The organism is Streptomyces canus (assembly GCF_001514145.1).
In the GTDB taxonomy this organism is placed as follows: domain Bacteria; phylum Actinomycetota; class Actinomycetes; order Streptomycetales; family Streptomycetaceae; genus Streptomyces; species Streptomyces canus.
Genome location: NZ_KQ948658.1, coordinates 237370 through 295040, shown reverse-complemented (window position 1 = coordinate 295040; position 57671 = coordinate 237370). Strand labels below are relative to the sequence as shown.

47 protein-coding genes, 2 tRNA genes and 1 pseudogene (2 of these 50 only partly in view) are annotated in these 57671 nt (G+C 70.3%); 18 read left to right on the top strand and 32 right to left on the bottom strand.

The window, feature by feature from the left end; translation table 11 throughout:
* The 4 genes from AQJ46_RS10800 to AQJ46_RS10785 all read right to left on the bottom strand — a co-directional run.
* Positions 1-3014: the 5' portion of an Rne/Rng family ribonuclease gene (locus AQJ46_RS10800; RefSeq protein ID WP_059205356.1), read on the bottom strand. 1048 nt of this gene lie to the left of the window's left edge; only the first 3014 of its 4062 coding nucleotides appear in the window; the start codon lies at positions 3012-3014; its stop codon lies beyond the left edge, outside the window.
* A 261-nt stretch (positions 3015-3275) separates the two neighbouring features.
* Positions 3276-4040, bottom strand: a complete 765-nt coding sequence (locus tag AQJ46_RS10795) for a TIGR03936 family radical SAM-associated protein (RefSeq protein WP_059205355.1) — start codon at positions 4038-4040, stop codon at positions 3276-3278.
* A gap of 48 nt (positions 4041-4088) precedes the next feature.
* Positions 4089-5270: a phage tail tape measure protein gene (locus tag AQJ46_RS10790; RefSeq protein ID WP_059205354.1), complete on the bottom strand. Its 1182-nt coding sequence runs from the start codon at positions 5268-5270 to the stop codon at positions 4089-4091.
* A gap of 15 nt (positions 5271-5285) precedes the next feature.
* Positions 5286-5813 (bottom strand): GNAT family N-acetyltransferase, encoded by a 528-nt coding sequence (locus AQJ46_RS10785; RefSeq protein WP_059205353.1) that lies wholly within the window; start codon positions 5811-5813, stop codon positions 5286-5288.
* A 91-nt stretch (positions 5814-5904) separates the two neighbouring features.
* On the opposite strand from AQJ46_RS10785, the gene AQJ46_RS10780 reads away from it, so the two are divergent.
* Together AQJ46_RS10780 and AQJ46_RS10775 are read left to right on the top strand one after the other, a co-directional pair.
* Entirely contained in the window at positions 5905-6489 is a 585-nt protein-coding gene (locus tag AQJ46_RS10780; RefSeq protein ID WP_057615949.1) for a TerD family protein, read from the top strand.
* A gap of 76 nt (positions 6490-6565) precedes the next feature.
* Positions 6566-6802, top strand: coding sequence for a hypothetical protein (locus AQJ46_RS10775; RefSeq protein ID WP_159064012.1), 237 nt, complete (start codon positions 6566-6568; stop codon positions 6800-6802).
* Positions 6803-6939: 137 nt separating this feature from the next.
* Here AQJ46_RS10775 and AQJ46_RS10770 read toward each other — a convergent pair whose 3' ends face one another.
* From AQJ46_RS10770 to AQJ46_RS10720, 11 genes are all read right to left on the bottom strand, one after another.
* Positions 6940-8919, bottom strand: a complete 1980-nt coding sequence (locus tag AQJ46_RS10770; RefSeq protein ID WP_059205351.1) for a TIGR03960 family B12-binding radical SAM protein — start codon at positions 8917-8919, stop codon at positions 6940-6942.
* 89 nt (positions 8920-9008) lie between these two features.
* Positions 9009-10508: a CYTH and CHAD domain-containing protein gene (locus tag AQJ46_RS10765; RefSeq protein WP_059205350.1), complete on the bottom strand. Its 1500-nt coding sequence runs from the start codon at positions 10506-10508 to the stop codon at positions 9009-9011.
* Between the two features lie 64 nt (positions 10509-10572).
* Positions 10573-11772 (bottom strand): rod shape-determining protein RodA, encoded by a 1200-nt coding sequence (rodA, locus tag AQJ46_RS10760; protein WP_059205349.1) that lies wholly within the window; start codon positions 11770-11772, stop codon positions 10573-10575.
* Entirely contained in the window at positions 11769-14018 is a 2250-nt protein-coding gene (gene mrdA, locus AQJ46_RS10755; RefSeq protein WP_059205348.1) for a penicillin-binding protein 2, read from the bottom strand. Before mrdA ends, rodA begins: the two co-directional genes overlap by 4 nt.
* A 131-nt stretch (positions 14019-14149) precedes the next feature.
* Positions 14150-14827 (bottom strand): rod shape-determining protein MreD, encoded by a 678-nt coding sequence (gene mreD / locus AQJ46_RS10750; protein WP_057615961.1) that lies wholly within the window; start codon positions 14825-14827, stop codon positions 14150-14152.
* An 11-nt stretch (positions 14828-14838) separates the two neighbouring features.
* A complete protein-coding gene (gene mreC / locus AQJ46_RS10745) occupies positions 14839-15786 on the bottom strand; it encodes a rod shape-determining protein MreC (RefSeq protein ID WP_057615963.1) in 948 nt (315 codons plus the stop codon).
* 115 nt (positions 15787-15901) lie between these two features.
* Positions 15902-16921 (bottom strand): rod shape-determining protein, encoded by a 1020-nt coding sequence (locus AQJ46_RS10740; RefSeq protein WP_004931372.1) that lies wholly within the window; start codon positions 16919-16921, stop codon positions 15902-15904.
* Between the two features lie 309 nt (positions 16922-17230).
* Positions 17231-17644 carry a nucleoside-diphosphate kinase gene (gene ndk, locus AQJ46_RS10735; protein ID WP_059205347.1) on the bottom strand — a complete coding sequence of 138 codons (414 nt, stop codon included), beginning with the start codon at positions 17642-17644 and terminating at the stop codon, positions 17231-17233.
* Between the two features lie 64 nt (positions 17645-17708).
* Positions 17709-18065, bottom strand: a complete 357-nt coding sequence (locus tag AQJ46_RS10730; RefSeq protein ID WP_059205346.1) for a DUF4233 domain-containing protein — start codon at positions 18063-18065, stop codon at positions 17709-17711.
* Positions 18066-18074: 9 nt separating this feature from the next.
* Positions 18075-19559 carry a bifunctional tetrahydrofolate synthase/dihydrofolate synthase gene (gene folC, locus AQJ46_RS10725; RefSeq protein ID WP_059205345.1) on the bottom strand — a complete coding sequence of 495 codons (1485 nt, stop codon included), beginning with the start codon at positions 19557-19559 and terminating at the stop codon, positions 18075-18077.
* Between the two features lie 105 nt (positions 19560-19664).
* On the bottom strand, positions 19665-22289 hold the full coding sequence (locus AQJ46_RS10720; RefSeq protein WP_059205344.1) for a valine--tRNA ligase: 2625 nt from the start codon (positions 22287-22289) through the stop codon (positions 19665-19667).
* Positions 22290-22425: 136 nt separating this feature from the next.
* Between AQJ46_RS10720 and AQJ46_RS10715 the strand changes: the two genes are divergently transcribed.
* Entirely contained in the window at positions 22426-23424 is a 999-nt protein-coding gene (locus tag AQJ46_RS10715) for a hypothetical protein (RefSeq protein WP_059205343.1), read from the top strand.
* 73 nt (positions 23425-23497) lie between these two features.
* Here AQJ46_RS10715 and clpX read toward each other — a convergent pair whose 3' ends face one another.
* The 5 genes from clpX to AQJ46_RS10690 all read right to left on the bottom strand — a co-directional run bounded on the left by clpX (position 23498) and on the right by AQJ46_RS10690 (position 28234).
* Positions 23498-24784: an ATP-dependent Clp protease ATP-binding subunit ClpX gene (gene clpX, locus AQJ46_RS10710; RefSeq protein ID WP_007382022.1), complete on the bottom strand. Its 1287-nt coding sequence runs from the start codon at positions 24782-24784 to the stop codon at positions 23498-23500.
* Positions 24785-24944: 160 nt separating this feature from the next.
* Entirely contained in the window at positions 24945-25625 is a 681-nt protein-coding gene (locus tag AQJ46_RS10705; RefSeq protein WP_020136160.1) for an ATP-dependent Clp protease proteolytic subunit, read from the bottom strand.
* 49 nt (positions 25626-25674) lie between these two features.
* Positions 25675-26283, bottom strand: coding sequence for an ATP-dependent Clp protease proteolytic subunit (locus tag AQJ46_RS10700; RefSeq protein WP_059205342.1), 609 nt, complete (start codon positions 26281-26283; stop codon positions 25675-25677).
* 278 nt (positions 26284-26561) lie between these two features.
* Entirely contained in the window at positions 26562-27962 is a 1401-nt protein-coding gene (tig, locus tag AQJ46_RS10695) for a trigger factor (protein ID WP_059205341.1), read from the bottom strand.
* 195 nt (positions 27963-28157) lie between these two features.
* Positions 28158-28234: transfer RNA gene (locus AQJ46_RS10690), tRNA-Pro, on the bottom strand.
* 968 nt (positions 28235-29202) lie between these two features.
* On the opposite strand from AQJ46_RS10690, the gene AQJ46_RS10685 reads away from it, so the two are divergent.
* Positions 29203-29276: transfer RNA gene (locus AQJ46_RS10685), tRNA-Gly, on the top strand.
* Positions 29277-29335: 59 nt separating this feature from the next.
* On the opposite strand, the gene AQJ46_RS10680 is transcribed toward AQJ46_RS10685, so the two are convergent.
* Positions 29336-29788, bottom strand: coding sequence for a DUF7144 family membrane protein (locus AQJ46_RS10680; RefSeq protein WP_225887294.1), 453 nt, complete (start codon positions 29786-29788; stop codon positions 29336-29338).
* Positions 29789-29979: 191 nt separating this feature from the next.
* Complete coding sequence (locus AQJ46_RS10675) at positions 29980-30174, bottom strand: hypothetical protein (protein ID WP_020136157.1); 195 nt, start codon at positions 30172-30174, stop codon at positions 29980-29982.
* 375 nt (positions 30175-30549) lie between these two features.
* Between AQJ46_RS10675 and AQJ46_RS10670 the strand changes: the two genes are divergently transcribed.
* Positions 30550-31668, top strand: a complete 1119-nt coding sequence (locus tag AQJ46_RS10670; protein WP_059205340.1) for an acyltransferase family protein — start codon at positions 30550-30552, stop codon at positions 31666-31668.
* Here AQJ46_RS10670 and AQJ46_RS10665 read toward each other — a convergent pair.
* Complete coding sequence (locus AQJ46_RS10665; protein WP_059205339.1) at positions 31665-32123, bottom strand: HD domain-containing protein; 459 nt, start codon at positions 32121-32123, stop codon at positions 31665-31667. The two genes, AQJ46_RS10670 and AQJ46_RS10665, sit on opposite strands and share 4 nt — an antisense overlap.
* A 51-nt stretch (positions 32124-32174) precedes the next feature.
* The gene (locus tag AQJ46_RS10660) at positions 32175-33356 is read right to left on the bottom strand and encodes a PP2C family protein-serine/threonine phosphatase (protein ID WP_057615980.1); all 1182 of its coding nucleotides are present in this window, start codon (positions 33354-33356) and stop codon (positions 32175-32177) included.
* Positions 33357-33525: 169 nt separating this feature from the next.
* Between AQJ46_RS10660 and AQJ46_RS10655 the strand changes: the two genes are divergently transcribed.
* Positions 33526-34755 carry a GNAT family N-acetyltransferase gene (locus AQJ46_RS10655; protein ID WP_107117242.1) on the top strand — a complete coding sequence of 410 codons (1230 nt, stop codon included), beginning with the start codon at positions 33526-33528 and terminating at the stop codon, positions 34753-34755.
* Between the two features lie 10 nt (positions 34756-34765).
* Here the strand turns inward: AQJ46_RS10655 and AQJ46_RS10650 are convergent, their stop codons facing one another.
* Both AQJ46_RS10650 and AQJ46_RS10645 read right to left on the bottom strand, forming a co-directional pair.
* Positions 34766-35575 (bottom strand): Fpg/Nei family DNA glycosylase, encoded by an 810-nt coding sequence (locus AQJ46_RS10650; protein ID WP_059205337.1) that lies wholly within the window; start codon positions 35573-35575, stop codon positions 34766-34768.
* A 163-nt stretch (positions 35576-35738) separates the two neighbouring features.
* On the bottom strand, positions 35739-36224 hold the full coding sequence (locus AQJ46_RS10645; protein WP_059205336.1) for a ribose-5-phosphate isomerase: 486 nt from the start codon (positions 36222-36224) through the stop codon (positions 35739-35741).
* Between the two features lie 204 nt (positions 36225-36428).
* Here AQJ46_RS10645 and AQJ46_RS10640 point away from each other — a divergent pair, with 204 nt between their 5' ends.
* Positions 36429-37841: an amino acid permease gene (locus AQJ46_RS10640; protein ID WP_059205335.1), complete on the top strand. Its 1413-nt coding sequence runs from the start codon at positions 36429-36431 to the stop codon at positions 37839-37841.
* Between the two features lie 2012 nt (positions 37842-39853).
* Here AQJ46_RS10640 and AQJ46_RS59020 read toward each other — a convergent pair.
* Positions 39854-40616 (bottom strand): annotated as a pseudogene (locus AQJ46_RS59020) (serine/threonine-protein kinase); the annotation flags it as partial.
* Positions 40617-40855: 239 nt separating this feature from the next.
* On the opposite strand from AQJ46_RS59020, the gene AQJ46_RS10630 reads away from it, so the two are divergent.
* Entirely contained in the window at positions 40856-41575 is a 720-nt protein-coding gene (locus tag AQJ46_RS10630) for an LPXTG cell wall anchor domain-containing protein (RefSeq protein WP_059205334.1), read from the top strand.
* 107 nt (positions 41576-41682) lie between these two features.
* On the opposite strand, the gene AQJ46_RS10625 is transcribed toward AQJ46_RS10630, so the two are convergent.
* Positions 41683-42258, bottom strand: a complete 576-nt coding sequence (locus AQJ46_RS10625; RefSeq protein ID WP_059205333.1) for a biotin transporter BioY — start codon at positions 42256-42258, stop codon at positions 41683-41685.
* Between the two features lie 422 nt (positions 42259-42680).
* On the opposite strand from AQJ46_RS10625, the gene AQJ46_RS10620 reads away from it, so the two are divergent.
* The 7 genes from AQJ46_RS10620 to AQJ46_RS10590 all read left to right on the top strand — a co-directional run bounded on the left by AQJ46_RS10620 (position 42681) and on the right by AQJ46_RS10590 (position 50415).
* Positions 42681-43904, top strand: a complete 1224-nt coding sequence (locus tag AQJ46_RS10620) for an ROK family transcriptional regulator (RefSeq protein ID WP_059205332.1) — start codon at positions 42681-42683, stop codon at positions 43902-43904.
* Positions 43905-44058: 154 nt separating this feature from the next.
* Positions 44059-45126 (top strand): ABC transporter substrate-binding protein, encoded by a 1068-nt coding sequence (locus AQJ46_RS10615; protein ID WP_059205331.1) that lies wholly within the window; start codon positions 44059-44061, stop codon positions 45124-45126.
* Positions 45123-45971 (top strand): ABC transporter permease, encoded by an 849-nt coding sequence (locus tag AQJ46_RS10610; protein ID WP_059205330.1) that lies wholly within the window; start codon positions 45123-45125, stop codon positions 45969-45971. The genes AQJ46_RS10615 and AQJ46_RS10610 overlap by 4 nt, the downstream gene beginning before the upstream one ends.
* Entirely contained in the window at positions 45947-46672 is a 726-nt protein-coding gene (locus AQJ46_RS10605) for an ABC transporter ATP-binding protein (protein ID WP_059205329.1), read from the top strand. The genes AQJ46_RS10610 and AQJ46_RS10605 overlap by 25 nt, the downstream gene beginning before the upstream one ends.
* Positions 46669-48006, top strand: a complete 1338-nt coding sequence (locus AQJ46_RS10600) for an LLM class flavin-dependent oxidoreductase (RefSeq protein WP_059205328.1) — start codon at positions 46669-46671, stop codon at positions 48004-48006. Before AQJ46_RS10605 ends, AQJ46_RS10600 begins: the two co-directional genes overlap by 4 nt.
* A gap of 14 nt (positions 48007-48020) precedes the next feature.
* Complete coding sequence (locus AQJ46_RS10595; RefSeq protein ID WP_059205327.1) at positions 48021-48917, top strand: TauD/TfdA dioxygenase family protein; 897 nt, start codon at positions 48021-48023, stop codon at positions 48915-48917.
* A gap of 112 nt (positions 48918-49029) precedes the next feature.
* Positions 49030-50415, top strand: a complete 1386-nt coding sequence (locus AQJ46_RS10590; RefSeq protein ID WP_059205326.1) for an amino acid permease — start codon at positions 49030-49032, stop codon at positions 50413-50415.
* A gap of 49 nt (positions 50416-50464) precedes the next feature.
* Here AQJ46_RS10590 and AQJ46_RS10585 read toward each other — a convergent pair whose 3' ends face one another.
* From AQJ46_RS10585 to AQJ46_RS10575, 3 genes are read right to left on the bottom strand one after another with little or no spacing between them, the layout of a single operon-like run.
* Positions 50465-51241, bottom strand: coding sequence for an SAM-dependent methyltransferase (locus AQJ46_RS10585; protein ID WP_059205325.1), 777 nt, complete (start codon positions 51239-51241; stop codon positions 50465-50467).
* 12 nt (positions 51242-51253) lie between these two features.
* Entirely contained in the window at positions 51254-51877 is a 624-nt protein-coding gene (locus tag AQJ46_RS10580) for a histidine phosphatase family protein (protein ID WP_059205324.1), read from the bottom strand.
* Positions 51878-51925: 48 nt separating this feature from the next.
* Entirely contained in the window at positions 51926-53356 is a 1431-nt protein-coding gene (locus AQJ46_RS10575; RefSeq protein WP_059205823.1) for an FGGY-family carbohydrate kinase, read from the bottom strand.
* A 97-nt stretch (positions 53357-53453) separates the two neighbouring features.
* On the opposite strand from AQJ46_RS10575, the gene AQJ46_RS10570 reads away from it, so the two are divergent.
* Entirely contained in the window at positions 53454-54497 is a 1044-nt protein-coding gene (locus AQJ46_RS10570; protein ID WP_059205323.1) for a 2-hydroxyacid dehydrogenase, read from the top strand.
* 13 nt (positions 54498-54510) lie between these two features.
* Positions 54511-55962 (top strand): FGGY-family carbohydrate kinase, encoded by a 1452-nt coding sequence (locus AQJ46_RS10565; protein ID WP_059205322.1) that lies wholly within the window; start codon positions 54511-54513, stop codon positions 55960-55962.
* Between the two features lie 194 nt (positions 55963-56156).
* Here AQJ46_RS10565 and AQJ46_RS10555 read toward each other — a convergent pair whose 3' ends face one another.
* On the bottom strand, positions 56157-56819 hold the full coding sequence (locus AQJ46_RS10555) for a mycothiol-dependent nitroreductase Rv2466c family protein (protein ID WP_059205320.1): 663 nt from the start codon (positions 56817-56819) through the stop codon (positions 56157-56159).
* Positions 56820-56955: 136 nt separating this feature from the next.
* On the opposite strand from AQJ46_RS10555, the gene pepN reads away from it, so the two are divergent.
* Positions 56956-57671: the 5' end (the start) of an aminopeptidase N gene (pepN, locus tag AQJ46_RS10550; RefSeq protein ID WP_059205822.1), read on the top strand. 1882 nt of this gene lie beyond the right edge of the window; only the first 716 of its 2598 coding nucleotides appear in the window; it begins with the start codon at positions 56956-56958; its stop codon lies beyond the right edge, outside the window.

The window sequence follows — 57671 nt, the reverse complement described above, 5'->3', positions numbered from 1 at the left end:
CGGCCGTTGCAGTGGACACAGGTCTCGGAGAAGGACTCCAGCAGGCCCTGGCCGACCCGCTTGCGGGTCATCTGGACCAGGCCCAGCGAGGTGACCTCGGCGACCTGGTGCTTGGTCCGGTCCCGGCCCAGGCACTCGAGCAGGCGCCGCAGCACCAGGTCCCGGTTGGACTCCAGGACCATGTCGATGAAGTCGATGACGATGATGCCGCCGAGGTCGCGCAGCCTGAGCTGACGCACGATCTCCTCGGCCGCCTCCAGGTTGTTCCTGGTGACCGTCTCCTCGAGGTTGCCGCCCTGCCCGGTGAACTTGCCGGTGTTGACGTCGACCACGACCATCGCCTCGGTCCGGTCGATCACCAGCGAACCGCCGCTGGGCAGCCAGACCTTGCGGTCCAGCGCCTTGGCGAGCTGCTCGTCGATCCGGTACGTGGCGAAGACGTCGACCTCGGAGGTCCACTTCGACAGCCGGTCGGTCAGGTCGGGTGCGACGTGCGAGACGTATCCGTGGATGGTCTCCCATCCCTCGTCACCGCTGACGACGACCTTGGAGAAGTCCTCGTTGAAGATGTCGCGGACGACCCGGACGGTCATGTCCGGCTCGCCGTAGAGCAGCGTCGGGGCGTTGCCGCCCTTCGCCTTCTTCTGGATGTCCTCCCACTGCGCCTGCAGCCGCTCGACATCGCGGCGCAGCTCGTCCTCGCTCGCACCCTCGGCGGCGGTGCGCACGATGACGCCCGCGTCGTCGGGGACGATCTTCTTGAGGATGGTCTTCAGACGCGCGCGCTCGGTGTCGGGCAGCTTGCGGCTGATGCCGGTCATGGAGCCCTCGGGGACGTACACGAGGTAGCGCCCGGGCAGGGAGACCTGGCTGGTGAGCCGCGCGCCCTTGTGACCGATCGGGTCCTTGGTCACCTGGACCAGCACCGACTGACCGGACTTCAGCGCGCTCTCGATGCGCCGCGGCCCGTTGGCCATGCCGAGCGCCTCGAAGTTGACCTCACCGGCGTAGAGCACCGCGTTGCGGCCCTTGCCGATGTCGATGAAGGCGGCCTCCATCGACGGCAGCACGTTCTGGACCTTGCCCAGGTAGACGTTGCCGACGTACGAGGTGGCCTGCTCCTTGTTGACGTAGTGCTCGACGAGCACACCGTCCTCGAGCACGCCGATCTGCGTGCGCTCACCGCTCTGCCGGACGACCATCACCCGCTCGACGGCCTCGCGGCGGGCGAGGAACTCGGCCTCGGTGATGATCGGGACCCTACGGCGACCCTGCTCACGACCCTCGCGGCGGCGCTGCTTCTTGGCCTCCAGACGGGTCGAGCCCTTGATGGACTGCACCTCGTCGGACGGCTCCGACACCCTTTCCCGCAGGGGGCGGGGCTCGCGCACCTTGACGACGGTCCGCTCGGGGTCGCCGTCATCGGGCTCGGTGTCCGCGGAGGAGTCCCCGGCCCGACGCCGACGGCGACGGCGGCGACGGCTGGAGCTGGAGCCGCCGGACTCGTCGGAACGGGCGTCCTCGTCGTCCTCGTCGTCCTGCTCGGCACCCTCGTCGTCCTGCGCGGACTGCCCGGCGGCGGACTCGTCGGAGTCCTCCGAGTCCTCGTCACCGGACGCCTCGGCGGACTCGCCCCGGCGCCTGCGACGGCCACCGCGACGACGGCGACGCCGCGACCCGGTCTCCTCGGCGTCATCCGCGTCCGCGGAGTCCTCGTCGGCGGCCTCGTCCGTCTCTTCTTCCTCGACGACGGTCTCGGCGGCGGTCTCCTGCACCTCGGGCTCGTCACCGGCACCCCGACGACGGCGGCGGCGCCGCGGCGCGCTCTGCTCCTCGGCGATCTCCTCGACCGGCTCGGCCGACTCGACCGGCTCTTCGCTCTGCCCGGTCTCCGCCTCCGCGGCGGCCTCGGCCGCGGCCCGCTGCGGGGTCTGGAACTGCGGCTCGGTGAAGACGGGCGCCTGGAACACGGCGACCGCGGGGCGCGCCGGCCGACGCACCGACTCGTCCTCGTCCTCGGCCTCGGCAACGCGAGCGCGTCGCGCGGGCTCGGAGAACCCGGTGGCGGCCTGGCGGACGGACCGACGACGGGCACGGCGCGGGGCGGCGTCCTCGGCGGGGGTCTCGGCGACGGGAGCCGGGGCTTCGGTGGCGGGTTCCTGCACGGCGGGGGCCTCGGCAACCGGCTCGGACGGCGTGGCCTCGGCGGCCTCGCCCTCGGGGGCACCGGCAGGCGCGGAAACGCGGCGCGTGGCACGGCGGCGGGAACGACGCGGGGTGGTGTCCTCGGCATCGGCGGTCTCGGCGGGCGCTTCCGCGGCCACCGGCTCAACGGTCTCGGCGACCTCGGTGACCTCCGCGGCGGCAGGCGACTCGACCGTCTCCGCGGCCTCCGGAGCACCGGCGGGCGCGGCGGCACGCCGGGAGGCCCGGCGACGCGTACGCCCGGCGGGCGCGGTGGTCTCGGCAGCGGGCGCCTCATCGGCGGTCCCGTCCTCGGCAGGCGGCTCGGCGGTCACCGGAGCCTCGGCCTCGGCGGCCAGGGGCGCATCAGCGGGGGTGGACACCCGACGCGTCGCGCGCCGACGTGTACGCCCGGCTGGCGGAGCCGCGTCCTCGGCATCGACGGCAGGCGCGCTCTCCGCGGCCGCGGTCTCGGCGGGAGCCTCGGCGACCACCGGCACCACGGTCTCGGCAGCCTCGGCCGCCGCGGGCGCACCGGCAGGCGCGGACGCCCGGCGTGTCGCACGCCGACGCGGACGCGCGGCGGGCGCAGCCGCCTCGGCGCTCTCGGTGGTCTCGACGTTCTCGTCGAGCTTCTCCTCCTCGTCCGTGACGAGGTCCTCCGCTTCCGCGGCCGGTATGGCCGGAGCGACGACCTCCTCGCCGCCCGGGGCGGCGGCGACCGGCGGTCCCGCCGGCCTGGACGCGGCACGGCGCCGACGACGCGGCGGCAGGGTGTCGCTGGGAGTGTTCTGTTCGGAACCCTCGGTGGGTTCGGTCGGTTCGAGCATGCGGGCATTTCTCCCGTCAGGCTCCCGGGCGCCGCACCTGGTCCGGCAGATGCCGGTGACGTCCGCGGCTCGCGCGATGCGCGGTGCCGCCGTCCGGGGCGCGGGCGCCGCACGGGAGCTCTCTGTGTCCTGTCTCGCCGGTTCCGTACGCCCTTGTTGGGTACGGCCTGGCGAAAGTCTTGTGGTCAGTGCACTGCCCGACCCAGGTGGCTCCCGAGTACGAGGGCTGCGCTACGACGCCCGTCCTTCGCGGGACCTTCCTTACGCCGGCGCCTTCGCGGCGGCAGTCGGTTCGGCCGTTGAGTGGGCCTCGACTGCCTCGCGGTCGGGCGCGAGCGGGTCGGTCACCGTGCCGGTCTCTTCATCGAGCAGCCCCTGCGCCAGCCTGGTCACCGCTGCGGGGACCGGCGGCGCCAGGTCGGCCACGGCGCGGAGACCGGACAGGACGTCGTCGGGTCGAACGGCAGGCGTCACGTGCCGAACAACCAGCCGCAGTATCGCACAGGGCTGGTCGGTCGGCCTATCAGCAGATTCACTGTGCGTTTCAAGCTGTACGACCGCGGGGCGGGCGTCAAAGGTCCGAAGACCGTTCTTGGTGGTGCGCTGGACCTCGACCGCCGCGGCGGCGTTGAACGCGGCGACCGCGCGCCCGGCCTCTGCCGGGTCCACGCCGTCCAGCCTGAGCTCCCACACGGAAGCGGTGAGCCGGTCGGCGAGTCCCGAGGTCCGGGCCTCGACCGCGTCCACGACATCGAGCCCGGCGGGCAGCGACTCGTCGAGGAGGAGCCGGAGCTTCTCCGGGTCGCGCGCCTGCGTGAGCGCGATCTCCAGGTACTCCGCCTCACTGCCCGTGCCGGTGGGTGCGGCATTGGCGTACGACACCTTCGGATGCGGCGTGAACCCCGCCGAGTACGCCATGGGCACCTCGGCGCGGCGCAGCGCACGCTCGAAGGCGCGCTGGAAGTCACGGTGGCTGGTGAACCGGAGGCGGCCGCGCTTGGTGTAGCGCAGTCGGATGCGCTGCACCGCCGGTGCGGGCGGCGGGCCTTCGGGCTGTCGCTTGCCCAGTGTCGCTCAGTCCTTCGTGAGTGCGGTCGTACTGCTACCAAGAGTACGTGTGTCGGCGCCCGTCGGTTCCCGCAGGGCCACCGCCTCACGCTCACGGGTCTCGCCGACGGCGCCGACATCGCGCACAGCGCCCGCATCGCCGAAGAGCATCCGCCGGACGTCGGCCCGGGCCTGCCGTACGGACTCACGGGCCGAGGCCAGGGCGGCCCGGGTGATCCGTCCCACACTGCGCGCGGCCTCCGCGACCGGGCGCAGCACCACGTCCCGGACCACGTGCCCGACCGGCGTCAGCACCGAGCGGTACACCCAGCGCACCGGCTCGACGAAGATCCACCGGAAGAGGGTCCCGAGGAACCGGCCGACGGCGAGGGAGATGTGCCCGGCGATCCGCCAGGCGTGCCCGAGCGCGTCCCACACTTCCCGGCCGATGACGGCCAGGACCCTCCCTATGGGCGCGAGGACCCAGCGCCACAGGGCGACCACGGGCAGGACGAGCAGGACGCGGGCGATCCAGTACAGGGCGACGCCGATGCCGGTGACGACGGCGCCCGCCAGCCATGCGATCCCCCTGGCGCACCAGACGATCGCGCGCCCGATCGGCGTGAAGATCCAGGCGAGCACGGCACCGACGCCCTTGAGGAGCCACACGATCCCGTGCCCGACCGGAGTGAACAGGCGCGCGTACACCCACACCAGCCCGGCCACGATCCCCCGCGCGACCCACGCGATGCCGCGCCCGATCAGTGCGAGTACCGCGCCGACGCCCTTGAGGAGCCACACGATCCCGTGCCCGACCGGAGTGAGCACGCGCGCGTACACCCACACCAGCCCGGCCACGATCCCCCGCGCCAGCCACGCGATCCCGTGCCCGACCGGCGTCAGCACAGACCGGTACAGCCACACCAGGGGAATGACGACAAACACCTTGGCGAGCCATCCGACCGCCTTGGCGAGGGGTACGACCACGTAGCGCCACAGCGCCACGCACGGCCAGACGACCAGCGCCCGCCACAGCGGCCTCAGCACGCTGTCCCGCAGGAACCGCCCCACGACGACCAACGCGTCCCACACGATCCGCACGGGCACGACCAGCACGAGCACGACGATGCGTACGGGGATGCGAATCGCGACAGTCAGGCATCCCTCCGGCGGGGTCGCCTGCGGCGCGGGCTGCTTCTCCAGGTCCATAACGACGTAGACGCCTCAGTTCCCCGTACGGATCCAGTACCGCAGCTTTACGCCGCGCCGATCCTCGAATTCTCCGCCATTGGCCTCGATCACCTTACGAGACGCGGTGTTGCCGGCGTCACAGGTGACCAGGGCCCGCTCGATGCCCAGTTGACGGCAGACGGGCAGCGCGGCCGCGAGCATGGCGGTGGCGTGTCCCCGCCGCCGCGCGCCGGGACGGACCACGTATCCGATGTGGCCGCCGAGCTCCAGCAGATACGGGGTGAGGCGGTGCCGTATCGAGATCCTGCCGAGGAAGGTGTCGTCCTCCACGTACCAGAGGTTCGTCATCGGCACCCAGTCCGGCCTGCGCGGCCGTTCCGTCTCCGCACGCAGCATCTCCACGAAGGCCGCGAACCCCGCAGGCTCCCGCCACGTCCTCCGGTACGGTCCGATCTCCCCGCTCTCCAGCACGGCCGGATCGAGAGCCGCCTCGGTGAACTCGCGTACCGCGTCGAGGTAGGAGGCGTGGAACCGGACGTCGGGCAGGGTCAGCTGCGGCATCGCCCCATGATGGCGAGACCACGGGCCGCCAAGCCACCGGGTTTCACGGGGCTCTTCCCTGACCCGGCGGGCGCCCGTGCACTATGTCCCCATGATTACGCTTACGAAGGAAGACGGCCCCGCCGACCTGGACGGCGTGACCCATCTGTCCATAGGGGTCTCCTGGGACCCCACCGCGGGCGCCAGCGGCGGGGTGATCGGCAAGCTCCGCCGCAAGTCCGGCACGGATCTCGACCTGATCGCCATCGCCATGCACGACGGCGACCCGGTGCGCCTGGCCGGCCTCGACTCGCTCGACCCCATCGGCAACGGCTCCCTGCTGCACAGCGGCGACAACCAGACCGGCCACGGAGACGGCGACGACGAGACGGTCACCGTCGAGTTCGCGAAGATCCCGCCGCACATCACGTCGATCGTCTTCGTCGCCGCCGCCTACAAGAAGGGCAGTGCCTTCCAGAAGGCCCGCAACATCAGCTTCAAGGTCTACGACGCCAGCGGCGGCAGCTCCCAGCAGGTCGCCGACATCTGGCCGAGCATGCTCACCACGGACAACGGCTGCGCGGTCGCCAAGGCGGTCCGGGTCGGCACCACATGGAAGCTCGAAGTCATCAACACCACCGGCAAGATCAAGCAGGGCGACGAACTGGCCCTCATGCGCTTCGCCGCGAGCAAGTAGCGGGCTCCGGGGGGAGGCTCACCCACTCAGATGCGCTCGGCGAGCAACTGATCGCGAGGGTGTGCATGGTGAGTTCATGAACACAACACCTCTCTCCAAGAAGGCCGTTTCCCGCATTCCGCGAGTATTCGCGGTGACCGTCGCCGTGGGCATCGCTTGTGCGGCGGGGGTGGCGACTGCCACGTCCGCCGTGGCCGCGACGCCCGCCACACACGCCGTCACCAAGGCCGCCCCGGCCGGCGGCTACGGTGGCGACGGCGACGAGCTCCAGTGCGGCAACGGCCTCCTGCCCATCCTCAACTTCTGCAACTGACGGACAGACGACGGCACTTACTGGCCGTCAACCGCACCACCACACAACCGCACAGGTGAAGCCCGTCCAACGCAGGGCGGTCGGGAACAGGGACAGAAACCCTGTTCCCGACCGCCCTGCCGACCGGCTCGCTCACATCAGTGCACGTGACCACTCGCGGCGGGCGCCGGCCCGCCGTTCTTGACCGTCAGAGGCAGCAACTTCTTGCCGGTCGGGCCGATTTGAATGTGCGTGTCCATCTGCGGGCACACCCCGCAGTCGAAGCAAGGCGTCCACCGGCAGTCCTCGACCTCCGTCTCGTCGAGGGCGTCCTGCCAGTCCTCCCAGAGCCAGTCCTTGTCGAGGCCGGAGTCGAGGTGGTCCCAGGGGAGGACTTCCTCGTACGTCTTCTCGCGGGTCGTGTACCAGTCGACGTCCACGCCGAAGGCGGGCAGCGTCTTGTCGGCGCAGGCCATCCAGCGGTCGTAGGAGAAGTGCTCGCGCCAGCCGTCGAAGCGGCCGCCGTCCTCGTAGACGGCGCGGATCACGGCGCCGATCCGCCTGTCACCCCTCGACAGCAGGCCTTCCACGATGCCGGGCTTGCCGTCGTGGTAGCGGAAGCCGATCGAGCGGCCGTACTTCTTGTCGCCGCGGATCTTGTCGCGGAGCTTCGCCAGGCGGGCGTCCGTCTCCTCCGCCGAGAGCTGCGGGGCCCACTGGAAGGGCGTGTGGGGCTTGGGGACGAAGCCGCCGATCGAGACCGTGCAGCGGATGTCGTTCTGGCCGGAGACCTTGCGGCCCTCGGCGATCACCTTCGTCGCCATGTCCGCGATCTGGAGGACGTCCTCGTCGGTCTCCGTCGGCAGGCCGCACATGAAGTACAGCTTCACCTGGCGCCAGCCGTTGCCGTACGCCGTGGACACCGTCCTGATCAGGTCCTCTTCGGAGACCATCTTGTTGATGACCTTGCGCATGCGCTCGGAGCCGCCCTCGGGGGCGAAGGTCAGGCCCGAACGGCGGCCGTTGCGCGTCAGTTCGTTCGCCAGGTCCACGTTGAAGGCGTCGACGCGGGTGGAGGGGAGGGACAGGCCGATCTTGTCCTCCTCGTACCGGTCCGCCAGGCCCTTCGCGATGTCGCCGATCTCCGAGTGGTCCGCCGACGAGAGCGAGAGAAGACCCACCTCCTCGAAGCCCGTCGCCTTCAGGCCCTTCTCCACCATGTCGCCGATGCCCGTGATCGAGCGCTCGCGGACCGGGCGGGTGATCATGCCCGCCTGGCAGAAGCGACAGCCGCGGGTGCAGCCGCGGAAGATCTCGACCGACATGCGTTCGTGGACCGTCTCCGCGAGGGGGACGAGGGGCTGCTTGGGGTACGGCCACTCGTCGAGGTCCATGACGGTGTGCTTCGACACACGCCACGGGACGCCCGACTTGTTGGGGACCACGCGCGCGATGCGGCCGTCGGGAAGGTACTCGACGTCGTAGAACGCGGGGATGTACACCGAGCCCGTCTTCGCGAGGCGGAAGAGGACCTCCTCGCGGCCGCCCGGCCGGCCCTCCACCTTCCACTCACGGATGATCTTCGTCATGTCGAGCACGGCCTGCTCGCCGTCGCCGATGATCGCCGCGTCGATGAAGTCCGCGATCGGCTCGGGGTTGAAGGCGGCGTGGCCGCCGGCCAGCACGATCGGGTCGTCGAGCGTACGGTCCTTGGACTCCAGCGGGATGCCCGCCAGGTCCAGCGCCGTCAGCATGTTGGTGTAGCCCAGCTCCGTGGAGAAGGACAGGCCGAACACGTCGAAGGCGCCCACCGGCCGGTGGCTGTCCACCGTGAACTGCGGGACGTGGTGCTCCCGCATCAGCGCCTCGAGGTCCGGCCACACGCTGTAGGTGCGCTCGGCGAGGACGCCCTCCTGTTCGTTCAGGACCTCGTAGAGGATCATGACGCCCTGGTTGGGCAGACCGACCTCGTACGCGTCCGGGTACATCAGTGCCCAGCGGACGTCACAGGACTCCCACGGCTTGACGGTGGAGTTGAGCTCTCCGCCGACGTACTGGATCGGCTTCTGCACATGCGGGAGCAGAGCTTCGAGCTGCGGAAACACAGACTCTGCGGCCGCAGCGACTTCGGCAGGCATCTCGCGAACCTTCGGTGGGCTGGACTGAACTGACAGGGGTGACCATCTAGCGTAACGCGGCCGCGACCACCCCCCGTACGCCCGGAAGGTCAGAGGGCGTCCTCCTCGCCCCTGATGCCGTCCCAGAAGCCGGGCAGTTCGGCCTCCACGGCCGCCGCCCGCTGCTCCTCACGCCCGTGGAGCAGCCCGTAGGTGAAGGCGCTCTCCCCCGACGCGTGGGCGACCGCGGACAGCTCCCGCAGGGTCTGCCGGGCCATCACGCTGTCCTGGTGCTCCCCCAGCAGGTTCTGGAGCGACTTCATGGAGTTGACCATGGTCCTGGCCGGCTTGCCGAGGACCGGGCGGGCCGCTTCGGCCGCATACCGGGTGCGCTTGGTCTTCTTGCGGGCCTCGTGGATCGCAGCGTCCCGGTCGGTTCCGGGCTCCAGTTCCAGCGCCTGCCCGACGAGCCCGGCGACCTTCCGGAAATCCTTCCGCACGGCCTTGGCGATGACCTTGTGGGGCTTCTTCCCGGCCGCCTTCAGCAGCGGCGGGTCGGCGATCAGCGCGTCCAGGGTGTCGAGCAGGGCGAGGTAGCGCCGGGAGTCCAGGACGCCGATCAGCCGGGCGCTCGCCCCGCCGGGGTGGTCGCCGGCCCAGGTGCTCAGTCGCGTGGCGATGGGCCCGTAGAGCAGCGTCCGCGGCACCTCGTCGAGAGCCGCGGTCAGGCGCTCGTACAGCACCTCGCGGTCCCGGTCCACGCCCAGTTCGGCGGCCAGCCACTTCAGCTCGTCGCTGATCGGGTCGGTGACGTCCCGGTCGAGGACTGTGCCGTACGACTTGAAGGTGCTGCGCATCCGGCGGGTGGCGACGCGCATGCTGTGCACGGAGTCCTCGGCGTCCTGGCGGACGGCCGGGTCGAGTTCGAGGATCGCGTCCCGCTGGGCGCGGACGTACGCGAGGACGTGGTCGCCGGCGGTCACCGGATCCGCTGTGACGGGGCTCTTCTTCTTGGGGGCCGTCTCCGCGAGGGCCCGGGCCAGCTTCGAGGGCGAAGCGGACGGCCGTACGTCCGCCTTGCGCAGCCGCTTGTCGACCTTGTCGAGGAAGGCCGGGTCTCCGCCGTCGGCGAGTTCCACCTCGATCTCGGTCCACTGGGCGTCGCCGACGCCGCCGCTGAGCCGCTCGGCGTGCACGGCGTCCACGCTGACCTCGGCGAGCAAGTGCCCCTGGGCGTCGAGGAGGTGGCGCACATCACGGTCCGAGCGCAGCCGGACCACGGGCAGCAGCTCGACGCCCCTGACCCGGGAGCGGACCAGGGCGGCGAGTTCGTCGGGGACGGTCTCGGAGAGCGGGGCCCGGATCTCGTCGCGCACGCCCTCGGACACGGGCAACTTAAGGTGCCAGCCCGCGTCCGATCCGCCCGTGCGGCGGCGCAGGGTGATCGAGGACGTCACGAGGCGTTCGTCGGCCGTGTCGTAGTAGGTGGCGTCCAGATGCGCGACGCCCTTGTCGACGACGGCCTCGACCCCGGCGACTCCGGTCAGATCGGGCAGGCCGCTGTCGTCGGACTCGTACTTCCGCTCGATCTCCCGCTTTGTGTCCGCCATGACTCGAATCTAGTGGTCAGCGGGCGGTTACGGCAGAGGGCCGCCGCCACCCGGCCGACCCGGCCTACGCCGACATCGGCCGCTGCACTCTGATCGACTGCAGCAGCCCCACCGCGACCCACGTAGCGAACATCGACGATCCTCCGTACGACACGAACGGCAGGGGCAGACCGGTGACCGGCATGATCCCGAGGGTCATGCCGACGTTCTCGAAGGACTGGAAGGCGAACCACGCCACGATTCCGGCGGCCACGATCGTGCCGTACAGCTCGGTGGTCTCGCGGGCGATCCGGCAGGCCCGCCACAGGATGACCCCGAGCAGGACGATGATCAGGCCCCCGCCGACGAAGCCCAGTTCCTCGCCGGCGACGGTGAAGACGAAGTCGGTCTGCTGCTCCGGCACGAACTGGCCGGTGGTCTGCGACCCGTGGAACAGGCCCGCGCCCGTCAGACCGCCCGAACCGATGGCGATCCGCGCCTGGTTGGTGTTGTAGCCGACGCCCGCCGGGTCGAGGCTCGGGTTGGCGAAGGCGGCGAAGCGGGCGATCTGGTACTCGTCCAGGATGTGCAGCTGCCAGACCGCGATCGCGCCGGCCGCGCCCGCACCGAGCAGCCCGAAGACCCATCGGTTGGAGGCGCCGGAGGCGAGCAGCAGCCCGAGCACGATGATGACCATGACCATGACCGACCCGAGGTCGGGCATGAGCATCACGATGAGCATCGGTACGGCGGCGAGGCCCAGGGCCTGGAGCACGGTGCGGTGGTCGGGGTAGGGCTTGTCGCCCGCGTCGACCCGGGCCGCGAGCAGCATCGCCATGCCCAGGATGATCGTGATCTTCACGAACTCCGAGGGCTGGAGCGAGAAGCCGCCGCCGATCACGATCCAGGAGTGGGCGCCGTTGACCGTGGAGCCCAGCGGGGTGAGGACCAGCAGGATCAGAAAGAGCGAGGCGCCGTACAGCAGGGGCACGGCGGTGCGCAGGGTGCGGTGGCCGACCCACACCGTGCCGATCATCAGGGCGAACCCTATGCCGGTGTTCATGAGGTGGCGGATCAGGAAGTAGTACGGGTCACCCTGGTTGATCTCGGTGCGGTTGCGGGTCGCCGAGAAGACCAGGATCGAGCCGATCATGGACAGGGCGAGGGCCGAGAACAGTATCGGCCAGTCCAGTCGGCGGGCGAGCGAGTCGCGGGCCAGCAGCCGGGTCCAGCCCGCGCGCGCGGGGCCGTACCCGGAGACCTGGAAGCTGTTCGCCCCGGTCATGTGAGCATCCTCCGGCTCCCCCTCTTGCGGCGCCGCCTCCGGGTGTCACGGTTCCCGGTGGTCGGCGTGTTCACGGTCGCCGCCTGCTGTGTCTCGTCCGGCTCGGGCGCGCCCTCCTGGCTCACCCGCTGGTCCTTGGCCGGGTCCTTGGCGACCTTCGGGGACTTGATGGTCCCGTCGGTCTGGATCTTCGGCAGGCTCGTCTGCGGGGTCGGCAGGAGCGCGTTCTTCTTGTTGACCTTGCCGTCGGCCGAGACGCCGTACATGGCGTTGTAGATGTGGCGCACGGCCTCACCCGAGGCGCCGGAGCCGGTTCCGGCCTGGGCGATCGTCATGACGACCGTGTAGTCCTTGGAGTACGTGGCCAGCCAGGACGTCGTCTGCTTGCCGTAGACCTCGGCGGTGCCGGTCTTGGCGTGCAGCGGGATCTTGTCCTGCGGCCAGCCGCCGAACTTCCAGGCGGCCGTACCGCGGGTGACGACGCCTTCCAGGGCGGTGTCCATGCCCTTGAGGGTGGCCTGGCTGACCGGAAGCTTCCCGGTCGCCTTGGGCTTGATCTCCTGGACGGTCTTGCCGTCGGCGCTGATGATCGCCTTGCCGATGCTCGGCTGGTATATGGTCCCGCCGTTGGCGAGCGCCCCGTAGATCCTGGCCTCCTGGATCGGGGTGACGAGGGTGTCGCCCTGACCGATGGAGTAGTTGATGGAGTCACCCTCGCGCATCTTGTTGCCCTCGAGGCAGTTCTCGTACGCGATCTTCTCGACGTAGGTGCCGTCCTTCTTGCCGGTCTTGCACCAGGAGTCCTTGTTGGCCTTCCAGTACGACTCCTTCCACTGGCGGTCGGGGACGCGGCCGGTGACCTCGTTGGGGAGGTCGATGCCGGTCTCCTTGCCGAGGCCGAACTGGTGGGCGGCCTTGTAGAAGTAGTCCTTCGGCTCGCCCTTCTTGGGGTTGATGCCGCCGTCCTTCTTCCACTCCCGGTCGGCGAGGCCGTAGAAGACGGTGTCGCAGGAGACCTCCAGGGCGCGGCCGAGCGAGATCGGGCCGAAGCTCTCCCCCTCGAAGTTCTTGAAGACCTGGCCGCCCACCGAGTACGAGCTGGTGCACGGGTAGCCGCCGTCCCACTCGTAGCCGGCTTCGACCGCGGCGGCCGTGGAGACGACCTTGAACGTCGAACCGGGTGCGGACTGACCCTGTATGGCCCTGTTGAGCAGCGGGTAGTCGGAGCCCTTGCCGGTGAGCGTCTTGTAGTCCTTGGCGGAGATTCCGCCGACCCAGACGTTCGGGTCGTAGGTCGGGGCGGACGCCATCGCCACGATCCGGCCGGTCTTGGCCTCCATCACCACGACAGCGCCCGAGTCGGCCTTGTAGTTCTCGCCGGTGATCTTGTCGAACTGCTTGCGGGCGGTCTTCATCGCCTCGTGCAGTTCGTACTCGGCGACTCGCTGGACGCGGGCGTCGATGCTGGTGACGAGGTTGGCGCCGGGCTGGGCCGCGTCGGCCTCGGCCTCGCCGATGACGCGGCCGAGGTTGTCGACCTCGTAGCGGGTGACGCCGGCCTTGCCGCGCAGTGCCTTGTCGTACTGGCGCTCCAGGCCCGAGCGGCCGACCTGGTCGGAGCGCAGGTAGGGCGAGTCGGTGTCCTGGGCCTTGGTGATCTCCTCGTCGGTGACCGGCGAGAGGTATCCGAGGACCTGGGCGGCGTTGGACTTGCCGGGGGCGGCATAGCGGCGCACGGCCTCGGGTTCGGCGGTGATGCCGGGGAAGTCCTCGGCGCGCTCGCGGATCTGCAGGGCCTGCTTGGGAGTGGCCTCGTCGGTGATGGGGATCGGCTGGTACGGCGAGCCGTTCCAACAGGGCTGGGGCGTCTTCGCGTCGCACAGCCGGACCTTCTGCATGACGTCCTTGGCGGACATGCCGAGGACCTTGCCCAGCTTGGCGAGGACGGCCTTGCCGTCGTCCTTCATCTTCAGCAGGTCGGTACGGGAGGCGGAGACCACCAGCCGGGTCTCGTTGTCCGCGAGGGGCACTCCGCGGGCGTCCAGGATCGAGCCGCGCACCGCGGGGTCGACGACCTGCTGGACGTGGTTTCCGGAGGCTTCCTTGGCGTACGCGTCGCCTTCGCGGATCTGGAGGTACCAGAGGCGGCCGCCGAGGGTGCCGAGGAGGGAGAGGACGAGGATCTGGATCACGACGAGCCGGATCTGGACCCGTGGGGTCCGCCCGGTCTCGGGGATGTTGGTCACTGCGGTGTCCGCCCCCTCTCAGTGCGCCGACGTGTGTGCGCGTACGAATGATGAACGGCGGACCTGTGAACCCGCGTTCCGCCCCGGCGCACCCGTTCGAGTGAAGTTGCCTGTGCTGAACCCGCCTGCTCTCACAGCCGCTTGACCCCCTTGATGCGGCCCACCCGCGCGGTCCGGGTCCGTGCCTTCGACTTCAGGCTCCCGAGGCCGCCCCGCTGTCCGCCGATCTTCAGACCGGTGCCCGAGGACAGCCACCCGGAGGAGATGTTCGCCGAGTTGGCCGCGGAGCCGGTCTCGGCGAGCGGGTCGTTCTCGGCGCGCCGGGCGAGCGCCATGATGCCGGGGACGACGAAGGGGGCGAGCAGCAGGTCGTAGAGGGCGGCCGTGAACAGCAGGCTGCCGAGGCCGACATGGCGGGCGGCGGTGTCGCCGACGAGGGCGCCGACACCGGCGTAGAGCAGGGTGGTGCCGATGGCGGCGGCCACCACGACGACCATGGGGCCGGTGGCCGACTTGAGTCTGCCGTTCTCCGGTTTGGCGAGGCCGGCGAGGTAGCCGATGACGCACAGCACCAGGGCGTAGCGGCCGGCCGCGTGGTCGGCGGGCGGCGCGAGGTCGGCGAGGAGACCGGCGCCGAAGCCGACGAGGGCGCCGCCGACATGGCCGTAGACGAGGGCCAGGCCGAGGACGGTGAGGAGCAGCAGGTCGGGGACGGCGCCCGGGAGGTGGAGGCGGGCGAGGACGCTCACCTGGATGACCAGGGCGACCACGACCAGGGCGGAGGACAGCAGGATCCGGTTGACGCGCATGACTACAGCTCCTACTGCTCTTGCTGGATCTCGCCGTCGACCGGCGCATTGGCGGACGGGGTGACGGTGACCGTCACGGTCGGCGTGGGCGTCGGTTTCGGTTTGGCGGGGAGCACCGTGTCGCGCGGGTCCTTCTTCGGGGCCTGGACGACGACGCCGACGATGTCGAGCTTGGTGAAGCTGACGTACGGCGTGACGTAGAGGGTGCGGGTGAGGTCGCCGCCGGAGGGGTCGACGCGGGAGACCACGCCGACCGGGACGCCGGGGACGAAGGGCTTGTCGGCCTGCGAGCCGAAGGTGACCAGACGGTCGCCCTTCTTCACGTCGGCCTTGCCGTTGAGGAGTTCGACGCGCAGCGGACGGTCGCCCTGGCCGGAGGCGAAGCCGAGTTCGTCGGTGGCCTCCATGCGGGTACCGACGGTGAAGTCGGGGTCGTTGGCGAGGAGCACGGTGGCGGTGTTCGGGCCGACCGTGGTGACGCGGCCGACCAGGCCGTCGCCGTTGAGGACCGTCATGTCGCGCTGGATGCCGTCGTTGGCGCCGACGTCGACGGTGATCGTCCAGGAGAAGCCCTGGGCCGCTCCTATGGCGATGACCTCGGCGCCCTTGATGCCGTACTGACCCTCGCCGGCGGTCTTCAGCATCTTGTCGAGCTGCTTGAGACGGCTGGAGTTGCGGTCGTCGCTGCCGAGTCTCGCCTTGAGGGCCGTGTTCTCCTTCTCCAGCACGGCGAGCCGGTCGTGCCGCTCGCCGGAGTCGCGGACGGCCGACACGGCGTTGCCGACCGGATTGACCGCGGTCGACACGCTGTCCTCGATCGGGCCGAACACGGCGGCCGCGCCCTGGCGGGCGCCGTCGACCGGTGAGTCCTCCCCGCCGCGGATGTCGACCGTGATCAGCGCGAACGCGACGGCGATCAGCAGCACCAGGAGCAGCCGGCTCTCTCGTGTGTCCCTCACGTGCGGCGGCCGTGCCCTTCTTATTGGAGTTGCGTTTGTGGGAGCTTATGCCTCGATATCAACGATCCGCCGCACGAGAGGAGATCATCTCGTACGGCGGAATCGAAGAGTTACGTCATCTGCGCGGCTGGGCGTCCAGCACCTGCTGAAGCGCCTCGAACTCCTCGACGCACTTCCCGGAGCCGAGCGCCACGCTGTCGAGCGGGTCCTCGGCGATGTGGATCGGCATGCCGGTCTCCCGGCGCAGCCGCTCGTCGAGCCCGCGCAGCAGGGCGCCGCCGCCGGTGAGGACGATGCCGCGGTCCATGATGTCGCCGGAGAGCTCCGGCGGGCACTTGTCCAGGGTCGTCTTGACGGCGTCGACGATCGCGTTGACGGGCTCCTCGATCGCCTTGCGGACCTCGGCGGCCGAGATGACGACGGTCTTGGGCAGCCCGGAGACGAGGTCCCGGCCGCGGATTTCGGTGTGCTCGTCAGCGTCGAGGTCGTACGCCGAACCGATCGTGATCTTGATCTGCTCGGCCGTCCGCTCACCCAGAAGGAGGGAGTACTCCTTCTTGATGTGCTGGATGATCGCGTTGTCCAGCTCGTCACCCGCGACGCGGATGGACTGGGCGGTGACGATGCCGCCGAGGGAGATGACCGCGACCTCCGTGGTGCCGCCGCCGATGTCCACCACCATGTTGCCCGTGGCCTCGTGGACCGGCAGGCCGGAACCGATGGCGGCCGCCATGGGCTCTTCGATGATGTGCACCTGGCGGGCGCCGGCCTGGGACGACGCCTCGATGACGGCGCGGCGCTCGACGCCGGTGATGCCCGAGGGGACACACACGACGACGCGCGGCCTCGCGAGATACCGCCGCTTGTGGATCTTCAGGATGAAGTAGCGGAGCATCCGCTCGGTGATCTCGAAGTCGGCGATCACGCCGTCCTTCAGCGGCCGCACGGCAACGATGTTGCCGGGGGTCCGCCCGATCATCTTCTTCGCTTCGGCGCCGACCGCGAGGATGCCACCGGTGTTGGTGTTGATCGCGACGACGGACGGCTCGTTGAGTACGATCCCGCGACCCCTGACGTACACCAGCGTGTTGGCGGTCCCGAGGTCGACAGCCATGTCACGGCCGATGAACGACATTGAGTTCCCCATCAGGATTCGTCTGGCCTTCCCGGGAGCTTTTGAGGGCATTTCAGGTCGGCGAAGTGGGTGCTGTGACGTGAAGGCTTCCATCGTAGACGCGCCTGCACGAACACTGCGCGAGGGTCTTCGCCATTGTCAGCAGATCAAACACCGCCTCGCTTGTGGAGACGGTCCATAAGGGCCACTCGTTCCCCCGATCGGCACGCATATGCCGAGGGACGGCCGAAAAAGTACGGCCGCCCCAGGTCAGACGGGAGTGCGAGCTGACGCGCCCTCAGAAATTGCCACCAAACCTACGCACGGGACCTATGCGCGCCCGGGGAAGAAGATCTTCACCTCGCGCTCGGCGGACTCCTCCGAGTCGGACGCGTGGATGAGGTTCTCCCGGACGATGACGCCGAAGTCCCCCCGGATGGAGCCGGGCGCGGCGGCGATCGGGTCGGTCGGGCCGGCCAGCGCGCGGACGCCCTCGATGACCCGCTCGCCCTCGACGATCAGCGCGACGACCGGACCGGAGGCCATGAACTCCACCAGCGGCTCGTAGAACGGCTTGCCCTTGTGCTCGCCGTAGTGCTGCTCCAGCGTGTCCTGGTCCAGCGTGCGCAGCTCCAGCGCGGTGATCTGCCAGCCGGCCTTGCGCTCGATACGGCTGATGATCTCGCCGGTCAGGCCACGACGGACGGCGTCGGGCTTGAGGAGGACGAGGGTGCGCTGGCTCACGAGGGGCTCCTTGCCTGCTGACATGTGCGGTGGGACGAGATTACAGGGCGTGTCGGTGCGCCCGTCACACAGCGTCAGGTGCAGGGGAGTCGGCCTGGGCGGCGAATCTCGCCTTGGCCTCGTCGATCTTCCGGCCGTAGTGCACGGAGGCCCACCACAGTGCCGCGAAGATCGCGCCCATGAAGAACATGGTCGGGATGACGAAGCCGGAGGCGATCAGGGCGATCTGGAGCGCCCAGCCGAGGGCGACGCCGCCGGGCCGGGTCACCACCCCGCACAGCGCGAGGCACAGGAACATGGCGATGCCGCTGACCGTCCACACCGTGGCGGTGGCCAGGTCGGGGTCCTTCATCGCGACCAGTCCGGCGAAGCCGATGACGAACAACTCGCCGATCAGCGTGGAAGCACAGAGCGTACGCATGCTCGGGACTCAGCCCCTTCCCAGCAGCAGCCGGGCCTCGCCGACCGTGATGACCGACCCGGTGACGAGTACTCCGCCGCCCGCGAACTCGCCGTCCTCCTCGGCCAGCGTGATCGCCTCCTCCAGCGCGTCCGGCAGCCGCGGTTCGACCTGCACGCGCTCCTCGCCGAACACCTCGACGGCGATCGCGGCGAGCTCGTCGGAGTCCATCGCGCGGTGACTGGAGTTCTGCGTGATCACGACCTCGGCGAAGATCGGCTCGAAGGCCTCGAGCAGCCCCCTTACGTTCTTGTCGCCGCTCGCGCCCACCACGCCGATGAGCCGGCTGAAGTCGAAGGCTTCGCCGACCGCCTCGGCGGTGGCGCGGGCGCCCGCCGGGTTGTGGGCGGCGTCCAGGACGACGGTCGGGGAACGCCGTACGACTTCGAGGCGGCCCGGGGAGGAGACGGCCGCGAAGGCCTTGCGGACGGTGTCGATGTCGAGGCGGTCCGCGCGCTGGGCGCCCACACCGAAGAACGCCTCCACGGCGGCGAGCGCCACGGCCGCGTTGTGTGCCTGGTAGGGGCCGTGCAGCGGGAGGTACACCTCTTCGTACTCGCCGCCGAGGCCGCGCAGGGTGACCAGCTGGCCGCCCACGGCGACCTGCCGCGAGACGACCCCGAACTCCAGGCCCTCGCGCGCGACGGTGGCGTCGACCTCGACGGCCTTCTTCAGCAGCACCTGCGCCGCGTCGACCGGCTGCTGGGCCAGGATGACGGTCGCGTCCTGCTTGATGATCCCGGCCTTCTCGCCGGCGATCGCCGCGTGCGTCTCGCCGAGCCGGTCGGTGTGGTCCAGGTCGATGGGGGTGACCACGGCGACATCGCCGTCGATGACGTTGGTGGCGTCCCAGGAGCCGCCCATGCCGACCTCCACGACGGCCACGTCGACGGGCGCGTCCGCGAAGGCGGCGTACGCCATGCCGGTCAGCACCTCGAAGAAGGACAGCCGGTACTGCTGCGAGGCGTCGACCATCTCGATGTACGGCTTGATGTCCTCGTACGTCTCGATGAACCGCTCGGCCGACATCGGGGCGCCGTCCAGGCTGATGCGCTCGGTGATCGACTGGACGTGGGGGCTGGTGTACCGGCCCGTGCGCAGTTCGAAGGCGCCGAGGAGGGCCTCGATCATGCGGGCCGTGGAGGTCTTGCCGTTCGTCCCCGTGATGTGGATCGAGGGGTACGACCGCTGCGGCTCGCCCAGGACGTCCATCAGCGCGGCGATGCGGCTGACGGAGGGCTCCAGCTTGGTCTCGCCCCAACGGGTGGCGAGCTCCGCCTCGACCTCGCGCAGGGCGGCGTCCGTCCCGGGGTCTTCGGGGCGGGTAGGCACGTCTGCGCTGGGGGCTGCACCCTGGGTGCGCAGGGTGCGGCTGCCTGCCTCGATAACCGCGAGATCCGGGTCCCGGTCGGTCTCGGCCGCGATGATCTCGTCGAAGGGGTCGCTGTCACTCACAGGGCCAGTTTAGGGCTGCGCCCGAGGAAGGGGGTGGCTGGTCCTGTTTGGCGGGCGCGGGGAACGATGCGGCTGGTCGCGCAGTTCCCCGCGCCCCTGGGTGGGTCAGGTTTGCGGAAGACCGTCCAGCTGGACCTTGATCCTCGCGATGTCCTCGTCCGCCTTGGCCAGGCGGCCGCGGATCTTGTCCACCACGTTGTCCGGGGCCTTCGCGAGGAAGGCTTCGTTGCCGAGCTTGGCGTTGGCCTGGGCCTTCTCCTTCTCGGCCGCCGCCAGGTCCTTCGCGAGGCGCTTGCGTTCCGCCGCCACGTCGATCGTGCCGGAGAGGTCGAGCGCGACCGTGGCGCCCGCGACCGGGAGGGTCGCCGTGGCCGCGAAGCCCTCGCCCTCCGGCTGGAGGCGCAGGAGCTGACGGATGGCGGCCTCGTGGGGCGCGAGGGCGGTGCCGTCGAGCTCCAGACGGGCGGGGACCTTCTGGCCGTCCTTCAGGCCCTGGTCCTTGCGGAACCGGCGGACCTCGGTGACGACCCGCTGGACCAGCTCGATCTCGAGTTCGGCGTCCTTGTCGCGGAAGCCGCTGTCGGCCGGCCACTCGCCGATGACGAGGGACTCGCCGCCGGTGAGCGTGGTCCACAGGGCGTCGGTGACGAACGGGATGACCGGGTGCAGCAGCCGCAGCGTCACGTCGAGGACCTCACCGAGGACCCGTCCGGAGACCCTGGCCTGCTCGCCACCCGCGAAGAACGTCGTCTTCGACAGCTCGACGTACCAGTCGAAGACCTCGTCCCACGCGAAGTGGTACAGCGCGTCGGCGAGCTTGGCGAACTGGTAGTCGTCGTAGTACGCGTCGACCTGGGCGACCGTGGTGTTGAGGCGGGACAGGATCCAGCGGTCCGTCGCCGACATCTGCGAGGCGTCCGGCAGCGGGCCCTCGACCGTGGCGCCGTTCATGAGGGCGAAGCGGGTGGCGTTCCAGATCTTGTTGGTGAAGTTCCGGGAGGCCTTGACCCAGTCCTCGCCGATCGGCACGTCCGCGCCCGGGTTGGCGCCGTTGGCGAGGGTGAAGCGGACGGCGTCGGAGCCGTAGGCGTCCATCCAGACCAGCGGGTCCACCGCGTTCGGGTTCGACTTCGACATCTTCTTGCCGAACTCGTCGCGGACCAGGCCGGTCAGCGCGATGGTGTGGAAGGGGACTTGGCCGTCCATGGCGTAGAGGCCGAACATCATCATCCGGGCGACCCAGAAGAAGATGATGTCGTGGCCGGTGAGCAGGACGTCGGTCGGATAGAACTTCCGCAGGTCCTCGGTCTGTTCGGGCCAGCCGAGCGTGGAGAACGGCCACAGGCCGGAGGAGAACCAGGTGTCCAGGACGTCGGAATCCTGGGTCCAGCCCTCGCCGGTGGGCGGCTCCTCGTCGGGTCCCACGCAGACGACCTCGCCGTCCGGGCCGTACCAGATCGGGATGCGGTGGCCCCACCACAGCTGGCGCGAGATGCACCAGTCGTGCATGTTGTCGACCCAGTCGAAGTAGCGCTTCGACATGTCCTCGGGGTGGATCTTGACGCGGCCGTCGCGGACCGCGTCACCGGCGGCCTTGGCGAGCGGGCCGACCTTGACCCACCACTGCATGGACAGGCGCGGCTCGACCGTGGTCTTGCAGCGCGAGCAGTGGCCCACGGAGTGCATGTAGGGGCGCTTCTCGGCGACGATGCGGCCCTGCTCCTTGAGGGCGCCGACGACGGTCGAGCGGGCCTCGAAGCGGTCCAGGCCGAGGAAGGGGCCGTGGACGGTGATGATGCCGTGCTCGTCCATGATCGTCAGGGACGGCAGGTCGTGACGGCGGCCGATCTCGAAGTCGTTCGGGTCGTGCGCGGGGGTCACCTTGACCGCGCCCGTGCCGAACGCGGGGTCGACGTGGGTGTCGGCGACGACCGGGATCGTGCGGTCGGTGAGCGGGAGCTTGATCTGCTTGCCGATGAGGTGCTGGTACCGCTCGTCGTCCGGGTGGACGGCGACGGCCGTGTCACCGAGCATCGTCTCCGCGCGCGTGGTCGCGACGACGAGGCTGTCCTCGCCCTCGCCGTAGCGGATGGAGACCAACTCGCCCGCGTCCTCCTGGTATTCCACCTCGATGTCGGAGATGGCCGTCAGACAGCGCGGGCACCAGTTGATGATGCGCTCGGCGCGGTAGATGAGCTCGTCCTCGTAGAGCCGCTTGAAGATGGTGAGGACGGCCTTGGACAGGCCCTCGTCCATCGTGAAGCGCTCGCGGCTCCAGTCGACGCCGTCACCGAGGCGACGCATCTGGCCGAGGATCCGGCCGCCGTACTCCTCCTTCCACTGCCAGACGCGCTCGACGAACTCCTCGCGCCCCAGGTCGTGTCGGGACTTGCCCTCCTCGGCGAGCTGCTGCTCGACCTTGTTCTGGGTGGCGATTCCGGCGTGGTCCATGCCCGGCAGCCACAGGGCCTCGTAGCCCTGCATGCGCTTGCGGCGCGTCAACGCGTCCATGAGCGTGTGCTGGAAGGCGTGGCCCAGGTGGAGCGAGCCGGTGACATTCGGCGGCGGGATGACGATGGTGTAGGGGGGCTTGTCGCTCTTGGCGTCGGCGGTGAAATAACCCTTCTCCACCCAGCGCTCGTACAGCGTCCCCTCTACCTCGGCCGGCGTGTACTGGGTCGGCAGTTCGGTGGTGGGCGCTGTGGGCTGCTGCTGAGCGTTCTCGGTCACGGGGTCAGTTTAGGGGTGTCGCGGGCGTGTCCCGAAACGTGTTTGCTCTGTAACGGTGGGGGCCCCGATGCCGTGTGCCGCCTCTGTCTGAGCCAGGATGTCAGGAACACATAAGCATCTGGAGGGGAACCCAGAGATGAGTCACAACCAGCCGGGCCCGTACGGGCAGCCCCAGCAGCCCGGTCAGCCGCAGCAGCCCGGGCCGTACGGCCAGCCGGGCCCCTACGGCCAGCCGCCGCAGGCTCCGCAGGGCCAGCCCCAGCCCGGCTACGGCTACCCCCAGCAGGCACCCCAGCCCCAGCAGCCCGCGCAGCAGCCGGGTTACGGCTATCCGCAGCAGGGCGGGGTGCCGCCGCAGACCCCGCCGTACGGCCAGCCGCAGGCGCCCTACGGCCAGCAGGCCCCGTACGGCCAGCAGCCGCCGTACGGCCAGGCCCCCTACGGCGCCCCGCAGCCCCCGCCGCCGGGCGGCGGCAACGGCAAGAAGATCGGCATCATCATCGGCGCGGTGGCGGTCGTGGCCGCGATCGCGGTGGGGGCGTACCTCGTGATCGGCGGGGGCGGCAACGGCGGCGGCGGTTCGGACATCGCGGACGACGGGGCGCACAAGCTCGCCACACCGGCGACGATCCTCGGCGGGGAGTACAAGAAGGGCAGCGACTCCGGGATCGGCGGGCTGACCAAGGACGACATCAACGACGCGGAGTCGTGGGGCGTCAAGGACCCCAAGGGCGTCAGCGCGGGCTACACCGCAGGGTCGGGTCTCACCTCCAAGAACCTGATGTTCGCCGGTGTGTACGGCACCATCGACAACCCGGAGGGGGTCGTCGATGAGATGTTCAGCCGGGTCACGAAGGACGCCGGGAAGGACGCCGACAGCGGCAAGGTCGTCGGCAGCCCCAAGGAGTTCAAGCCCACCGGCTTTGAGAACGGCGTCATGAAGTGCCAGGAAATCCAGACCACCGAGTCCGGACAGACCGTGACGATGCCGTTCTGCATCTGGGCCGACCACAGCACGGTCACCTATGTGCTGGCTTTCGACGTGGCCAGCCTCGCCAAGGGCCAGAGCACCTCGATGGACGAAGCTGCCGAACTGACCGCCAAGGTCCGCAACGACGTGCGCGTCAAGGCCTGACGTACGCCCGCTCAACACTGAAGGGGCCCCGGTCTGTTGACCGGGGCCCCTTCGGCTGTTCTGCGTGCTGTCGCTACGCCGTCTTCTGCTCCCCCGGGCCCCGCCCGCGGGCGTCCCTCGGGATCAGGGTCGGGTTCACGTTGGAGTGGACGACGTCTGCCGTGATGACCACGCGGGCCACGTCCTTGCGGGACGGGATCTCGTACATGACGCCCTGGAGGACCTCTTCCATGATGGCGCGCAGGCCGCGCGCGCCGGTCTGGCGGAGGATGGCCTGGTCGGCGATGGCTTCCAGGGCCTCGCGCTCGAAGTCCAGCTCCACGCCGTCGAGTTCGAAGAGACGCTGGTACTGCTTGACGAGCGCGTTGCGGGGCTCGACGAGGATCTGGAGGAGGGCCTCGCGGTCGAGGTTGTGGACCGAGGTGATGACGGGCAGACGGCCGATGAACTCGGGGATCATGCCGAACTTGACCAGGTCCTCGGGCATGACGTCCTCGAACTGGTCCTTGGCCTCCAGCTCGCGCTTGGAGCGGATCGTCGCGCCGAAGCCGATGCCCTTCGCGCCCGCCCGGGACTCGATGAGCTTCTCCAGGCCCGCGAAGGCACCGCCCACGATGAACAGGACGTTCGTCGTGTCGATCTGGATGAACTCCTGGTGCGGGTGCTTGCGTCCGCCCTGCGGCGGAACCGAGGCGGTGGTGCCCTCGAGGATCTTCAGGAGCGCCTGCTGCACACCCTCGCCGCTCACGTCCCGCGTGATCGAGGGGTTTTCACTCTTGCGCGCGACCTTGTCGATCTCGTCGATGTAGATGATCCCGGTCTCGGCCTTCTTGACGTCGTAGTCGGCCGCCTGGATCAGCTTCAGCAGGATGTTCTCGACGTCCTCGCCGACGTATCCCGCCTCGGTGAGCGCCGTGGCGTCGGCGATCGCGAACGGGACGTTCAGCATGCGGGCCAGCGTCTGCGCGAGGAGCGTCTTGCCGGAGCCCGTGGGGCCCAGCAGGAGGATGTTGGACTTCGCCAACTCGATCGCGTCGTCACGGCTGCTGCCGCCGCCGTTCTCGCCGGCCTGGACGCGCTTGTAGTGGTTGTACACCGCCACGGAGAGGGCCTTCTTGGCCGACTCCTGGCCCACCACGTAGCCCTCCAGGAACTCGTAGATCTCGCGGGGCTTGGGGAGTTCCTCCCAGCGCACCTCGCTCGTCTCCGCGAGTTCCTCCTCGATGATCTCGTTGCAGAGATCGATGCACTCGTCGCAGATGTACACACCAGGCCCTGCGATGAGCTTCTTGACCTGCTTCTGGCTCTTGCCGCAGAACGAGCACTTGAGCAGATCGCCGCCGTCACCGATGCGTGCCACGGTGTGCTTCCCCTTCGCCTGGGAGACGCCTAGGTCCAGCGGCTCCTGGTGCTGCCTTATGTCCGACGGTACCTTGCCGGGCCCCCCGTTCGGGCCCCCCTTGGCAGGGTTCACTTTGACGTGCACGGTGCCAAGGGGCGGCATATCCTACGGGTCCGCGTCAGCGGACGGCGGCGTTGTTCATCTTCCGGGTGGAGATGATCTGGTCGATCAGGCCGTACGCCAGGGCGTCGTCGGCCGTGAGGATCTTGTCGCGCTCGATGTCCTCGCGGATCTTCTCGATCGGCGTGGTGGAGTGCTTGGCCAGCAGGTCTTCCAGCTGCGCGCGCATCCGGAGGATCTCGTTGGCGGCGATCTCCAGGTCGGAGACCTGACCGCGGCCGGTCTCGCTGTAGGGCTGGTGGATCAGCACGCGTGCGTTGGGCAGCGCCATGCGCTTGCCGGGCGTACCGGCCGCCAGCAGGATCGCCGCGGCGGAGGCCGCCTGACCCATGCAGACCGTCTGGATGTCCGGCTTCACGAACTGCATCGTGTCGTAGATCGCGGTCAGCGCGGTGAAGGAGCCACCGGGGCTGTTGATGTAGACGGAGATGTCCCGGTCGGGGTCCATCGACTCCAGGCACAGCAGCTGCGCCATGACGTCGTTGGCGGAGGCGTCGTCGATCTGCACGCCGAGGAAGATCACGCGCTCCTCGAAGAGCTTCGCGTACGGGTCGTACTCGCGGATGCCCTGCGAGGTGCGCTCGACGAAGCGGGGGATCACATAGCGGGACTCGGCGCGCGGGCCGGTGTACTCGGCCTCGGTGCGGGCGTAGAGGCCGCTGCCGGGGAAGTCGTTCACTGTCTGTCTCCTAGGGGCTTAGGCGGTCGGCTGAGGGGCTCTACGGGGCTCAGGCCCCGGTGCCGCCGCCGCCCGGGATACCGGCAGCCGTGGCGATGACGTCGTCGATGAGGCCGTACTCCTTGGCCTCCTCGGGGTCGAACCAGCGGTCGCGGTCCGAGTCACGGGTGACCTGCTCGACGGTCTGACCCGTGTGCTGGGCCGTGAGCTCGGCCATGCGCTTCTTGGTGTGCAGCAGCCGCTCGGCGTGGATCTTGATGTCCGAGGCCGAGCCGGCCAGGCCGGCGGAGGGCTGGTGGATCAGGATCTCGGCGTTCGGGAGGGCGAAACGCTTGCCCGGGGTGCCCGCGCTGAGCAGGAACTGGCCCATCGAGGCGGCGAGGCCCATCGCGATCGTCATCACGTCGTTCTTGATGAACTGCATGGTGTCGTAGATCGCCATGCCGGCCGTGATCGAGCCGCCGGGGCTGTTGATGTAGAGGTTGATGTCCTTGTCGGGGTCCGCAGCGGCAAGGAGCAGCAACTGTGCGGTGATCTTGTTGGCGATGTCGTCGTCGACCGGCTGGCCGAGGAAGATGATCCGCTCGTTGAGCAGCCGGTTGTAGACCTGGTCGCCGAGGCCACCACCGATGGAAGGCTCGCCGGCGGCGGAGGGCATCAGATTCGTCACGTATCCACCTGCTCGTCTTACGACGGCGCCGGGCCGTCTCACGTTTCCCTGCGTGTTCCCTGCGGGGCTGGGGCAGTCGGGGACTTCCCTGCCCTCGTAGTTATGGACCCTAACGCGCTGGTCCCTTCGGAGAATCCCGGTAAGCGGGGTGTTCGCCGGGGGCGTAGCGCCCCCGGGGCCGCGGGCCCGTCCCGTACGACGGGACGGGCCCCCGGGGAACACAAGTCCCCGGGGGCCCGTCCTACGACCTGCAAGGTGCCGTGGGCTCAGCCCTCGGTCTTCTCCTCGGCCTCGGCCGGGGTGTCCTCGGAGGCGGCCGAGGCGTCTTCGGCAGGGGCCGCGGCCGTCTCGTCCTCGTCGTCGTCCAGGTCGACGACCTCGCCGTTGGTGTCCTTGACCGTGGCGGCCTCGACCACGACGGCCAGGGCCTTGCCGCGGGCGACCTCGCCGACGAGGAGCGGAACCTGACCGCCCTCGACGACCGCCTGGGCGAACTGGTCGGGGGACATGCCGGAGGAGGCGGCGCGGCGCATGAGGTGCTCGGTGAGCTCCTCCTGGTTGACGTTCAGCTTCTCGCGCTTGACGAGCTCGTCCAGCACGAACTGGGTCTTGATGCCCTTGACCGCGGCGTCCTTGGTCTCGGTGTCGAACTCCTCGGCCGACTTGCCCTGGATCTCGAGGTACTTCTCGAGGTCGAGGCCCATCTGGCCGAGCTGGTGGTGCTCCAGGTTGTGCTTGCGGGTGTTGATCTCGTCCTCGAGCAGCTTCTCGGGGACGGGCACCTCGACGAGCTCCAGGAGCTTCTCCAGGACGCGCTCCTGGGCCTGGGTGGCCTGGTCGTACTGCTTCATGTTCTCGAGGCGCTTGCGGCTGTCCGCCCTGAGCTCGTCGAGGGTGTCGAACTCGGAGGCGAGCTGCGCGAACTCGTCGTCCAGCTCGGGCAGTTCGCGGGCGGCGACCTGGGTGACCTTGACGGTGACCTCGGCCTCCTTGCCGGCCGCGGAGCCGCCCTTGAGCTCGGAGGTGAAGGTGGCCTCGCCACCGGCCTCCAGGCCCTTCACGGCGTCGTCGATGCCGTCCAGCAGCTCACCGGAGCCGATGGTGTAGGAGACGCCGCTCGCGACGCCGTCCTCCAGCACCTCGCCCTCGACCTTGGCCTCCAGGTCGATGGTGATGACGTCGCCGTCCTCGGCGGCGCGCTCGACCGGGGAGGTCGAGGCGAAGCGCTCACGCAGCTCGGTGACGGCCTTGTCGACGTCCTCGTCGCTGACCTCGACCGCGTCGACCTCGACCTCGATGCCGGAGTAGTCCGGGATCTCGATGGCCGGGCGGACGTCGACCTCGGCGGTGAAGTTCAGCGTCTCGCCGTCCTTCAGCTCGGTGATGTCGACCTCGGGCTGGCCGAGGACGTCGATCTCGGCCTCGTTGACCGCCTCGGTGTAGAACTTCGGAAGCGCGTCGTTGACGGCCTCCTCCAGCACCGCACCGCGGCCGAACCGCTGGTCGATGACGCGCGCCGGGATCTTGCCCTTCCGGAAGCCCTTCACCGTGACCTGCTGGTTGATCTTCTTGTACGCCGCGTCGAGGCTGTCCTTGAGCTCCTCGAAGGGCACCTCGATGCTGAGCCGAACCCGAGTCGGGTTCAGGGTCTCCACGGCGCTCTTCACGGTTCGGTCTCCTTGGGGGCTGACTTCTTGGTTTCTGCCGGAGCCAGAGCGGCTCCGGCGGATTCGCCGCCCGGAGGACTTCCAGTGGAGATCCAGAGGATGAGGCACACGGGCGTGCAGCTTGCATAGTAACGGCAGCGGCGACACGCCCCAAAGGCGATCACTGTGTACGGCCGCGCGAGGTGATCGCGCAGGTGGTCGGGGTGGCGGGATTTGAACCCACGGCCTTCCGCTCCCAAAGCGGACGCGCTACCAAGCTGCGCCACACCCCGTCTGGTGCGACACGTAGGCTACATGCCCGCAGGCAGCGGGGTTGCCGCATTTCGCGAGCGGCAGGCTGAACCACGATCCGCGCGCCTCCTCCGGGGCGCCTGGAGCAGCCCGGCCGCGCCGTCACGAAGCGCCCACCCGCACTTCGACACGGAGCCCACCCAAACGCACCGCGCGTCGAAGCAAACGGGCACGCACGGCGAGCGCCGGCGCCCACGTGGTGTCGCGCCGCGCGGCCGGTCCGACGTCGTGGCGGCCACTCGCGTACGGCACAGGCCCCGCCCAGGACACGCGGGGCATCGACGCGAACGGACACGCACGGGGGGCCGCGCCTCCCACAGCCCATCCCGCCCGCGGCAGCCGAGTGGGAGCGGTTGTCAGGCCTCGCGAGCGGCGCGTCGCGGCTGGGCCTGCTCAAGCTCCGACCGCAGGCTGCGCAGGATGCGCGAGGCGCCGACCGGGCCACCGCCGGGACCGCCTTCGGGCCGTCCAGCGTGACCTGCCTGGCCACCAGCGTGCTCCCCTCCCGGGCCGGGTCCACGCGGCCCGGGAGACGGCCACCGGCCGGCACCGGCATCGCGAAATGGCCGTAGACCCGCTTGGGCTGGGGAACGTAGGCAGAGGGCGTCGTCGGTGGATCCGGATGGCGCGGACCGTGGTGGTCCGCAGCTCATCGCGGTGGTGGCCGTTCCGCGCGGGCGGGCGTCGGCGGGATCGGGACCGCCCGCGCGTGGCCCGGCGCGAGGACGCTCAGGGCGTTCGACGGACACGGCTTCCCGGCACCGGCGTCCGGACCCGGCGACCCGGTCGCCGGCGGCGCGTGACGTCCGCGGCAGCGCCCCTACGCGCCTCCGTGCGCCCCGTCCGTGACGCGCGCGGTCGGGGCAGGAAGGAAGGGGTGTGCGACCAGGGGTGACGACCCGGTACGATGCCTTCGTGCCGTCGGTCACCGGACCGCGGCGCGCGCTGTGCGGGCGTAGCTCAATGGTAGAGCCCTAGTCTTCCAAACTAGCTACGCGGGTTCGATTCCCGTCGCCCGCTCCATATGACTCAGGGCCAGGTCAGAGGATCAATCCTCCGCCTGGCCCTGATCGTTTCCTGTGTCACCGACCGTCGGTTGCGACATGGAACCTCGTCAGCGCAAAGATGATCAAGAGGTCAAGGGTCATCACGGGGATGGCCCACACGGGGTAGTACGGAACGAACATGAACTGGGTGATCAGGCTGATGCCCGCCGCCACGCCGACCCCGCGCCCCCAGCTCTTGTTCGTCACGACGCCCAGGCCGGCGATGACGAGCGCCAGTCCGACCACAAGGTGAATCCAGCCCCCAGCGGTCAGGTCGAACCGATAGGAGTACCTGGAGGCGGCGAACAGGCTGTCGTCCGCGATGCCGGATGCACCCATGAGGATGCTGAGCGGCCCGCTGAGCATCAGCGCGGCCCCGGCGAACAGGGACGGGCCGCTGAGTCCTTCGCTGCTGCTCGGCCCCCCGTATCGCCGCGTCTCGCTCGGCGTCGCTGCCCTGGCCGCCACCTTCCTGGACAGCACGGTCACCGACGCACCACGCCCGCGGCGACGCCGGTCGCGTTCCACTGACAGGATCACCGCGATCCTTCCGCGCCGCGACTGCAACCCGCCATGGGGCGGGACGTGGACTCCTCCCGCACGAAGACCTCCGGCCCGGTCCCCCGAGGGGATCGGGCCGGAGGTCTTGTCGTGTTCGTCCGGTCGCTCGGTCGTCCGGGCTAGAACTGGATCGAGTTGATGGTGTCCGCTATCGAGTCCAGGAAGCGTTGGATGTCGTCGGCCATCCCGGTCGAGGCGAGGAAGAAGCCGAAGAGCACCGCGACTATGGCAGGGCCGGCCTTGATGGATCCTCCCCGCATCAACACCACCAGGATGATCCCCAACAGCAGCACCACTGACAGCGAAATGGCCACAACTCATCACACCCTCGGTCGGTCCCGCTCTCCCGGCCCGGGGACGCGACCCCGCGACCCCCGCCAGAACCATCGTGCCACCAACGCGGCCCGCATATGCGGCCGGTGAGGCAACGTTTGGCCATGCCGATACACGCTCCGCACCTCCTGGCCGGTTCCTTTCGGTGCTCCCCCACATTCACCCACCGCGTCCGCACATCCCCTTCGCAGGGAATTCGAATGGTCGACACAGACGTGCGAGGACCGTCGTTATGCGGCATTTCGGATGGATGAATGCTGACAATGCAGGCCTGTTGAAGTCGGCTCAGAAGTGAACAACCGGCCACGAGACGACCGGTTTTACCGCACCACACAGCCGAGGCTAGGGTGCCTCAGATGTTTCCAGCCGCCGCCGACGCAGTCCCCCGTCCGCGCTCGCCGCAGGACCCGCCACCCGCCAAGCAGCGCGACTCCTTCTTCGACAACGCCAAGTACCTGGCGATCGTCCTGGTGGCCGTCGCGCACTCCTGGGAGCCGCTCAAGGGCGACAGCCGGATCCTGGAGGGCGTGTACACGGTCGTGTACTCGTTCCACATGCCGGCGTTCATCGTCATCTCCGGCTTCTTCTCCCGCAGTTTCGACATGCGCCCGGACCGGCTGCGGCGGCTGATCACCGGCGTCGCCGTGCCGTACGTCCTCTTCGAGACGGCGTACTCCCTCTTCAAGCGCTACGCCGACCACGATCCGGGCATGGCCATCAGCCTCCTGGACCCGTGGTTCCTGACCTGGTTCCTGGTGGCGCTGTTCATCTGGCGGCTGACCACGCCGATCTGGAAACTGGTGCGGTGGCCGCTGCCACTCGCGCTCGGCATCGCGATGCTGGCGTCCGTGACCCCGGACATCGGTGACGACCTGGATCTCCAGCGGGTACTGCAGTTCCTGCCGTACTTCGTCCTCGGCCTGGTCATGAAGCCCGAGCACTTCCGGATGGTGCGGCGCCGCTCGATGCGGATCGCGGCGGTGCCGGTGTTCGCGGCCGCCCTCACCGTCGGCTGGTGGGCGGTGCCGCGGATGGACACCGAGTGGTTCTACCACCGCAACGCCGTCCAGGAGATGGGCGCGCCCTGGTGGACGGGACCGGTCATGGTGCTGGCCATGTTCGGCAGTTCGCTGCTGCTGACGGCCTGTTTCTTCGCCTGGGTGCCGGGCCGGCGGATGTGGTTCACCGCGCTCGGCGCGGGCACGCTGTACGGCTATCTGCTGCACGGTTTCCTGATCAAGGGCGCGGGTTTCGCGGGCTGGTTCGACCACGCCTGGCTGCACCGGCCGCTCGGCGAGCTGTTCGTGAGCGCCCTGGCCGCGATCGCCGTCACCCTGCTGTGCACCTCGCCGGTGCGCCGGGTCTTCCGGTTCGCGATGGAGCCCGACATGAACTGGGCGTTCAAGAAGGACGCCGTCGACGTGGCCCGGGTTCGCGAGCGGACGACGGCTCCTCGCGAGAAGGTCGACGCCTAGTCAGACCCCCGGCTCAGGCCGAGAAGCGCGCGCATCCCCGCGTACTTCTCGGTCAGTCGTTTCCGCGTCACCTCGTCCAGGACCGCCAGGCGCGCCGGGTCCGCGTTGTGCGCCAGGTCGGCCTCCTTCACCAGCAGCGCGCCCGGCGTCTCCAGGATGCGCCGGGCGTACGCCTCGGGCGGCTCCCCGGCCCGCTTGGTGACCGCGAGCACGATGTCCTTCGTACGGCGGCTCAGCGCGGCCTGGTCGAGCCACTGTGCGGAGAGCGCGTCGTCCTCGACGGAGTCGTGCAGCCAGGCCGCCGCGATCTGTTCGTCGTCGCCGCCCCGCGTGCGTACGCCCTCGGCGACGGCCCGCAGGTGTTCGGCGTAGGGCCGACCCGCCTTGTCGGTCTGGCCCTCGTGCGCGGCGCGGGCGAGGGCCTCGACTTCGGCCAGGGTCAACTCGTCGGTCATGCCTCCAGTGTCGTCCACGGCTCCGGCCGTGTCCCCACCCCGGAGTCCTGGTCAGCGCGGCCCGGACTGGGCTGTAGGGCCTTCCCGGCAGATCAGCAGCAGCGCGCGGTCGTCGTTGACGTCCTTCGCGACCGCCTCGATCAGGTGCCAGGCGGCACCGTGGAAGCCGCCCGCCACATAACGGTCGGCCTCGCCCGTCAGGCGGTCGATGCCCTCCACTATGTCCCGGTCGGACGTCTCGACCAGACCGTCGGTGAAGAGCATCAACACGTCACCGGGCCGGAGCGAACCCTTCACCGGGTCGAACTGGGCGCCGTCGTAGACCCCGAGGAGCGGGCCCTCCGCGGCCTTCTCCTCCCACCGGCCGCTGCCCGCGCTGAGCTGCAGCCCCGGCGGATGGCCGGCCGAGTAGAGCTCGTAGTCGCCGGAGTCGAGGTCCAGGACCAGGTGGATCGAGGTCGCGAAGCCCTCGTCCCAGTCCTGGCGGAGCAGATAGCCGTTCGCGGCGGGCAGGAAGGCGTGCGGGGGCAGTGAACCCAGCAGGCCGCCGAACGCTCCCGACAGCAGCAGGGCACGCGAGCCCGCGTCCATGCCCTTCCCGGAGACATCCGTCAGGACGACCTCCATCGTCCGGCCGCCGTTGGTACGGGCCGCGACGACGAAGTCACCGGAGAACGACTGCCCGCCCGCGGGACGCAGTGCCATCTCCCGGTGCCAGCCCTGCGGCAGCAGCGGCAGCTTGCTCTGCACCCGGATGCGTTCGCGCAGGTCGAACAGCATGGTGCCGCCGCGCCGCCAGGGCACACCGACCCGGCTGCGGAACTGGGCGATCAGCAGGCCGAAGAAGCCGCAGGCGGCCACGACCAGGACCACGCCCGGGGTGACCCGGGACGGCCCCTCGGTGTACGGCCCCAGCTGCACCGACTCCACGATCAGGGCCGTCGCCGCCGCCGCGTACAGGCCGAGCAGGCTCGCCGGGCGCAGCAGCAGTCCGCCGGCGACGATCGGCAGGACCAGTGCGGCCGGTGAGCACCACACCGAGTTCATCAAAGTAATGGCCGCGATCACCGGGACGGTCAGGAGCAGACCGGCCAGCGCGACCCAGTCCGAGCCGTCGCCGCGGAAGTAGTCCACGGCACTTCTGCGCAGGCCGACGCGGACCCGGTGCCACTGCATCCTCAACCGGGCCGTGAACGTCTCGGCTTCCGCGCGCCGCTCTCGTCCTGCTGCCATTAGTTCGGGACCTTATCCGTCGAACCCCCTGCTTGGCACAGGAGGTACGACTTGTCCCCCGTGCGAGGTTCAACTTCACAGTCTCCAGGGGGCCGTGCACACCCCGGCCGGCGACGGGTCCCGGGAAAATTCCCTCGCTCGTACCGCTATGCCCTGGTAGGCATGGTTCATGGGGACTGACTTGCGGGTGCTTCGGCAGGACGAATGGGACGAGTGGTACGGCAACCTGGTCCGCGCCTTCGGCGGGGTCCCGGAGTCGGCCGAGGAGCGGGAGCTGTGGCGTGAGCTCAGCGTGGACGACCGGTTCATCGGCGCCTGGGACGGCGAGCGGTGTGTGGGCACGGCGGGGGCGTTCGCCTTCCGGATGACCGTGCCGGGCGGTGCCTCCGTGCCCGCCGCCGGCGTCACCATGGTCGGCGTGGCCGGCACGCACCGGCGGCGCGGGGTGCTGACCTCGATGATGCGGCGCCAGCTGGACGACGTACGGTCCTGGGGCGAGCCGCTGGCCGTGCTCACGGCCTCCGAGCCGGTGATCTACGGCCGGTTCGGGTACGGCGCCGCCACCTATCACGTCAACGCCGACATCGACACGACCCGGGTGCGGCTGTCCGTGCCGCCCGGCACCGACGACGTACGGCTGCGGTACGCGGCGCCCGCCGATGTGCTCGACGCGTGCGAGGCGGTGTACGCCCGGCTCGTGCCGCGGCGGCCCGGGATGATCGCCCGGGTCCCCGGCTGGGAGCGGCTGTGGCTGCTCGACCCGGAGAGCGACCGGGACGGCGCCTCACCGCTGCAGTGTGTGGTCGCGGAGCGGGACGGGGAGGTCGTGGGGTTCGTGCGGTACCGGGTGAAGGCGGACTGGGAGCCGGCCGGGCCCAAGGGCACGGTGGTGGTCTCCGACCTGGAGGCGCTGGATCCGGCCACGCACGGCGCGCTGTGGCGGTTCCTGTTCGACCTCGACCTCACCTCGCGGATCGACGTGCGGCGGCGGCCGGTCGACGAGACCTGGCAGTACCTCGTCTCCGACGTCCGGCGCTGTTCGCTGCTGGTGCGGGACTCGCTCCATGTACGACTGGTGGACGTCGGGGCGGCGCTGCAGGCGCGGACCTATCAGACGCCGGTGGACGTGGTGTTGGAGGTCGAGGACTCCTTCTGCCCCTGGAATTCCGGGCGTTGGCGGCTCAGCGGGGACGCGAAGGGCGCGTCGTGCGACCGTACGACGGACCCGGCCGATCTCGTCCTGTCCGTACGGGAGTTGGCGGCGGCCTATCTCGGTGGCGTGAGCCTCGCCTCGCTGGCGGGGGCCGGGCTGGTGCGGGAGGTGCGGCAGGGGGCGTTGACCGAGGCGGCGGTGGGGTTCGGGTCGGCGGTGGCGCCCTGGCTGCCGCACGGGTTCTAGGGCCTGCCGTCTAGGGTTTCTGGCAGGCCGGGCACCAGAAGAGGTTGCGGGCGGCGAGATCGGCGGTGCGGATCTCGCCGCCACAGATGTGACAGGGCAGGTTGGCCCTGCGGTACACGTAGACCTCGCCGCCGTGGTCGTCGACGCGGGGCGGGCGGCCCATCGCCTCCGGGGTGTGCTCCGGGCGGACGGTGTCGATGCGGTTGTTCCGCACACCCTCGCGCATGAGCTCGACGAGGTCGGTCCAGATCGCGTCCCACTCGGCGGGGGTGATGTCCTTGCCCGCGCGGTAGGGGTCGACGCGGTGCCGGAAGAGGACCTCCGCGCGGTAGACGTTGCCTACGCCCGCGATGACCTTCTGGTCCATCAGGAGGGCGGCGATCGTCGTACGGCTGCGGGAGATCCGCTGGTACGCGGCCTGCGGGTCGGCGTCCTCGCGGAGGGGGTCCGGGCCGAGGCGGTCGTGTATCGACTGTTTCTCGGTGGGGGTGATCAGGGCGCAGGTCGTGGGGCCGCGGAGGTCGACGTACGCCGTGGTGTTCGCGAGACGGAGGCGGACCGTGTCGGTGGGTGGCGGTGCGGGGGTCGCGCCGAAGGTGACCTTGCCGAAGAGGCCGAGGTGGATGTGGACCCAGTCGGTGTCGCGGAAGCCGAGGAAGAGGTGTTTGCCGTGGGCTTCGGTGTGGGTGAGTTCGGAGCCGGTGAGGAGGGCGGCGGCGTCCGAGAACTTGCCCTGGGGGCTGGTGACGCGGGGTTCCGTGCCGGTGAAGGCTTCGGCGTAGTCCTGTGCCAGGCGGTGGATGGTGTGCCCCTCAGGCACGGTGGCTCCTTCTTCGGCTGCGGGTGGGCGGGGGCGCGGAGGTTTTTCGCCCCCGCCGCCCCTACCCGTCCCGTCCTCCAGGGGCTGCCGCCCCTTCGACCCCGCTCCCAGGGGGCTCCGCCCCCTGGACCCCCGCTCCTCAAACGCCGGAGGGGCTGAATCGCTACTGCTGGGGGTGGTGCGCCGGGATCGCCGGCAGGTCGCCCGTCGTCTCGTAGTCGGCCAGCATGTCGATGCGGCGCTGGTGGCGCTCGTCGCCCGAGAACGGCGTCGCGAGGAAGGTCTCGACGAACTTCGTCGCCTCCTCCGTGGTGTGCATGCGAGCGCCCACCGCGACGACGTTGGCGTTGTTGTGCCGGCGGCCCAGCGACGCGGTCTCCTCGCTCCAGGCGAGGGACGCCCGGACGCCCTTGACCTTGTTCGCCGCGATCTGCTCACCGTTGCCTGAGCCGCCGATCACGATGCCGAGGGCATCGGGGTCGGCAGCCGTGCGCTCGGCGGCACGGAGGCAGAACGGCGGGTAGTCGTCCTGGGCGTCGTAGATGTGGGGGCCACAGTCGACCGCATCGTGACCGGCCGCCTTGAGCCAGTCGACGAGGTGGTTCTTGAGTTCGAAGCCCGCATGGTCGGAGCCGAGATACACGCGCATGGGATGAGTGTGACACGGCTGTTTCAGGGCAGCAGCCCCGGGTGTCGGCCAGGAAAACCGTGAACCCAACAATGGAACCTCAAGCAAACCTCAAGTAACGATCTGGATTCAAAGGTTCACGAACTTCTTCGCCTCCGATTCACTGGACCGACCCGTACACCGCTCGTACGGGATCCCCCCACCCGGCACGAAGGAATTCCCCGTATGACTGGTCTCCAGGCCGGACTCAAGAACCGTCACCTCTCGATGATCGCCATTGGCGGTGTCATCGGAGCGGGCCTTTTCGTGGGCTCCAGCTCCGGTATCGCCACCGCAGGACCCGGCATCCTGCTGTCGTACGCGCTCGTCGGCACGCTGGTCGTCCTCGTGATGCGGATGCTCGGTGAGATGTCCGCCGCGAATCCGAACTCCGGCTCCTTCTCGGCGCACGCCGACCGGGCGCTCGGGCGCTGGGCCGGTTTCTCCATCGGCTGGCTTTACTGGTTCTTCTGGGTCGTCGTGCTCGCCGTCGAGGCGACCGCCGGTGCCAAGATCCTCGAAGGGTGGATACCCGCCGTACCGCAGTGGGGGTGGGCGCTGATCGTGATGGTGGTGCTGACCGCCACCAATCTCGTCTCCGTCGGGTCCTACGGCGAGTTCGAGTTCTGGTTCGCCGGAATCAAGGTCGTGGCGATCGGGGCGTTCATCGTCATCGGTCTGCTCGCCGTGTTCGGTGTCCTGCCCGGCGTCGACGCCGACCAGGCGGGGCTCTCCAACCTGACCGACCACAGCGGTTTCCTGCCCAACGGGCCCGGCGCCATCCTCACCGGTGTACTGCTCGTCGTCTTCTCCTTCATGGGCAGCGAGATCGCGACGCTCGCCGCCGGCGAGTCGGAGGACCCGCAGCGGGCCGTGACCAAGTCGACCAACAGCATCATCTGGCGTATCGCGGTCTTCTACCTGGGTTCCATCTTCGTCGTCGTCACGCTGATCCCGTGGGACTCCAAGTCCATCCAGGACAACGGCTCCTACGTCGCCGCGCTCGACTCCCTCGGGATCGCGCACGCCGGTCAGATCATGAACTTCATCGTGCTGACCTCGGTGCTGTCCTGCCTCAACTCCGGCCTGTACACGGCCTCCCGGATGGCCTTCTCGCTCGGCGAGCGGGGCGACGCGCCCAAGGCGTTCGCGCGGGTCAACGGCAGGGGTGTGCCGATGGCCGCGATCCTCGCGTCGGTGGTGTTCGGCTTCGTCGCCGTCTTCTTCAACTACCTCTCCCCCGACAAGATCTTCCTCTTCCTCGTCAACTCCTCCGGTGCGGTGGCCCTGTTCGTGTGGCTGGTCATCTGCTTCTCGCAGCTGCGGATGCGGAAGATCATCCAGGCCGAGGCGCCGGAGAAGCTGGTCGTGAAGATGTGGCTGTACCCGTATCTGACCTGGGCGACGGCCGCGTTGATCGTGTTCGTCCTCGGGTACATGCTGACCGACACGGAGCACGACGGGCGGGAGACCGTGCTGCTGTCGCTGCTCGTCGCGGCGGTGGTGCTGGTCATCGCCGTGGTGAAGGAGAAGGTCGGGCGCGGGCGGGTGGGTGCCGCCTCGGCCGGTGACGTGACGGACAAGGTCTCCGTCGGCTGAACAGGCGTGTGACCGGGGCCCCGTGGCGTTGTGCCGCGGGGCCCTTCGCGTATGCGTTCACAGGACGGTGAAGCTGGCCTTCACCTTCTCGTACGTCTTGAGGGCCTGCGTCTCGGTGTCCGGCTGGTACCAGGTGTTGATCTGGTACGACGTGTCGCCCGCGTTGAAGCCGAGCAGCTGGGCGTGCCAGGGGATGCCGTCGAGGGTGAAGGTGTACTCCCACACGACCGCCGGGTGATCGCGGAACGTCGTCTCCTCCAGGCGGATCTTGGCGTAGTCCTGGCCCTGGTGGGCGTTCTGCTCGGAGGTCCGCCAGGTCTCCATCAAGTCGCCCCGGGCGAGGGACGACTTGGCCGCGAGTTCCTGCTTTCCGTCGGGCGAGGTGTAGTGGACCTCCGCCCCGGTCTTCACGTCCCGCCGCCAGCCGGTGGGGGTCGCCCACGCGAACCCACCGGCCTCCTCGTGTGCGCCGGGCGGGAGCGAACGGGGGCGGGAGGTGCCCTCGACGGTGGAGGACGGGGTGCCGGCGGGGGTGGAGACGCCGGATTCCGGGGCGGAGACGGAAGCGGAGCCCGAGGCGGACGGGGAGCCGCCCGCCTTGTCGTCACCGGGCGAGCCGGAGGTGGTGGCGAGGATGATCGCGACCACGGCGGCGCCTGCGGCGACCGTGCTTCCGGCGGCGACCAGGGCGGTTCGACGGCGGCCGCGGTGGCCGGTGGCGGGGCGGGCGGGGCCGGGGGGTTCGCCCGGGGGCATGCGGTGGGGGTGGGGGCCGAGGACCAGGGCGGGGCCGGGATCCTGACCGTCGGTGGAGCTGGGGTCGGTACGGAGGTTGGCAGCGGGGCCGTCGATGCGGGAGGTACCGGTGCCTGCCGGGGTGCCCGTGGCTCCCGACCCGGACGTAGGACCGGGATGGGCGTGTTGGTCGGGTACGGCCTGCTTGCCGCGGACCAGGGAGACGCCGGGGCCGACCCGGGTGGGGGCGGAGGCCGCGCGCGTGGGAGTGTCCCGTGTAGGTGCGTCCGGCATCGGGAAGTGCTCCGTGGGGGCGCCCGCCGAGAGGGAGTCCTGCGTAGGAGCGCTGGCGAGGGGCGTACTGGCCGTGGTGGCACCCGCCCGGAGTACGGCTCCCACCGCGCTCCCGGACGGCGTCTCCGACCGGACCTCCGAACGCTCCTCGGAGGCGGCCTCGCTGGACGCACTGGCGACACGGTCGGTCGAGAACGGCTCGGCGGGGGTGGGGGGTTCGGGCTCCGCCGCCACGACTTCGGCGAGCGCCGGGAAACCGTTCGACGGCGCGCCCGAACCCTCGTCACCGGCCCCACCCGAGGGGGCAAAGCCTGGCGGCACGGCATCCGACGGCTCCACCATGGCAGGCTCACGTACGGCCGCCTCGGGCCCCGTCTCCGGCTCTGGCTCCGGCACCCGCGGATCCCGCGCCGCCACCGGCGCCGCCTCCGACGTCTGCGCCCCTTCATCCCGCCCGGGCCCCGCGGTCTGCACAGGGTCCGCCCGTCCTACAGCCGACGCCCGCGCAGAGTCCCCTTGACGCTCACCCGGCGCCCGCACAGAGTCCACCCGCCCCGGGTCCCCCTGCCGACGCTCCCCCTCCTCCTCTTCTCCGGCCACCGGCCCCAGCGCGGCCCCGGCCCCGCCATCCCGCCCGGGACCCGCCGCCCGCTCAGGGTCCACCCGCCCCGGGTTTCCCAGCCGATGCTCCCGGTCCCCTTCCTCTCCGGCCACGGGCCCTCGCGCGGCCCCGGCCCCGCCATCCCGCCCGGGCCCCGCCGCCCGCTCAGGGTCCACCCGCCCCGGGTTTCCCAGCCGATGCTCCCGGTCCCCTTCCTCTCCGGCCACGGGCCCCCGCGCGGCCCCGGCCCCCTCTTCACGCCTGCGCCCCTCCGCCGGTCCCTGCTCGTCCGCTTCGCCGGCATCCAGGCTCGACCCCCGCCGCTCGCCTGGTTCCGCCGTCCCGATGTCGTCTCCCGCCCCGATCCTCAACGTTGGTGTGGGCGTGGGGAACGCGACCGTGTGCAGGGCTGACTCCACGTCGTCCAGGGCCGGGCGTATCGAGGGGTCCTTCTCCAGCAGGGCCGCCAGGATGTCGGTCAACGGGCCCGCCGCGGCGGGGAGTTCCGGCTCCTCGTAGAGGACGGCGTGCAGCGTGGCCAGGGTGGTGTCGCGGGAGAACGGGGAGCGACCGCCCAGGGCCGCGCACAACGTCGCTCCCAGGGACCAGATGTCCGACGGCGGCCCCTGGGGGCGGCCCGAGACCCGCTCGGGGGCCATGTAGTCGGGGGAGCCGACGAGCATGCCGACCATGGTGAGCGCCTTGGCGTCCTGCATCGCGGCGATGCCGAAGTCGGTCAGCACGATCCGGTGCCCGGCGCGGTCGGCGGACTCCACCAGGACGTTGCCGGGTTTGATGTCCCGGTGCAGGACTCCCCGCGCGTGGACCTGGCGGAGCGCCTGCACCAACCCCAGGCCGAGGAGCGCCGTTTCGCGCGGGCCCAGCGGGCCGTCCTCCACCGTCATCCGTTCCAGGGAGCGGCCGTTGACCAACTCCATGACGATCCACAGGCGTTCGCCCTCGTCCACGACGTCGTAGACCCGTACGACGTTCGGGTGGTCGATCCGGGCCGTCGCCCTGGCCTCGCGCAGGGTCCGTTCACGTCGGGTGCGGGTGTCCTCCGCGTCGAGGCCGTCGATCCGCATCTCCTTGACCGCGACCTGCCGGTCGAGCATTTCGTCGGCGGCTCGCCACACCCGCCCCATGCCCCCCTGGCCGATGCTCTCGACCAGGCGATAGCGTCCCGTCACCAGGAGCCCTGGAACTCCGCCGTTCCTCGCATTTCCCGTGTCTCCCGTATTCCCCGGCAATCCGCTGCACCCCCTCAACGATGCCCCGAGTGGAACACAATGGTCACACTTCGCGCCGTACCAGCATAGTGCGGAGAAATCTTGTGGTACCTCTTCAAGTACTGCGAATTCAGGCGCAGCCAAGGGGGACGAACATGAGTTCTCGTCGTATGACGACCATTGCCGGATCGCTGGTCACGGCAGCTTTCTCGACGGTGATGATCTTTTCCGTCACCGCGAGCGCGGACGAGGGACCCGCAAGCAGTAAGGGGGGAAAGGCCGTTGACGAGGCACCGGCGGGCGTGGAGCTGACGACGACACTGCCCGGGACGATCTCCGTCGACAACAGCTCGCAGAAGACCGGTCTCACGGCCACCGTGAAGAACGACGGGAGCAAGGACAGCGGAAAGATCAGGCTTTTGGTCGTCGGTTTCGACGGCATGACGGTCAAAAACGTTCAAGGCTGCTCTCCGATTGAAGAAAAGGATCTGCCGGAGGGCTCGAACAGCGGTTTCGCCTGCCCCGTCGACAATCTCGCGGCCGGTAAGTCGAAGTCGTACGCCGTCGACGCGACATTCGATCTCAAGAAGACCGGCAAGATCTGTCTGCCGGTGCAGACCGGCGACGGGAAGAAGACGTTCTGGCAGCAGGGACCGGTTCCCTTCGGTACGACGAACCCGTCGCCGAACGCCCCGGCCACCCCGCTGCTGCTGGGCACCGACAACAAGCCGGTGGCACCCGGTGGTGACGAACTGCCCAAGACCGGTGTCGGGCGGGACCTGCTGCCGCTCGGGGCCGCGGGCGCCTCGCTGATGGCGGCGGGCGTGGCCGGGCTGTGGTGGTCGCAGCGGCGGCCGCGGCGCACCGCCTGCTGATCCGGAGCGCATAACCGACGGAGGCATGACCTGACGGAAGTTGTCAGGTCATGCCTCCACCATGTCCGGCATGAACACCTCGACCGACGACGAAGTCGGGAGGAGTGTCAGCGCTTGACGAGCTTCCAGGCGGTGGGCAGCACGCCCATCGCCAGAGCGGCCTTGAGGGCGTCACCGAGGAGGAACGGGGTGAGGCCGGCCGCGATCGCGGCGGAGGCCGACATGTCTGCGGCGTAGGCGAGGTAGGGGACGCCGATGGCGTAGATGATCGCCTCGCCGACCAGCATCGTGCCCGCCGTGCGCAGCAGCGAGCGGTCGGCACCGCGGCGGGCCAGGGCACCGACGGCGGCGGAGGCGAGGATCATGCCGAGGATGTAGCCGAAGGAGACGGAGATCCCGGAGGTGCCCTGGGCGAACCACGGGAGACCGGCGAGGCCTGCCAGCGCGTACAGCGCGAGGGAGGCGACACCACGGCGGGCACCGAGGGTCGTGCCGACCAGCAGCGCGGCGAAGGTCTGACCCGTCACCGGCACCGGGGAGCCCGGCACGGGGACGGAAAGCTGCGCGGCGAGGCCGGTGAGCGCGGCACCGCCCACCACGAGCGCGACGTCCCGGACGCGGGAGGCGGGGATCAGGTCGGCGAGGACCTGGCCGGTGCGACGGGGGGCGACGGCGGTGCTCATGGGTACTCCGCGAGGGTGTGGACAGCGAGGGACCTCGTGACGCTATCCCAGCGCGCTCCGGCCGATCACCGTCAGCGCCCGACAAAGCGGGGAACGGGGGCTTGGTGGGCTCCGGACAAAGAGTGGGGGTTACACCGGGTTTGGCGTGACACCTGTCACTGAGGTGAGGTGGCCGGGGAGACAGGGGCGCTGTTCACACCACTGTGGGGAATCTCCAAACGAATCCTAGTGCTCTGGTCGGATTCACCGTTCCTGGCCTACTCTTCCAGTCATGGTCGCCCAGTCCCGGTACTTCTCCTCGCGTCGCCACGTCGATCTGCGACGTGTGGGCACGGCCGTCTGTCGCCGTCCGGCGTGAGGCGGGCTCCGGCGCGCCTCATCCTCCGAGACGTGTCGGCCCCCGTTCCCGAGGACGGTCTTCCATGCCCCGTACCGAGGCATCCCCTGTCACCCCGACTCCCATGTCCCGGCGCCGGACCAGCGCCAGTGTGGTCCTGCGGTCCGTGCTGGAGCACGGCCCGGTGGCCCGCAGCACCATCTCCCGGCTGACCGGGCTGTCCCCGGCCTCCGTCACCGACTACTGCGCCCGCTTCAGCGAACTCGGCCTGATCCGCGAGTCGGCCGTGCCCCGGCGGTCGAACGGCGTGGGCCGCCCGCACGTCCCCGTCGACCTGGACGACTCACGGTTCGTGGTCGGCGGCGTGCACGTGGCGGTGCCGTACACCACGGTCGCGCTGCTCGATCTGCGCGGCCGGGTGCTGGCGCGCCGCGAGCTGAAGCACGAACACACCGCTCCCGAGCTGGTGTTGGCGCGGGCCGCCGAAGCGCTCGGGGCTCTGCTGGACGCCGCCCCCGGCTGCCGGCCGCTCGGCATCGGCGTGGCCGTCGGCGGCTGGGTGGACCGGGACTCCGGGACCGTCGTCGAGCACCCCCTGCTCGGCTGGCACGAGGTGCCGGTACGGGAGGTACTGAGCGCCCGCACCGGGCTGCCGGTCCATGTGGACGGGCACGCGCGGGCGTTGGTCAACGCGGAGCGGCTGTTCGGGCGGGCGCGCGGCAGCCGGAGCGTGCTGCATCTGTTCGTCGGCAACGTGGTGGACGCGGCGTTCGCCACCAACGACGAGGTGCACCACGGGCCGCGCTCCCAGGCGGGCACCATCGCCCATCTGCCGGTGCCGGGCGGCACCGAGCCCTGCGACTGCGGCCGGACCGGCTGCCTCCAGGCCGAGTTGAGCGAGCGGACGCTGTGCCGGCGGGCCCGGCAGGCGGGGGTCATCGAGGGCGACAACCCGATGCATGTGGTCGCGGCGGCGGCCGCGGGCGATCCGGAGGGGGTACGGCTGCTGGTGGAGCGTGCGGGTGCCGTCGGACGGGCGGCACGGTTGCTGCTGGACGTGCTGAACCCGGAGACGGTCGTGGTGACCGAGATCGGTGTCATGCACCGGCAGGACTGCCTCGCCGCCCTGCGCGAGGGGGTCGGCAGCGAACGCGCGAATTCCGTGATGCCCACGGGTTTCCCGGATTCCGTGCTCGCCGTGGCGGGCGGCGCGGTGGCCCTCGACGTGCTCTACCGGGATCCGCTCACCCTCTCCCACCTGAGCGGAATTAATTCAGAAACTCCGAATGTTGACAGAGCCTCCGCATGACCGCGAACATCCTGTTCATGAGCCCGCACCTGTACTGTCGCACCCTTTGTTGCTGACACGCTGCCCCGCGTGACGCGCTCATTCCCCCTGCGTTGATTCTCCTTCTTCGTGCTTTCCCCTGCGCTGTTCCGGCGCTGATTCCGGGAGCTCTCCCATGCCTGTTTCCCGTACGTCCGGCATCGACCGGCGTCTGTTCCTCTCCTCGATCCTCGGTGCCGCGGCCGGCGTCGCCGGGCTCAGCGGCTGCGCAGGAAGCAGTGCCGCCGCAGACAGCAAGGACGCCCTGTCCGCCCCGCTCGCCGCGAAGGTCCCGGCGGGTACCAGCCTGAAGATCGCCTCGTATCTCGGCATCCAGCAACTCCAATTGAAACTGGGCAAGTTGGGTGCGCTTCCGTTCAAGGTGTCGAGCTGGCCCAATATCGCCGCAGGGCCCGATGTCATCAACGCCTTCCGCGCGGGTTCCCTGGATGTCGCCACCAACGCGGGTATTCCGCCGATCCAGGCGCACTACCAGGGATTCGACGCGAAGATCGTCGCCATCAACATCACCCGCAAACCGAGCTATCTCTTCGCCACCAAGCCCGGCAGCGACATCCGCACGGTCCAGGACTTCAAGGGAAAGCGGCTCGCTTTCTCCCAGGGGCAGGCCCAAGGCGTCGTCCTCCTTCGGGCGTTGAAGAAGGCCGGCATCGCCTACGACGACGTCAAGCTCGTCCCGCTGACCAGCAACCAGTTCTTCACCGCTCTGCAGTCGGGCCAGGTGGACATCGCGCCGCTCGCCAACAGCCAGGCGCCCTCCTATCTGTCGCAGTACGAGGCCAAGGGCGCCCACGCCGTCACCACCGACGTCGTCGACCTGCTCACCCTGCTGTGGGCGCCGACCTCCGTGCTGGCCGACTCCGCGAAGGCCGCCGCGGTCGCCGCCTACATCCCGTACTGGGCCAAGGGCCAGGTGTGGGCGTACGAGAACCCCGACATCTGGAACGAGCAGTTCTACGTCAAGACGCAGAACCTGACCCTCGCCCAGGCCAAGGCGGTCACCGCGCTCGCCAACAAGCCTCTGTTCCCGCCGAGTTGGGGCGAGGCGATCAAGTGGGAGCAGGAGACCGCGGATCTGCTGGCGGAGGGCGGCTTCGTGAAGAAGTTCGACGTGGGCGACCTCTTCGACCACCGCTTCGAGGGCATCGCCGCGAAGTCCGTGGCCGCGGAGTACCGGAGGTGAGCGCCGTGACCACGACCGAAGCCGCCGTCACGGTCGCCCCCGCGAAGGACACGCCCCAGGTACGCAGGCGCCGCCGGCTCTCCCCCGGCAGGCGGCTGCCCGCCGCCCGGCTCGCCGGACCGGTCCTCCTCCTCGCCCTGTGGGCCGCCGCCTCCGCCGCCGGACAGCTCGACCCGGCCGCGATCCCGGCACCCTGGACGGTGGTGCGCACGGGCGCCCATCTGTGGACCGACGGGACCCTGCCCACCGACATCCTGACCTCGCTCCAGCGAGCCGCGACCGGCTTCGTGATCGGACTCGTCGCCGGTGTCGTGCTGGCCCTGGCCTCCGGTCTGAGCCGGACCGGCGAGGCGCTGATCGACGGGACGGTCAACCTCAACCGGGCGATCCCGACCCTCGGTCTGATCCCGCTGTTCATCCTCTGGCTGGGCATCGGCGAGACCTTCAAGGTCGCGATCATCGCGATCGTCGTGTACATCCCGATCTATCTGAACACCCATGCCGCGCTGTCCGGCATCGACCACCGCTTCGTCGAACTCGCCGAGGTACAGGGGCTGTCGAGGTTCGCCTTCGTACGGCAGATCGTCGTCCCCGGCGCGCTGCCCGGATTCTTCGTGGGCCTGCGGCTCGGCGTCACCGGCTCCTGGCTGGGCCTGGTCGTCCTGGAGCAGATCAACGCCACCAGCGGACTCGGCTACATGATGTTCCAGGCCCAGAACTACGGCCAGAGCGATGTGATCCTCGTCGGTCTCGTCGTCTACGGCGTCTTCGGCCTGGTCTCCGACAGCGCGGTCCGTCTCGTCGAACGGAGGGTGCTGTCATGGCGACGCACACTGAGCAGCTGACCCGGGTCGCCGTCCAACTCCGGGGTCTGACCCGGTCGTTCGACGGGCGTACGGTCCTGGACGGCATCGATCTCGACATCCCGGCCGGACAGTTCGTCGCCCTGCTCGGGCACAGCGGCTCCGGCAAGAGCACGCTGCTGCGGGCGGTGGCGGGGCTGGACCACGAGGTCGTGGGAAGCGGCCGGCTCACGGCTCCCGAAAGGGTGTCCGTGGTCTTCCAGGACTCACGGCTGCTGCCCTGGCGGCGGGTGCTGGACAACGTCCTGCTGGGCACGGACGGCGAGGACAGGGGCCGGGAGGCGCTCGCCGAGGTGGGTCTCCAGGGCCGCGAACGCGCCTGGCCCAACGAGCTCTCCGGCGGCGAGGCCCAGCGCGCCGCCCTCGCCCGCTCCCTGGTCCGTGAGCCCGAACTGCTGCTGGCCGACGAGCCGTTCGGAGCCCTTGACGCGTTGACGCGCATCAAGATGCACGCGTTGCTGCGGGAGCTGTGGAAGCGCCACCAGCCGTCCGTCCTCCTCGTCACCCACGACGTGGACGAGGCGATCGTGCTCGCCGACCGGGTGCTCGTACTCGAACAGGGCCGCATCGGCCTCGACCTGACCATCGACCGCCCGCACCCGCGCTCGTACCGGGATCCCCTGCTGGGCGAGTACCGGGAGCGGCTGCTGGCCGCGCTCGGTGTGACGGAGGACCACGCATGACCACCGGACAGCTCCACCTCAACGCGTTCCTGATGAACACCGGCCACCACGAGGCGTCCTGGCGCCTCCCCGAGAGCGACCCGTTCGCGCACGTCTCGCTCGACCACTTCATCCGCCTGGCCCGGATCGCCGAGCGCGGCACCTTCGACTCGCTCTTCCTGGCCGACGGGCCGCAGTTGTGGAGCAGCCTCGCCCAGCGGCCCGCCGGTGCGCTGGAGCCGCTCACCCTGCTGACCGCGCTGGCGACGGCCACCGAGCACATCGGGCTGATCGCGACCGCATCGACCTCCTACAACTCCCCCTACAACCTGGCCCGGAAGTTCGCCTCGCTGGACATCATCAGCGGTGGCCGGGCGGGCTGGAACATCGTCACCACCGCGGGCAAGGAGGCCGCCCGCAACTTCGGTCTCGAGCACGAGCCCGCGCACGCGGACCGGTACGCCCGGGCCGGCGAGTTCCTCGACGTGGCCCTCAAGCTCTGGGACAGCTGGGAGGACGACGCGATCGTCGGCGACAAGGCCGCCGGCGTCTGGGGCGACGACACGAAGATCCACCCGCCTCGGCACCAGGGGACGTACTTCAGCGTCGAGGGCGCGCTCAACGTGCCCCGCACGCCCCAGGGTTACCCGCTGCTCGTGCAGGCGGGCTCCAGCGAGGACGGCAAGGCGTTCGCGTCCCGGTACGCGGAGGCGGTGTTCACCGCCCAGCAGACCATCGAGGACGCCCGGGCCTTCTACGCCGACCTCAAGTCCCGTACCGCCGCGGCCGGCCGGGACCCCGACCACATCAAGGTGCTCCCCGGCATCGTCCCCGTCATCGGCGCCACGGAGGCCGAGGCGCTCGCGAAGGAGCGGGAGCTGGAGGAGCACATCGTGCATCACCACGGCGTGGCCAACCTGGAGCGGCTGCTGCAACTGCCCGCGGGTTCCCTGGAGCTGGACCGGCTGCTCCCCTCCGACCTGCCGCCGGAGTCCGCCGTGGAGGGCGCCAAGAGCCGCTACACGCTCGTCGTCGAGCTGGCCCGGCGCGACCGTCTCACCGTGCGGCAGCTGATCGGGCGGCTCGGCGGCGGGCGCGGCCATCTCACCTTCGCCGGTACGCCCGAGCAGGTCGCCGACGCCATAGAGACCTGGTTCACGCAGGGCGCCGCCGACGGCTTCAACATCATGCCCCCGGTCCTGCCGTCCGGCCTGGACACGTTCGTCGACCACGTCGTCCCGATCCTGCGCACCCGCGGTCTGCTCCGCACGGAGTACGGGCCGAGACAGACCCTGCGAGAGCGCTACGGCCTTCCGCGCCCCGCGAACCAGTACGCCCAGCCCGTCCACGCCTAGGAAGGACCACTCCCATGTCCGGTATCGAGATCCGCAAGGTCACCGCCCGCATCGGCGCCCACGTCTCCGGTGTCGACATCTCCAGGCCGCTCGACGAGGAGACGGCCACCGCCCTCCGGGACGCCCTCAACGTCCACAAGGCGCTCGTGTTCAGTGACGTGAACCTCGACGACGAGGGTCAGCAGGCCTTCGCCCGTCAGTTCGGCGAGCTCACCACCGCCCACCCGACCGTGCCCGCCGTGGACGGCGCCCCGAACGTCCTGCCCGTCGACAGCGAGGAGGGACGCGCCGCCAACAACTGGCACACCGACGTCACGTTCGTCCTCAACCCGCCGCAGGCCAGCACCCTGCGCAGCCTGACGATCCCGCCGTACGGCGGCGAGACGCTCATCTCCAACTCGGCGGCCGCGTACCGGAATCTGCCGGAGCCGCTGCGCCGGCTGGCCGACGGTCTGTGGGCCGAGCACACCAACGACTACGACTACGCCGTACCGGAGGAGACGGTGGACGAGGAACAGGCCGCCCGGCGGGCCCAGTTCACCTCGATCAAGTTCCGCACGGCCCATCCGGTGGTCCGGGTGCACCCGCTGACCGGTGAACGCGGGCTGTTCATCGGCGGGTTCGCGCAGCGGATCGTGGGCCTGTCGGTGAGTGAGTCCCGCAAGGTCCTCGACCTGCTCCAGGCGTATGTGACCCGGCCGGAGAACCTGCTGCGGCACCGCTGGTCGGAGAACCAGCTCGTGCTCTTCGACAACCGCATCACCCAGCACTACGCCGTCGACAACTACGACGGTCTGCCGCGGCGGCTGCACCGGGTGACCGTCGCCGGGGACGTGCCGGTGGGCATCGAGGGCAAGGAGAGCTACTCGATCGAGGGCGACGCCTCGCACTACACGGCCGTAGCGGCGTAGTCACAGCGGGTTCGGCCGGTGTCCGTATGGTGAGCGGCCTCCCCTTTGACCTGGGGAGGCCGCCCAGACTGTGGGCGTTTTTGCCCGTCTCACGCACTGGACGAACCCGCCCATGCCCAGCACCACCGTCAAGGCTCCACAAGAGTCGGACGCCTCCCTCACCCACGGCCTCAAGCAGCGCCATCTGTCGATGATCGCCCTCGGCGGGGTGATCGGCGCGGGACTGTTCGTCGGTTCCGGCGCGGGGATCGCCGCCGCCGGGCCCTCGATCGTCCTCGCCTACACGCTCTCCGGCCTCCTCGTGATGCTGGTGATGCGGATGCTCGGCGAGATGTCGGCCGCGTACCCCTCCTCCGGCTCCTTCTCCGCGCACGCCGAGCGGGCGTTCGGCCCCTGGGCGGGCTTCACCGCCGGCTGGTCCTTCTGGATCCTGCTGTGCACGGCCGTGGGCCTGGAGGGGATCGGCGCCGCGAAGATCGTGACCGGCTGGCTGCCGGGGACCCCCGAATGGGCCTGGGTGGCCCTGTTCATGGTGGTCTTCTGCGCCACGAACCTGGCCGCGGTGAAGAACTTCGGCGAGTTCGAGTTCTGGTTCGCGGCCCTGAAGGTGGGCGCGATCGGCCTGTTCCTGGTCCTCGGGGTGCTGGCGATCGCCGGTGTCCTGCCCGGCACGGACGCCCCGGGCACCGAGAACCTCACCGGCCGCGGGGGCTTCTTCCCCGGCGGCGGCGAGGGCCTGGTCGTCGGCCTGCTCGCCTCCGTCTTCGCGTACGGCGGCCTGGAGACGGTCACCATCGCGGCCGCCGAGTCCGAGGACCCGGTGCGCGGGGTGGCGAGCGCGGTCCGGACGGCGATGTGGCGCATCGCGCTGTTCTACATCGGCTCGATGGCGCTCATCGTCACCCTGGTCCCCTGGGACTCCACGGCGGTCGTGGAGAAGGGCCCGTACGTGGCCGCCCTCGACGAACTGGGCATCCCGGGGGCGGGGCAGCTCATGAACGTGGTCGTCCTGATCGCCCTCCTCTCCGCGATGAACGCCAACGTCTACGGCTCCTCCCGCATCGCCTACTCCCTGGTCGAGCGGGGCCTCGGCCCCAGCACCCTGGGGCGCGTCTCCGGCGGTGTCCCGCGCCTGGCGGTCCTCGCCTCCAGCGTCTTCGGTTTCGTCTGCGTGGTCCTCAGCTACTGGCGCCCCGACGACGTCTTCGCCTGGCTCCTCAACATGATCGGCGCGGTCATCCTCGTCGTCTGGGGTTTCATCGCCGTCTCCCAGCTGCGGCTGCGCCGCGCCCTGGAACGCGAGGCCCCCGAGCGGCTTGCCGTCCGCACCTGGGCCTTCCCCTACCTGACCTGGGTCGCCCTGGCGGGCATGGCCACGATCCTCGTCCTGATGGCCCGCGAACCGGACACCCGCGTCCAGCTGTACTGGACGGGCGGCATGACGCTGGTCCTGGCGGGCGCGGGGTACGCGTGGCAGAGGGCGCGCACCGAGGCCTGACTCCCCGCGAGGACGTGACTCGCGGGGGTTGCCCATCAGGCCAGTGGGCTCAGGCCTTTCGCCCCACACCCCCGTGCTGGCCGATCGGAGCGGGGGTCGCGTCGCCGTCCGGGCGCCACAGCGGGACCGACACCACGCCCGGGTCCACCAGGTCCAGGCCCTCGAAGAACGCCTCGATCTTGTCGACCGGACGCAGGAGGTAGGGCACCGCGCCGGTCTCGTTGTAGGCGTCCTGGGCCTGCTCGTAGTCCGGGTCGGTGCCGCGGGAGCCGTCGTTGACGCAGAGGTAGCTGCCGGAGGGCAGGCCCGCCACCAGCCTGCGGACCAGGTCGCGGGCCAGGTCGTAGTCGGTGACATGGCCGAGGATGCCGCTGAGGATCAGGGCGGTCGGACGGGTGAGGTCGAGGGTCCGGGAGGCCGCCTGAAGGACCTTCTCCGGCTCGTAGAGCGTCAGGTCCTCGTACGCCGTCGCGCCTTCCGGTGCGGAGGTGAGAAGGGCGCGGGCGTGGGCGAGGACCAGCGGGTCGTTGTCGACGTAGACGATCTTCGATTCGGGGGCGAAGCGCTGGGCGACCTCGTGGGTGTTGTCGACCGTGGGCAGCCCGGTGCCGACGTCCAGGAACTGGCGGACGCCCGCCTCCTCGACCAGGTACCGGATGCTGCGGCCGAGAAAGGCGCGGCTGCTGCGGGCGATCGTGACGATGCCGGGGAAGACGGCCGTGTAGGCGTCGCCGGCCGCCTCGTCGACGGGGTAGTTGTCCTTGCCGCCGAGCCAGTAGTTCCAGATCCGGGCCGAATGCGGCACCGAGGTGTCGATCTCCGTCATGGGCCCATCGTGCTACGACCTGTCCGTCTCGCACGGCACATTGAGTGAGAGAAGTGCGGCGGATCCGTCTTCGCCGAGGCGCAGTTCGGTGATCGCCGCGTTGCGCAACCGCGGGAACACTCTGCGGTACTCCCCGAGCGGGATCGACAGCAGCGTGCACAGCACCAGCCGCAGCAGGGTGTTGTGGGCGACGACCAGGACGCGCTCGTCGGGGTGGGCGGCGGCGATGCGGCGCAGGGCGCCGGCTCCCCGGGCGGCGGCTTCGCGCGGGTCCTCCGCGCCGGGGAAGGGATACGTCACCGGGTCCGCCCGGAAGGCCTCCGCCGCCTCGGGCACCTCCGCGGCGAACTCCGCGAGGGTACGGCCCTCCACCACCCCGAAGTCGCACTCCCTGAGGTCGGGTTCGCGCCGCGGGGCGACGCCGAGGGCACGGCAGGCGGGGTCGGCGGTGGCGATCGCCCGGGAGAGGGGGGACGTCCAGATCGCGTCGGGGCGGTGCACGGCGGCCCACCGGCCGAGCGCCTCCGCCTGGGCGCGGCCCTCGTCGGTGAGCCCGATGTCGCTCACCCCCGCGTAGCGGTTCTCGGCGTGCCAGATGGTCTGTCCGTGCCGGGCCAGCAGCAGCGTCGTGCTCATGTGGGGGCGGTCTCCAGGTTCTCTGCGGTCGGTCACGGTCGGTCGTCTTCAGGATGCCGTGGTGTCCCGGTCGAGCCGGGCGCGCGCGTGGGCCGCCACCTGCGCCGAAAGCCAGCCGCGCGCGGTGAGTTCGCCGACGAGACGGGCGTACGGGTCGGCGAAGAGAGCCGTGCGGCCGGGGCGCGGCTCCACGACCGTGCGGATGCGGACCATGTGCTCGGCGGCCTCCGCCAGGGGGGTGCCCGTGGTGCCGTGCAGCGCCAACGCGGCCATTCCCAGGGCCGGTTCGGTCTGTTCGGGTACGCGGGCCGGGCGGCCGAGGATGTCGGCGCGGAGCTGGTTCCAGTACGGGCTGCGGGCCGCGCCGCCGGTGAAGGTGAGGGGGCCGTCGAGCGGCGCGCCCAGGTGGTGCAGGTAGTCCAGGCACAGGCGCTCCGCGAACCCGACGCCCTGGAGGATCCCGGCCCAGCGGTCGGCGTCGTCGGCGGGGGTGCCCAGGAGGAGGGCGGTGGCGTCCGGGGCCAGGAACGGGAACCGCTCGCCCCGGGAGACCAGCGGGTACGCGACCGCGCCGGACGGCTCGAAGGCGGCGGCCCGTTCGTCCATGGTTACCGGGTCCACGTCCGCCGGCAGCGCCCCCGCGCCCACGCTCGACGCCCCGCCGGGCAGCCAGGTACCGCCCGGTGCGCGGTGGTTGTAGACCACGCCGGTGGGGTCGCGCACCGGGTCCGGGGTCGCTCCCTTGAGCACGAGGGTGGTACCGAGCACCGAGTTCCAGGATCCGTGCCGCAGGGCGCCCGCCGCGATCTGGGCCGCACAGCCGTCGGTCATCCCGGAGATGACGGGGGTCCCGGCGGGGATGCCGGTCGCCTCCGCGGCGGCCGGGCAGACCTCGCCGAGACGGGTGCCGGGCGGGACGACGTCGGGGAGGTCCAGGGCGATGTCCGGCCAGGCGTCGCGCTCGAGGTCGTAGCCCGTCTTGAGGGCATGGCTGGAGTCGGCCGGCACCGGCCTGCCGACCAGCCGGGCGGTGACGGTGTCGGGCTGGTGGGTGACCCGGCCCTTCCCGTGCGCGCCGACGAGCCACAGCGCCTTCGGCAGCGCCCAGGTGTCCTGTACCGCGAGCCCCGTCTCCCGCAGCCGAGCCGCCTCGCCCGCCGCGCGTGTGTCGTCGTACATGAGCGCCGGGCTCGTCGGCCGCCCCTCCGGGTCCGTCAGCAGCACCGTCCCGGACGTCCCGCACACCGCGAGTCCGCCGATCCGTACGCCCGTCAGGGTGAGGAGCGCGGAACGGGACGCCGTACGCACGGCCTCCCACCACTCCCCCGGATCCTGTTCGTGCCGCCCGCCCTCGCGCCGGCCGCCGAGCGGGGCGGAACCCCGGCCCCGCACGGTTCCGCCGGCCGTGACCGCCAGCGCGCGGACGCTCTGTGTGCCGAGGTCGATCCCCAGCCACACCGTCTCGTTCTCGTCTGTCATCTCTGTCATCGGGGCCTCCCACCCGCACGGGGTCTATGCGTACCCCGGACCCGCGGCTCAACATCGTGACAGTGAAGCGACGATCCGGAGGTCGACGATGACCCAGAGGACCGATCCCGTACGTGTCGTGGCGGCCGGCGACCACTTCGTACTGCCGGGGCTGATCGCCGGGGCCGTCGAGGCCGAGCTGGGCGACATCGCCGCGGACACGAAGGAGGTGAGGCTCGGCTGGCCGCTGGAACCCTTCGGGCCGGTGGCGGAGGTGACGGAGGCGAGCGACGCCGAGGACGAGCTGATCGAGGCGCTGGACGGCGCGGAGGTCCTCGTCACCCAGATGGGCCCCGTCACCGAGCGGGTGCTGAACGCCGCCGACAGCCTGCGGCTGGTCGTCGTGTGCCGGGGCGGCCCGGTCAACGTGAACCTCGACGCGGCCAAGGCCCGTGACGTACGGGTGTGCTTCGCGCCCGGCCGCAATGCCGCCGCCACCGCCGAGTTCACCGTCGGCATGCTGCTGGCCGCCGTGCGCCGCATCCCGCAGGCCCACGACCTGCTGGCCGGACAGGGCAGTTGGGAGGGCGGCGCCGCCTACTACACGTACGAGAACAGCGGCCTGGAGCTGGAGGACCTGCCCGTCGGACTCGTCGGCTACGGCGCCGTCGGCAGCAGGGTCGCGCGTGTCCTGTGTGCCTTCGGCGCGCAGGTCATGGTGTACGACCCCTATGTGCGCGGCGAGATCCACGGCCTGCGCGTGTCCTCGCTGGACCAGCTCCTCACCCGCTCCCGGGTGATCACCCTGCACGCCCGCCTCACCGCCGAGACCCGCGGCCTGATCGGCGCCCGCGAACTGGCCCTGCTACCCCAGGGGGCGGTCGTGGTGAACGTGGCCCGCGGTCCGCTCCTCGACGAGAGCGCCCTGTGCGACGCACTGGAGGCCGGCCGGCTGTCGGCGGCGGCCCTCGACACCTACGCGCACGAGCCGCTGGCCCCGGACTCCCGGCTGCACGCCCTGGCCGACCGGGTCGTCCTGACCCCGCACCTCGGCGGGGCGAGCCGCGCGGTGGCCGAGAAGGCGGCGAGGATCGCGGCGGAGGAGGTGGGCCGCTGGGTGCGGGGGGAGCCGTTGGCGCACTGTCTGACCTGAGCCGGGAGGCAACATGTACGTCGGTATCGATGTGGGCACGTCCGTAGTCAAGGCCGCCGCTTTCGACAGCGGGGGCCGTCAACTGGCCGTCGAGTCACGCCCGGTGGAGCTCTCCCTGCACGGCGGGTTCGTCGAGCAGGACATGGCGGAGGTCTACGACGCCGTCGTCGACGTCCTCGGCAAGCTGACCGGGCGGGTGCCTCAGCCGGTGGAGCTGGCCGGGCTGACCGGTCAGGGCGACGGGGTGTGGCTGGTCGACGAGGAGGGGCGGCCGGTGCGTTCGGCGCTGTCCTGGATGGACGGCCGGGCCCACGAACTGCTCGACCAGTGGCTGGCGGACGGCACCTTCGAGACGGTGTTCCGGCGGACCGGCGGCGCGATGTTCCCCGGCTCGCCGGGGCCGTTGCTGGCCTGGCTCGACCGGTACGACCCGAAGTCCCTGGATGCCGCCGCGACCGCCGTGTACTGCAAGGACATGGTCTTCCAGCGGCTGACGGGTGCCGCGCGGGCGACGACGGACGTGTCGGACGCGTCCATGCCCTTCCTCGACCCTCGGACACGGACGTACGACAACCGGGTGGTCGAGGTGCTGGGACTCACCCGTCGCCGAAGGCTGCTCCCCCCGATCGGCGACCCGATCGCCACGGGCGAGGCGCGGGGCGAGGGGCTGCCGTCCGGGACGCGGCTCTCGAACGGGCCGTACGATCTGCCGGCCTGCGCGCTGGGCGCCGGGGTCACCGCGCCGGGCGACGGACTCCTCATCGTCGGAACCTGTCTGGCCGCGCTCGTCGCCACCACCGAGCTGGACCTGACCGGGGAGCCGGCCGGGCTGTACATCTCCACCGACCGGCCCGGGCACCGGCTGCGGGCGATGCCGGCGATGGTGGGGACGGCGGCGCTGGACTGGGTGCTGTCGACCACGGGCGTCACGCATGCGGAGGTCGACGACCTGCTGGCGGCGACCCCGCCGGGGGCGCACGGGGTCCGGGTGCTGCCGTACTTCGCTCCCTCCGGGGAGCGGGCTCCGTTCGTCGAGCCGCATCTGCGGGCCGAGCTCAGCGGGGTCTCGCTGGAGACGACCAAGGCGGATCTGATCCGCGCGACCTGCGAGGGCATCGGGTACGCGGCCCGGCACTGTCTGGAGGCGGCCGGGCTGACGGGGTCCCTGGCGGTGTGCGGTGGGGGGACGCGGAGTCCCGCCTGGATGCGGTTGCTGGCCGATGTGCTGGGGCGGCCGTTGCGGGTCGTGGAGGGGGAGGTCGGGGCCCGGGGAGCGGTGCTGGCTGCGGCCGAGCGGTACGGGGTCTCGCTGGACGCGGGGGCCTGGACCGCGCCTACGGCGATCGTCGAGCCGGATCCGGGGCGGGCCTCGTACTACGCGAAGGGGTACGAGGAGCATGTGGCACGGTTGGATGTCGCGCGGGAAGCGGCCGGACGTCAGCTGCGAGGCACAGGGTGTTCATGAGGTGCTCGAACTGCGGTGGGTCCCTTCAGGAGTTTCGGGCGCTCACCGGCGAGGAGCAGAAGTTCGTACGGGAGCACAAGCCCAGGCACACCAGCCTGGGCTCGTACTTCCGGTGCGCGCGTGAAGGGTGTCTGCGGTATCAGCGGCGCGGGGACCAGAACGACGGGGGGTCCTTCCCCAAGCCGGAGAAGTGACTACAGGTTGCTGAAGTCGGGGCCCTTGGTGCGGGTGCGCTTGATCTCGTAGAAGCCCGGGACCGAGGCGACCGCCACGGTGCCGTCCCAGAGGCGGGCGGCCTCCTCGCCCTTGGGGGCCGGGGTGACGACCGGGCCGAAGAAGGCGATCTCCTCGCCGTCGGGGCCGGGGACCGCGATGACGGGGGTGCCGACGTCCTGGCCGACCTTGTCGATGCCTTCCTTGTGGGAGGCGCGCAGCTCGGCGTCGAACTCGAAGTCCTTCTGGTCGAAGTACTCGATCAGGTCGGCGGGCAGGCCGACCTCCGCCAGGGCGCCTTCGACGGCCTCGCGCGTCGGGCCCTGGCCCTCGTTGTGGATACGGGTGCCGAGCGCGGTGTACAGCGGGCCGAGGATGTCGGAGCCGTGCTTCTGCCAGGCCGCGGTGACCACCCGGATCGGCTGCCAGGCCTTGGTCTCCAGCAGCTCGCGGTACTCCTCGGGCAGCTCGTCGATCTTCGGTTCGTTCAGCACGGCCAGGCTCATGATGTGCCAGCGCACCTCGATGTCCCGGACCTTCTCCACCTCCAGGACCCAGCGGGAGGTCATCCAGGCCCAGGGGCACAGCGGGTCGAACCAGAAGCCGACGGGAGTCTTGCCGGAGGCGTTCGCGGTGTCGGACATGCGTCTCCTAGAGAAGTGTTCGTTTCAACCCGCAACACCGTTCGTCGCCCACCCCATTCCCGGCTGACCGATGTCAGGAGCACATGGCAGGATCGGGCCTGTCCGCATGCTGAACACATCCGAGGGAGTACCGCCCGTGCCCGGTGAGAATCTGTCCCGCGACGAGGCCCGGGAGCGGGCCGCCCTGCTGTCCGTCGACGGGTACGACGTGTCCCTCGACCTGCGCTCGGCGGTCGGCGACCAGGCCGGGGACGGCCCGCGCACCTTCCGGTCCGTGACCACGATCCGCTTCCGGTGCAACGAGCCGGGCGCCACGAGTTTCGCGGACCTGATCGCGCCGAGCGTCACGGCGGTCTCGCTGAACGGCCGGGACCTCGACCCGGGCGCGGTCTTCGACGGCTCCCGGATCGCCCTGGAGGACCTGGCCGCCGACAACGAACTGGTGATCGACGCCCAGTGCGCCTACTCCCGCACCGGCGAGGGCATGCACCGCTTCGTCGATCCCGAGGACGGCGAGGTCTACCTCTACACGCAGTACGAGCCGGCCGACTCGCGCCGCGTCTTCGCGAACTTCGAGCAGCCGGACCTCAAGGCGCCGTTCCGCTTCGAGGTGCGGGCGCCGCAGGGATGGGTGGTCTGGAGCAACGGCGTCGGCTCGGAGAGCGACGGCGTGTGGCGGTTCGCGGAGACGAAGCCGATCTCGACGTACATCACCTGCGTGGTGGCGGGGCCGTACCACTATGTGACGGACTCCTACGAGCGCGTCTTCGAGGACGGCACCCGGCTGGAGATCCCCCTCGGCGCCCTGTGCCGCAAGGGGCTCGCCCCCCACTTCGACTCCGACGACGTCTT

Coding starts and splice junctions, on each gene's coding strand:
- AQJ46_RS10570 (WP_059205323.1), top strand. CDS start 53,454: ATGACCCAGAGGACCGATCCCGTACGTGTCGTGGCGGCCGGCGACCAC.
- AQJ46_RS10785 (WP_059205353.1), bottom strand. CDS start 5,813: ATGCCGCAGCTGACCCTGCCCGACGTCCGGTTCCACGCCTCCTACCTC.
- AQJ46_RS10730 (WP_059205346.1), bottom strand. CDS start 18,065: ATGCGTACGCTCTGTGCTTCCACGCTGATCGGCGAGTTGTTCGTCATC.
- AQJ46_RS10565 (WP_059205322.1), top strand. CDS start 54,511: ATGTACGTCGGTATCGATGTGGGCACGTCCGTAGTCAAGGCCGCCGCT.
- rodA (WP_059205349.1), bottom strand. CDS start 11,772: ATGACCGGGGCGAACAGCTTCCAGGTCTCCGGGTACGGCCCCGCGCGC.
- AQJ46_RS10660 (WP_057615980.1), bottom strand. CDS start 33,356: ATGGCAGCAGGACGAGAGCGGCGCGCGGAAGCCGAGACGTTCACGGCC.
- AQJ46_RS10580 (WP_059205324.1), bottom strand. CDS start 51,877: ATGAGCACGACGCTGCTGCTGGCCCGGCACGGACAGACCATCTGGCAC.
- AQJ46_RS10700 (WP_059205342.1), bottom strand. CDS start 26,283: ATGCCCTCCGCCGCCGGCGAGCCTTCCATCGGTGGTGGCCTCGGCGAC.
- AQJ46_RS10655 (WP_107117242.1), top strand. CDS start 33,526: ATGGGGACTGACTTGCGGGTGCTTCGGCAGGACGAATGGGACGAGTGG.
- AQJ46_RS10600 (WP_059205328.1), top strand. CDS start 46,669: ATGACCACCGGACAGCTCCACCTCAACGCGTTCCTGATGAACACCGGC.
- AQJ46_RS10640 (WP_059205335.1), top strand. CDS start 36,429: ATGACTGGTCTCCAGGCCGGACTCAAGAACCGTCACCTCTCGATGATC.
- AQJ46_RS10775 (WP_159064012.1), top strand. CDS start 6,566: ATGAACACAACACCTCTCTCCAAGAAGGCCGTTTCCCGCATTCCGCGA.
- AQJ46_RS10585 (WP_059205325.1), bottom strand. CDS start 51,241: ATGACGGAGATCGACACCTCGGTGCCGCATTCGGCCCGGATCTGGAAC.
- AQJ46_RS10605 (WP_059205329.1), top strand. CDS start 45,947: ATGGCGACGCACACTGAGCAGCTGACCCGGGTCGCCGTCCAACTCCGG.
- AQJ46_RS10780 (WP_057615949.1), top strand. CDS start 5,905: ATGATTACGCTTACGAAGGAAGACGGCCCCGCCGACCTGGACGGCGTG.
- AQJ46_RS10790 (WP_059205354.1), bottom strand. CDS start 5,270: ATGGACCTGGAGAAGCAGCCCGCGCCGCAGGCGACCCCGCCGGAGGGA.
- AQJ46_RS10595 (WP_059205327.1), top strand. CDS start 48,021: ATGTCCGGTATCGAGATCCGCAAGGTCACCGCCCGCATCGGCGCCCAC.
- mreD (WP_057615961.1), bottom strand. CDS start 14,827: ATGCGCGTCAACCGGATCCTGCTGTCCTCCGCCCTGGTCGTGGTCGCC.
- AQJ46_RS10555 (WP_059205320.1), bottom strand. CDS start 56,819: ATGTCCGACACCGCGAACGCCTCCGGCAAGACTCCCGTCGGCTTCTGG.
- AQJ46_RS10620 (WP_059205332.1), top strand. CDS start 42,681: ATGCCCCGTACCGAGGCATCCCCTGTCACCCCGACTCCCATGTCCCGG.
- AQJ46_RS10770 (WP_059205351.1), bottom strand. CDS start 8,919: ATGCCTGCCGAAGTCGCTGCGGCCGCAGAGTCTGTGTTTCCGCAGCTC.
- AQJ46_RS10590 (WP_059205326.1), top strand. CDS start 49,030: ATGCCCAGCACCACCGTCAAGGCTCCACAAGAGTCGGACGCCTCCCTC.
- AQJ46_RS10715 (WP_059205343.1), top strand. CDS start 22,426: ATGAGTCACAACCAGCCGGGCCCGTACGGGCAGCCCCAGCAGCCCGGT.
- AQJ46_RS10740 (WP_004931372.1), bottom strand. CDS start 16,921: ATGTCGTTCATCGGCCGTGACATGGCTGTCGACCTCGGGACCGCCAAC.
- AQJ46_RS10765 (WP_059205350.1), bottom strand. CDS start 10,508: ATGGCGGACACAAAGCGGGAGATCGAGCGGAAGTACGAGTCCGACGAC.
- AQJ46_RS10630 (WP_059205334.1), top strand. CDS start 40,856: ATGAGTTCTCGTCGTATGACGACCATTGCCGGATCGCTGGTCACGGCA.
- AQJ46_RS10575 (WP_059205823.1), bottom strand. CDS start 53,356: ATGACAGACGAGAACGAGACGGTGTGGCTGGGGATCGACCTCGGCACA.
- AQJ46_RS10670 (WP_059205340.1), top strand. CDS start 30,550: ATGTTTCCAGCCGCCGCCGACGCAGTCCCCCGTCCGCGCTCGCCGCAG.
- AQJ46_RS10625 (WP_059205333.1), bottom strand. CDS start 42,258: ATGAGCACCGCCGTCGCCCCCCGTCGCACCGGCCAGGTCCTCGCCGAC.
- AQJ46_RS10615 (WP_059205331.1), top strand. CDS start 44,059: ATGCCTGTTTCCCGTACGTCCGGCATCGACCGGCGTCTGTTCCTCTCC.
- AQJ46_RS10665 (WP_059205339.1), bottom strand. CDS start 32,123: ATGACCGACGAGTTGACCCTGGCCGAAGTCGAGGCCCTCGCCCGCGCC.
- AQJ46_RS10645 (WP_059205336.1), bottom strand. CDS start 36,224: ATGCGCGTGTATCTCGGCTCCGACCATGCGGGCTTCGAACTCAAGAAC.